The organism is Campylobacter concisus, assembly GCF_003048835.2.
Classification (GTDB): Bacteria; Campylobacterota; Campylobacteria; order Campylobacterales; family Campylobacteraceae; genus Campylobacter_A; species Campylobacter_A concisus_D.
In genome coordinates, this window is the sequence record NZ_CP060705.1 from 1,609,211 (window position 1) to 1,666,881 (window position 57,671).

The 57,671-nt window shown below is 37.4% G+C and carries 59 protein-coding genes and 1 pseudogene (2 of these 60 running past the window's edge); 38 read left to right on the forward strand and 22 right to left on the reverse strand.

Annotated elements, in window-relative coordinates; genetic code table 11:
* Positions 1-1,338 carry the 5' portion of a tyrosine-type recombinase/integrase gene (locus tag CVT08_RS08110; RefSeq protein ID WP_103643807.1) on the reverse strand. The gene continues 231 nt to the left of window position 1, outside the view, so only the first 1,338 of its 1,569 coding nucleotides appear in the window; it begins with the start codon at positions 1,336-1,338; the stop codon falls past the left edge of the window.
* Positions 1,339-1,731: 393 nt separating this feature from the next.
* Here CVT08_RS08110 and CVT08_RS08115 point away from each other — a divergent pair, with 393 nt between their 5' ends.
* The 4 genes from CVT08_RS08115 (at position 1,732) to CVT08_RS08130 (ending at position 6,820) form a co-directional block, all read left to right on the forward strand.
* Complete coding sequence (locus CVT08_RS08115) at positions 1,732-2,883, forward strand: Cj0814 family flagellar-dependent secreted protein (RefSeq protein WP_107855828.1); 1,152 nt, start codon at positions 1,732-1,734, stop codon at positions 2,881-2,883.
* Positions 2,884-2,988: 105 nt separating this feature from the next.
* A complete protein-coding gene (locus CVT08_RS08120) occupies positions 2,989-4,743 on the forward strand; it encodes a response regulator (RefSeq protein WP_107855827.1) in 1,755 nt (584 codons plus the stop codon).
* Positions 4,744-4,838: 95 nt separating this feature from the next.
* Positions 4,839-6,020 (forward strand): Cj0814 family flagellar-dependent secreted protein, encoded by a 1,182-nt coding sequence (locus CVT08_RS08125; protein WP_107855826.1) that lies wholly within the window; start codon positions 4,839-4,841, stop codon positions 6,018-6,020.
* Positions 6,021-6,031: 11 nt separating this feature from the next.
* Positions 6,032-6,820 carry a cell surface protein gene (locus tag CVT08_RS08130; protein ID WP_107855825.1) on the forward strand — a complete coding sequence of 263 codons (789 nt, stop codon included), beginning with the start codon at positions 6,032-6,034 and terminating at the stop codon, positions 6,818-6,820.
* Positions 6,821-6,888: 68 nt separating this feature from the next.
* Here CVT08_RS08130 and CVT08_RS08135 read toward each other — a convergent pair whose 3' ends face one another.
* Positions 6,889-7,596, reverse strand: coding sequence for a hypothetical protein (locus CVT08_RS08135; protein ID WP_107855824.1), 708 nt, complete (start codon positions 7,594-7,596; stop codon positions 6,889-6,891).
* A gap of 72 nt (positions 7,597-7,668) precedes the next feature.
* Entirely contained in the window at positions 7,669-8,655 is a 987-nt protein-coding gene (locus CVT08_RS08140) for a Cj0814 family flagellar-dependent secreted protein (protein ID WP_230855925.1), read from the reverse strand.
* A gap of 74 nt (positions 8,656-8,729) precedes the next feature.
* Between CVT08_RS08140 and CVT08_RS10485 the strand changes: the two genes are divergently transcribed.
* The 4 genes from CVT08_RS10485 to CVT08_RS10500 are packed head-to-tail and all read left to right on the forward strand — an operon-like array spanning position 8,730 to position 10,573.
* Complete coding sequence (locus CVT08_RS10485) at positions 8,730-9,713, forward strand: recombinase family protein (RefSeq protein WP_430622455.1); 984 nt, start codon at positions 8,730-8,732, stop codon at positions 9,711-9,713.
* A gap of 1 nt (position 9,714) precedes the next feature.
* Complete coding sequence (locus tag CVT08_RS10490; RefSeq protein WP_429807978.1) at positions 9,715-9,915, forward strand: recombinase zinc beta ribbon domain-containing protein; 201 nt, start codon at positions 9,715-9,717, stop codon at positions 9,913-9,915.
* A gap of 6 nt (positions 9,916-9,921) precedes the next feature.
* Entirely contained in the window at positions 9,922-10,317 is a 396-nt protein-coding gene (locus CVT08_RS10495) for a DUF4368 domain-containing protein (protein WP_009295471.1), read from the forward strand.
* Complete coding sequence (locus CVT08_RS10500) at positions 10,259-10,573, forward strand: hypothetical protein (protein ID WP_009295470.1); 315 nt, start codon at positions 10,259-10,261, stop codon at positions 10,571-10,573. The genes CVT08_RS10495 and CVT08_RS10500 overlap by 59 nt, the downstream gene beginning before the upstream one ends.
* Positions 10,574-10,575: 2 nt before the next feature.
* Here CVT08_RS10500 and dcm read toward each other — a convergent pair whose 3' ends face one another.
* Positions 10,576-11,757, reverse strand: coding sequence for a DNA (cytosine-5-)-methyltransferase (gene dcm, locus CVT08_RS08160; protein WP_021084971.1), 1,182 nt, complete (start codon positions 11,755-11,757; stop codon positions 10,576-10,578).
* A gap of 102 nt (positions 11,758-11,859) precedes the next feature.
* Between dcm and CVT08_RS08165 the strand changes: the two genes are divergently transcribed.
* The 8 genes and pseudogenes from CVT08_RS08165 to CVT08_RS08190 all read left to right on the forward strand — a co-directional run bounded on the left by CVT08_RS08165 (position 11,860) and on the right by CVT08_RS08190 (position 16,271).
* Positions 11,860-12,777: a type II restriction endonuclease gene (locus tag CVT08_RS08165; protein ID WP_009495139.1), complete on the forward strand. Its 918-nt coding sequence runs from the start codon at positions 11,860-11,862 to the stop codon at positions 12,775-12,777.
* 77 nt (positions 12,778-12,854) lie between these two features.
* Entirely contained in the window at positions 12,855-13,208 is a 354-nt protein-coding gene (locus CVT08_RS08170; RefSeq protein ID WP_009295467.1) for a cupin domain-containing protein, read from the forward strand.
* A gap of 501 nt (positions 13,209-13,709) precedes the next feature.
* Positions 13,710-13,898, forward strand: a pseudogene (locus CVT08_RS10235) (DUF3847 domain-containing protein); the annotation flags it as partial.
* Positions 13,899-14,655: 757 nt separating this feature from the next.
* Positions 14,656-15,000, forward strand: coding sequence for a hypothetical protein (locus CVT08_RS10240; RefSeq protein ID WP_009295465.1), 345 nt, complete (start codon positions 14,656-14,658; stop codon positions 14,998-15,000).
* 201 nt (positions 15,001-15,201) lie between these two features.
* Positions 15,202-15,426 carry a hypothetical protein gene (locus tag CVT08_RS10505; RefSeq protein ID WP_009295464.1) on the forward strand — a complete coding sequence of 75 codons (225 nt, stop codon included), beginning with the start codon at positions 15,202-15,204 and terminating at the stop codon, positions 15,424-15,426.
* Complete coding sequence (locus CVT08_RS10510; RefSeq protein ID WP_009295463.1) at positions 15,380-15,739, forward strand: ATP-binding protein; 360 nt, start codon at positions 15,380-15,382, stop codon at positions 15,737-15,739. The genes CVT08_RS10505 and CVT08_RS10510 overlap by 47 nt, the downstream gene beginning before the upstream one ends.
* Complete coding sequence (locus tag CVT08_RS10515) at positions 15,740-16,036, forward strand: ATP-binding protein (RefSeq protein ID WP_107698022.1); 297 nt, start codon at positions 15,740-15,742, stop codon at positions 16,034-16,036.
* A gap of 61 nt (positions 16,037-16,097) precedes the next feature.
* Positions 16,098-16,271 carry a transposon-encoded TnpW family protein gene (locus CVT08_RS08190; protein WP_009295461.1) on the forward strand — a complete coding sequence of 58 codons (174 nt, stop codon included), beginning with the start codon at positions 16,098-16,100 and terminating at the stop codon, positions 16,269-16,271.
* 667 nt (positions 16,272-16,938) lie between these two features.
* Here the strand turns inward: CVT08_RS08190 and CVT08_RS08195 are convergent.
* The 5 genes from CVT08_RS08195 to CVT08_RS08215 form a co-directional block, all read right to left on the reverse strand.
* Entirely contained in the window at positions 16,939-18,531 is a 1,593-nt protein-coding gene (locus CVT08_RS08195) for a relaxase/mobilization nuclease domain-containing protein (RefSeq protein WP_009295460.1), read from the reverse strand.
* A 35-nt stretch (positions 18,532-18,566) separates the two neighbouring features.
* Entirely contained in the window at positions 18,567-18,908 is a 342-nt protein-coding gene (locus tag CVT08_RS08200; protein WP_009295459.1) for a plasmid mobilization protein, read from the reverse strand.
* 366 nt (positions 18,909-19,274) lie between these two features.
* Positions 19,275-19,562 carry a type II toxin-antitoxin system RelE family toxin gene (locus tag CVT08_RS08205; protein WP_009295458.1) on the reverse strand — a complete coding sequence of 96 codons (288 nt, stop codon included), beginning with the start codon at positions 19,560-19,562 and terminating at the stop codon, positions 19,275-19,277.
* Entirely contained in the window at positions 19,552-19,803 is a 252-nt protein-coding gene (locus CVT08_RS08210) for a type II toxin-antitoxin system Phd/YefM family antitoxin (protein WP_009295321.1), read from the reverse strand. Before CVT08_RS08210 ends, CVT08_RS08205 begins: the two co-directional genes overlap by 11 nt.
* A gap of 82 nt (positions 19,804-19,885) precedes the next feature.
* Positions 19,886-21,658, reverse strand: coding sequence for a site-specific integrase (locus tag CVT08_RS08215; RefSeq protein WP_034964515.1), 1,773 nt, complete (start codon positions 21,656-21,658; stop codon positions 19,886-19,888).
* A gap of 659 nt (positions 21,659-22,317) precedes the next feature.
* On the opposite strand from CVT08_RS08215, the gene CVT08_RS08220 reads away from it, so the two are divergent.
* From CVT08_RS08220 to CVT08_RS08280, 13 genes are all read left to right on the forward strand, one after another.
* Positions 22,318-22,956, forward strand: a complete 639-nt coding sequence (locus CVT08_RS08220) for a YdjY domain-containing protein (protein WP_107855822.1) — start codon at positions 22,318-22,320, stop codon at positions 22,954-22,956.
* On the forward strand, positions 22,956-23,333 hold the full coding sequence (locus tag CVT08_RS08225) for a hypothetical protein (RefSeq protein WP_107855821.1): 378 nt from the start codon (positions 22,956-22,958) through the stop codon (positions 23,331-23,333). Before CVT08_RS08220 ends, CVT08_RS08225 begins: the two co-directional genes overlap by 1 nt.
* The gene (locus tag CVT08_RS08230; protein WP_107855820.1) at positions 23,330-24,847 is read left to right on the forward strand and encodes a TIGR04282 family arsenosugar biosynthesis glycosyltransferase; all 1,518 of its coding nucleotides are present in this window, start codon (positions 23,330-23,332) and stop codon (positions 24,845-24,847) included. The genes CVT08_RS08225 and CVT08_RS08230 overlap by 4 nt, the downstream gene beginning before the upstream one ends.
* Positions 24,844-25,545 carry a TVP38/TMEM64 family protein gene (locus tag CVT08_RS08235; RefSeq protein WP_107855819.1) on the forward strand — a complete coding sequence of 234 codons (702 nt, stop codon included), beginning with the start codon at positions 24,844-24,846 and terminating at the stop codon, positions 25,543-25,545. Before CVT08_RS08230 ends, CVT08_RS08235 begins: the two co-directional genes overlap by 4 nt.
* On the forward strand, positions 25,523-26,185 hold the full coding sequence (locus CVT08_RS08240; RefSeq protein WP_159070983.1) for a TVP38/TMEM64 family protein: 663 nt from the start codon (positions 25,523-25,525) through the stop codon (positions 26,183-26,185). Before CVT08_RS08235 ends, CVT08_RS08240 begins: the two co-directional genes overlap by 23 nt.
* Positions 26,154-26,858, forward strand: coding sequence for a TIGR04283 family arsenosugar biosynthesis glycosyltransferase (locus tag CVT08_RS08245; RefSeq protein WP_107855817.1), 705 nt, complete (start codon positions 26,154-26,156; stop codon positions 26,856-26,858). The genes CVT08_RS08240 and CVT08_RS08245 overlap by 32 nt, the downstream gene beginning before the upstream one ends.
* A gap of 21 nt (positions 26,859-26,879) precedes the next feature.
* On the forward strand, positions 26,880-27,494 hold the full coding sequence (locus CVT08_RS08250) for a DUF6037 family protein (RefSeq protein WP_107855816.1): 615 nt from the start codon (positions 26,880-26,882) through the stop codon (positions 27,492-27,494).
* 42 nt (positions 27,495-27,536) lie between these two features.
* Positions 27,537-28,502 carry a heterodisulfide reductase-related iron-sulfur binding cluster gene (locus CVT08_RS08255; protein ID WP_107855815.1) on the forward strand — a complete coding sequence of 322 codons (966 nt, stop codon included), beginning with the start codon at positions 27,537-27,539 and terminating at the stop codon, positions 28,500-28,502.
* Positions 28,499-29,434, forward strand: coding sequence for an arsenosugar biosynthesis radical SAM (seleno)protein ArsS (arsS, locus tag CVT08_RS08260; RefSeq protein WP_107855814.1), 936 nt, complete (start codon positions 28,499-28,501; stop codon positions 29,432-29,434). Before CVT08_RS08255 ends, arsS begins: the two co-directional genes overlap by 4 nt.
* 16 nt (positions 29,435-29,450) lie before the next feature.
* Positions 29,451-29,873, forward strand: a complete 423-nt coding sequence (locus tag CVT08_RS08265; protein ID WP_107855813.1) for a C-GCAxxG-C-C family protein — start codon at positions 29,451-29,453, stop codon at positions 29,871-29,873.
* A complete protein-coding gene (locus CVT08_RS08270; protein WP_107855812.1) occupies positions 29,873-31,261 on the forward strand; it encodes a sodium:solute symporter family transporter in 1,389 nt (462 codons plus the stop codon). The genes CVT08_RS08265 and CVT08_RS08270 overlap by 1 nt, the downstream gene beginning before the upstream one ends.
* Complete coding sequence (locus CVT08_RS08275) at positions 31,258-32,172, forward strand: metallophosphoesterase family protein (RefSeq protein WP_107855811.1); 915 nt, start codon at positions 31,258-31,260, stop codon at positions 32,170-32,172. Before CVT08_RS08270 ends, CVT08_RS08275 begins: the two co-directional genes overlap by 4 nt.
* Before the next feature lie 118 nt (positions 32,173-32,290).
* Positions 32,291-32,998: a rhodanese-like domain-containing protein gene (locus CVT08_RS08280; RefSeq protein WP_107855810.1), complete on the forward strand. Its 708-nt coding sequence runs from the start codon at positions 32,291-32,293 to the stop codon at positions 32,996-32,998.
* 60 nt (positions 32,999-33,058) lie between these two features.
* Here CVT08_RS08280 and CVT08_RS08285 read toward each other — a convergent pair whose 3' ends face one another.
* The gene (locus CVT08_RS08285; RefSeq protein ID WP_230855977.1) at positions 33,059-33,424 is read right to left on the reverse strand and encodes an ATP-binding protein; all 366 of its coding nucleotides are present in this window, start codon (positions 33,422-33,424) and stop codon (positions 33,059-33,061) included.
* A gap of 166 nt (positions 33,425-33,590) precedes the next feature.
* On the opposite strand from CVT08_RS08285, the gene CVT08_RS10520 reads away from it, so the two are divergent.
* The 3 genes from CVT08_RS10520 (at position 33,591) to CVT08_RS08300 (ending at position 37,068) form a co-directional block, all read left to right on the forward strand.
* Positions 33,591-33,767 carry a molybdopterin dinucleotide binding domain-containing protein gene (locus CVT08_RS10520; RefSeq protein WP_230855978.1) on the forward strand — a complete coding sequence of 59 codons (177 nt, stop codon included), beginning with the start codon at positions 33,591-33,593 and terminating at the stop codon, positions 33,765-33,767.
* A 226-nt stretch (positions 33,768-33,993) separates the two neighbouring features.
* The gene (locus tag CVT08_RS08295) at positions 33,994-36,327 is read left to right on the forward strand and encodes a molybdopterin-dependent oxidoreductase (RefSeq protein WP_265094277.1); all 2,334 of its coding nucleotides are present in this window, start codon (positions 33,994-33,996) and stop codon (positions 36,325-36,327) included.
* Between the two features lie 183 nt (positions 36,328-36,510).
* Positions 36,511-37,068, forward strand: a complete 558-nt coding sequence (locus tag CVT08_RS08300) for a hypothetical protein (RefSeq protein ID WP_107855809.1) — start codon at positions 36,511-36,513, stop codon at positions 37,066-37,068.
* A gap of 131 nt (positions 37,069-37,199) precedes the next feature.
* Here CVT08_RS08300 and CVT08_RS08305 read toward each other — a convergent pair whose 3' ends face one another.
* Positions 37,200-37,895 (reverse strand): response regulator transcription factor, encoded by a 696-nt coding sequence (locus tag CVT08_RS08305; RefSeq protein ID WP_107855808.1) that lies wholly within the window; start codon positions 37,893-37,895, stop codon positions 37,200-37,202.
* Positions 37,892-39,826 (reverse strand): cache domain-containing protein, encoded by a 1,935-nt coding sequence (locus tag CVT08_RS08310; protein WP_199907299.1) that lies wholly within the window; start codon positions 39,824-39,826, stop codon positions 37,892-37,894. Before CVT08_RS08310 ends, CVT08_RS08305 begins: the two co-directional genes overlap by 4 nt.
* Before the next feature lie 402 nt (positions 39,827-40,228).
* Here CVT08_RS08310 and CVT08_RS08315 point away from each other — a divergent pair, with 402 nt between their 5' ends.
* From CVT08_RS08315 to CVT08_RS08330, 4 genes are all read left to right on the forward strand, one after another.
* The gene (locus CVT08_RS08315; protein ID WP_265094276.1) at positions 40,229-40,489 is read left to right on the forward strand and encodes an FAD-binding protein; all 261 of its coding nucleotides are present in this window, start codon (positions 40,229-40,231) and stop codon (positions 40,487-40,489) included.
* The gene (locus tag CVT08_RS08320) at positions 40,486-41,013 is read left to right on the forward strand and encodes a cytochrome c3 family protein (RefSeq protein ID WP_107785770.1); all 528 of its coding nucleotides are present in this window, start codon (positions 40,486-40,488) and stop codon (positions 41,011-41,013) included. The genes CVT08_RS08315 and CVT08_RS08320 overlap by 4 nt, the downstream gene beginning before the upstream one ends.
* 271 nt (positions 41,014-41,284) lie before the next feature.
* On the forward strand, positions 41,285-42,118 hold the full coding sequence (locus tag CVT08_RS08325; RefSeq protein ID WP_107855806.1) for a hypothetical protein: 834 nt from the start codon (positions 41,285-41,287) through the stop codon (positions 42,116-42,118).
* 44 nt (positions 42,119-42,162) lie between these two features.
* Entirely contained in the window at positions 42,163-42,705 is a 543-nt protein-coding gene (locus CVT08_RS08330; protein WP_107855805.1) for a hypothetical protein, read from the forward strand.
* A 906-nt stretch (positions 42,706-43,611) separates the two neighbouring features.
* Here CVT08_RS08330 and CVT08_RS08335 read toward each other — a convergent pair.
* Complete coding sequence (locus CVT08_RS08335; protein ID WP_107855804.1) at positions 43,612-43,914, reverse strand: type II toxin-antitoxin system RelE/ParE family toxin; 303 nt, start codon at positions 43,912-43,914, stop codon at positions 43,612-43,614.
* The gene (locus CVT08_RS08340) at positions 43,907-44,170 is read right to left on the reverse strand and encodes a type II toxin-antitoxin system prevent-host-death family antitoxin (protein ID WP_021086499.1); all 264 of its coding nucleotides are present in this window, start codon (positions 44,168-44,170) and stop codon (positions 43,907-43,909) included. The genes CVT08_RS08335 and CVT08_RS08340 overlap by 8 nt, the downstream gene beginning before the upstream one ends.
* Positions 44,171-44,372: 202 nt before the next feature.
* On the opposite strand from CVT08_RS08340, the gene CVT08_RS08345 reads away from it, so the two are divergent.
* Together CVT08_RS08345 and CVT08_RS08350 are read left to right on the forward strand one after the other, a co-directional pair.
* Positions 44,373-48,167 carry a hypothetical protein gene (locus tag CVT08_RS08345; RefSeq protein WP_196381001.1) on the forward strand — a complete coding sequence of 1,265 codons (3,795 nt, stop codon included), beginning with the start codon at positions 44,373-44,375 and terminating at the stop codon, positions 48,165-48,167.
* A 3-nt stretch (positions 48,168-48,170) separates the two neighbouring features.
* Positions 48,171-49,538 (forward strand): thioredoxin reductase, encoded by a 1,368-nt coding sequence (locus CVT08_RS08350; RefSeq protein WP_107855800.1) that lies wholly within the window; start codon positions 48,171-48,173, stop codon positions 49,536-49,538.
* A 67-nt stretch (positions 49,539-49,605) separates the two neighbouring features.
* Here CVT08_RS08350 and CVT08_RS10265 read toward each other — a convergent pair whose 3' ends face one another.
* The 8 genes from CVT08_RS10265 to CVT08_RS08385 form a co-directional block, all read right to left on the reverse strand.
* On the reverse strand, positions 49,606-50,115 hold the full coding sequence (locus CVT08_RS10265; RefSeq protein WP_345942938.1) for a site-specific integrase: 510 nt from the start codon (positions 50,113-50,115) through the stop codon (positions 49,606-49,608).
* A gap of 36 nt (positions 50,116-50,151) precedes the next feature.
* Positions 50,152-51,354 carry a hypothetical protein gene (locus CVT08_RS08355; RefSeq protein WP_230855929.1) on the reverse strand — a complete coding sequence of 401 codons (1,203 nt, stop codon included), beginning with the start codon at positions 51,352-51,354 and terminating at the stop codon, positions 50,152-50,154.
* A 554-nt stretch (positions 51,355-51,908) separates the two neighbouring features.
* Complete coding sequence (locus CVT08_RS10330) at positions 51,909-52,031, reverse strand: hypothetical protein (RefSeq protein ID WP_265094479.1); 123 nt, start codon at positions 52,029-52,031, stop codon at positions 51,909-51,911.
* Positions 52,032-52,457: 426 nt separating this feature from the next.
* The gene (locus CVT08_RS08365) at positions 52,458-53,447 is read right to left on the reverse strand and encodes an argininosuccinate synthase domain-containing protein (protein ID WP_107855799.1); all 990 of its coding nucleotides are present in this window, start codon (positions 53,445-53,447) and stop codon (positions 52,458-52,460) included.
* 60 nt (positions 53,448-53,507) lie between these two features.
* Positions 53,508-54,731 carry a peptidase T gene (gene pepT, locus CVT08_RS08370; protein ID WP_107855798.1) on the reverse strand — a complete coding sequence of 408 codons (1,224 nt, stop codon included), beginning with the start codon at positions 54,729-54,731 and terminating at the stop codon, positions 53,508-53,510.
* A 10-nt stretch (positions 54,732-54,741) separates the two neighbouring features.
* On the reverse strand, positions 54,742-56,052 hold the full coding sequence (dcuC, locus tag CVT08_RS08375; protein ID WP_107855797.1) for a C4-dicarboxylate transporter DcuC: 1,311 nt from the start codon (positions 56,050-56,052) through the stop codon (positions 54,742-54,744).
* A gap of 14 nt (positions 56,053-56,066) precedes the next feature.
* A complete protein-coding gene (gene pepE, locus CVT08_RS08380) occupies positions 56,067-56,765 on the reverse strand; it encodes a dipeptidase PepE (protein ID WP_107855796.1) in 699 nt (232 codons plus the stop codon).
* Positions 56,762-57,671 carry the 3' portion of an amidohydrolase gene (locus CVT08_RS08385; protein WP_107855795.1) on the reverse strand. Its footprint extends 410 nt past the window's final position, so 910 of the gene's 1,320 nt are visible here — the last part of the coding sequence; its start codon lies beyond the right edge, outside the window; its stop codon occupies positions 56,762-56,764. Before CVT08_RS08385 ends, pepE begins: the two co-directional genes overlap by 4 nt.

The following is a 57,671-nucleotide window of genomic DNA, read 5'->3' on the forward strand; positions in this document are numbered from 1 at the left end:
TCCGTCCTGTGTAGGTAACTCTTTTAAAAGTGACACGTCAATGCTTCTATGTATTGGTATAAGCCTATAACTGCTCTTAGTTTTTAAACTTATACTCCTATCAGTTAAATCATATACCTTGACACCATCAATCTCTTTTAAAGAGCACTTATATAGTTCTGATAGCCTCATACCGCTTGTATAAAATACTTTGATTAGATTGTTGGTTACTTTATCATCTTTGGTTAAAGTAAGCAGTTGCTCTATTTCTTTATGTTCTAATGGCAATCTTTCATCTAAGGCATTTGTGCCACTTGTAGTAGCTATAAGCTGCAAAGGATTGGTTTGTATTAAGCCTGTGCTATGATAGTATGCATAACAGCCCTTTATCCACTTCATATACTTTACTAATGTTCTAGAGGATATAATATCAGCTTCATCAATCTCGGCATCTATCAACTCATCAACACTCATAACTCTGTATTTTTGTATATTTCGCTTAGGGAGAGTTTTGATAATATCTCTAATATCAATAATATCCTCTAGCGTTGTTTTTGCAACATCCTCATTAGGAGAGACTAACTCCAAAAAGACTTCTGTAAGAAATGAAACTACATCTCTATATTGATCTTTGGTTGTATTGTTTTCATCACATCTAGCCTTATAAAACTTAATATAACTATCTAAAGCCTCTTTGTTGGTTGTGATCTTTCTCTCATTAGCTTCTTTTGGTTGAGGTTTATTGATATGTTTTTGTGAATAAAATAGTCTATTGCTAATAACTTCAGGCGGTGTGTGTATTTCTCCCCTGCCTCTTTTTGAAGCCTCATCTAGTATTTGTATTTGCGCCAACATCATATAATAACTAAGAAGCTTATAATCGTTAGAAGTTTTATCAACCTCTATAGAGTTTTTATCTAAGAGTTCGTCTAGGGTTTCTTCTATGAGCCTATAATTATTATTGCTTAAATCTTGAGCGTAGTCGCCTTTTAAAGTCTCAGCCATATCCGCACTAGCTAGAGCTAGGGTATTATTATAAACATCAAAGCCTACATTGCAAAAAACAGTACCTTGCCCTTTAACAGCTCTGTCTATTAAATCCTGCTCCAATGTTTCCTTGATATATTTATCGACAAGCTCTTGTATTTGGCTCTTATCTAACACTTTACAGACCTTTAGGATTTGCTCGTATTTGCCTAGTATTATAGCTGCTTTTGATTTAGCTTCTGCTATATCTTTTGTGTTTAAAGATTTATTGACTTCATTTTTATTGAAGTAGTTGCGTAGCTCCTGATGAATTCTAAACCTAACTTTGTAGATACCACATCTATTGATAGTGACCATAGTGACAAGCTCCATTGTGTATCACTTTGTGTATCACTAGATAAGGTAAAAAAGAGAAACATCGTGTTTTAGGGGATATTGATTAGATTAAGCTGGTCTCATAAGCCGGAGGTCGGGAGTTCAAGTCTCCCCCGTGACACCATAGATGTCCTACTTATCGATACTTTAACTGCCCTTTTTGCAGTTTCCCTTTCTTTAAAATTTCCTAAAAGTATGGTACAGTTTTTATAAAAAGCGGTACATTTTTTCAGGATTGATTTATTTTACAAGATGCTTTCTATAAATTTGCTTTTATTTTTGCCCATAGGTAAAATTTTATTTCAAAGCGAGCAAACATAAATTTATCTCGCTTAAATTTTTCGGCACAACTTTTGCTTACTCTTTGAAGTAAATTTCAAGGAGTAAGCCATGAAAGTCTCTTATAACTCCATCTTAACAAAACAGCACTACCAAAAACATACAAAAAGCGAAGGCTTTGCAAATTTCCTACCCAATACTCCAAATATAAATTCGATCAGCCAAGTCACTACTCCTAAAAATGACTTTGTTTCATCTAGCGCTATCGACTCTCTTTATCAGGCCAAATTTACTTCACAAGAGGGCTATGGATATAGTGTAGATGCTAAAGGATTTATGGGAGCTGATTTTAACAAAGCAGCAGGTTTGCCACAGGACTTTAAAATCCACAAAAGCACGCTTGATGCGATAGTGCTACACAATCAAAAGCACCCAAACTTTACAAATATTTTAATGGATACAAGAAAGGATAATGCGCTATTTGGAGAGGATAGCTTTGCAAATATCGATCTAGCAGACACTATAAAGCAATACTATAAAATTTTTGATCAAATTTCAGCTGGAGTTATTAGTAAGGGTAAAGAATTTTACTCAGCCGAGGACCTAGCAAAGATGCCAAAGGGCTACTTTTCAAAAGATAAAAAAATAGAGCATGTTGAATACCTAATGGGTAGGATGACTAGCGACGGGCTAGATGGACTAACCGACAGAAGCAATGAAAAGATAACTCATATCTTTAGAACAACTCAAGACGTAGAAAATGCACGCAAGCTAGTAAATGATCTAAGCGATATAAATGTAGAAGTCAATGGAAATTTCCTTGACTTTTCTCCAGAAGTGATGACAACTGAGCATACTATCCCTTATATGTGGGTTAGCAGTGCTGGATATGACTTTAAGCCTGATATGTCTGTATATGACAATGAACAAGGCTATACTAAGGAGCAAATCTTTGTAGCATTTTTAAAAAACGAGCAAGGTCTTGTGCTGCAAGGTGGCACAACAAGGATAACCGACGAGGCTCTTAGTGTATATAAAAACTATCAAATAATTACAAAGCAAGATAGAAGCGAGATAGGCATACCAAAGGCTTATTATGATGAGATACTATCTGGTAAGAAAGATCTAAAGGATATACTAGCTAGGATTTTAAAGCTTAGAAATTTAGAGCTTAAAAAAGATCAAACACTCGAGGGGCTAGCAAGTAAAATAATGGATGTTTTAAAAGAATTTGATGAGAGGACGAAGACAAGAGAGCTTTAAAAAATATAACATAGTAGGCATTCGCTCTAAGCCCTTTTAGACTATAAACTACTAAACATTTTTTATATTTGCCGATATAAGATATATATTTTAAAAGGATTTAGAATGAATATATCACCAAATTTAGAGCCCATAAATATAAATTTACCCAAAGATATGATCTATTCAAGGGTCCTTCTTGGCGTAGATAGAGTGCAAACTTTAGACAATACAAATTTAAAGTCTGAGCTTAAAGACATCGCTACTAAGCTTATCTCAAATAGCACTTACTCTATCATCCAAAGCGCCAGCACCAGTGGCGTGAAGTCAGAGTATGCTAAAGCAGATAGTGGGACAAACGATGCTTTTTCTTATGTGGATATACAAAGAAGAAACTGGGACAAAAAAGACTTTGAGAACAAATATCTCTTTGGCGAAGATGCCTCAGCGCTAAGGAAAGTGGATCAAACTAGCACCTATTTCTCATCTATAAATTCAAAAACTCCCATTAAGCCCATTGCGGCAGCAGATACTAAATTTACAAATTTAAATGACTACGCCTATGAAAAAACGATAAAAACTTCACTGGGTGATGTAGAGGTCTTTTTGGATCTTTATGACGATAATGACAAACTAGGCATAGGCAAGCTAGACGCAAATGGATTTTTATTTAACTTTGATAGCAACAAGGACGGAGTGATAAATTCTGGTGATAAATACTTTGATAAGCTAAAGGTTAGAGGCTACGATAAAGACGGTAATGAGAAAATTTTCAAACTAAGCGAAGTTACGAGCGAGATAAACCTTAACGACTTTATTAAAAAGGATATTAGAAATTTAAGCCATGAGGCTATGGACTTTGCTAGCAAAAATACGGTTGATTATAGAGTTAGTTTAAACAACTCAAACCCTTATACTCTATTTTCAGCCGAGTATCGCTACCAAAAGATAGACAAAGAAGAGACTAATAAATTTTTCAAAGACCATGCAGACCAAGACGGCTGGGTAGATCTTAGGGATAATAAGATATTTAACGAAGAGAGCGGCTTAAGTAACTTTGCCTATGAGAAAGTTGGCTTTGACGGCAAGAAAAGGCTTAGTGAGTTTAACCCTATCATAAAACCATCTGGATCTAAACAAGATGAGAGCTTTTCATACGCAGGCTATCAAAAAGATAGCTTTATGAAATTTTATAATGACTACCAAAAAGAGTCTAGCGCTCACAGCAAAGACGTAGAGTGGATAAGCAAAAATTTAAAAGAAAATGATGTAGAAGACGCAGATGATCTCATCTCAAAGCTAAAAGCCACAAAGTCATCTTATATGATCGCTATGCAGAGTGAGTTTGAAAAGGCAACTGGGCTTGAGTTTAGCCTAGAAAATTTAGAAAGAGTAAAGCATGCTTTTGAGAGTGATACGAGCAAGGCAGCAGCTGCACTAAAAGACACAGACAGCGTAATAGCTATGAAGCTAAATAAAAATGGCACGATCACACTTAAATTTGACAGCGGAAGAGAGCTAGAGGTAAAAGAAATTTATAGTGACACGGGCAAGCTAATAAGCAAAGATGACAAAGATAGCAAAAGAGCAAGTATAAATTTAGATGCCAAAACCATGAATGATGTAGAGCTAAATAGACTTGACTTTAAGGATATAGGCATAAAGCAAGATGAGAAGATATCTAGCCTAAAAGAGCTTGGAGCAAAGCTCATTAAAAACCTCTCTGATAAATTTACAAGTAAATTTCTGATCGGACTTGAAAACGGCAAAAGTATCACCACCAAAGAAATTTACAACATCACCTACCTTGAAAATGACCTAAAATTTAAAGAGCTATCTAGCAAAGATAGGCTTTATAAAAAGGTAGATACGAGAGTTTAGGAGTAAATTTATGCAAACTAAAAACCTTTGTAAAATAAATCTTTTCACAAAAAAGACGATATCTTTGGTGTGAGTTAAAGCTAAAAGGATCTAAGATGATAAACGCACTTGGTAGCTACCCCTTGAATTTAGAGCAGAACATAAAGGTATCAACCAAAGCTTCTACAAACCAAACTAGCTCTCTAGTTTTAGGCTACAAGATAGATAAAGATGGCTACTTTACAGATGAGTTTAATAAACAAGCTGGCATACCAAGCGAATATAAAATTCACTCAAGCACACTGGAGTCTTTAGTCAGGATAGCGACGCAGCCTGACTATATGCAAAGGGTTTTTGACAGCATCGATATACTAAAAACTGTAAATAATGCCTACAAAGTTCTCTCCCAAGTAGTTGGCGAAGACACGCTAAATTCAAAAGATAGCTTTAGCTTAGATGAGATAAGAAATTTCCCTCAAGGCTTTGAGTATAACCGCCAAAGTATGCAAGTAACCAAGATCAATAACTCCATTCATGAATTTGGCTCGGCTGCGGCTGATTTTAACGGCAAAGAGTCAAATAAGCAGATGATAAGCACGCTTTTTTTCAACCCAAGCTTTAGCGGTGGAGATGGCAGGCAGCCATTAAAGCCAACAACAGATATCTTTAACAACAACAATGGTGGCAAAGAAAATACGGTCATTGGTGTATTTATGGATCCGCATGGAGAGAAATACACTAATAAAGATGGCTCAATAACCAAAGGCGGACTTATAGCAGCCGTTATAAACAACAACCTTGATGTAAGAGAGGGCGAGACAACAGCACAAGGCAAAAGAGAAGGCTATGACAAGAGCATAGATAGTAAAGAATTTAATAGGGCATTTGAGCTGTTCGAGCTTATGGGTGAGATGAAATTTGGACCTGGCTTTATAAATGCTACTGATAATGACATAGCTGGCATGCCTAAATATATGCAAGATCACATTAGGTCTAAAAGAGACTTTGTCTATATCGACTTAGAAAGTGGCTTTGTCAGCACTCCTGAAGATAGACGTAGGGGATATGAAGAAGACGAACTATCATTTAAAAAGATGATGGAGCATAATCTAAAAATGCTAAAGCTACTCTTTGGCGAGATAGACAAAGACGGCAAAAAGAGCAAAGACTTTATGGATAGCTTTTTGAAATTTAGTATGCCACCTTTAAATTTAGTAAAAGAGCTAAATGAAAACCCAGCTGGAAAATACCTAGTAGATATGCTTGGTATAAAAAGAGATGTTGATATAAAGGCATAGGGGGAGCTGATATGATAACTAGCATAAACGGACTTAGCAATACAACAATACAAGAAACCACTATCCAAAAAGAAAATGCAAAAATGTCAAAGGAGCAAGAAAAGGCTCTAATTGATAAATTAATGCACAAACCCCTTGCAGAAGTATTGCCAAAATTTATTGATATAGATGAAAGCAAAGATAACTGGATAACGGATGCTATAAACAAGATAGATACTATGCTTTCTAAGAAATATGATTTTACTATCGAGCAAAGACGTGCGCTGATAGCAAAATATCCAGAAAACATGGAAGAGCTTGAGATTAGTGTATTACAAGGACACATGGACTGGCTACTTACCTACTCAGTGGATGGCAAACCGACGATATCTGGAAAGATGGTTGGTCTTGGCACAAAAGAAGAAGAAACAGAGTTAGAGAATTTTATGCGATCACTACCTGATGATGCGATGTCAAGTAAAAAAGGTTCTGCTCTACTTGGCCGAGCAGATCTAAGCATAGAAGAGTTTAAGAAGCTTTATAGAGAAGACGTAGAAAAAACTACAAAAGAGCATAAAGAATTTCTAGCCAAACTACATAAAGAAGAACAAGAATACAATGCAAATTTTGCCAAAGAGCAAAGCGAGAAGAAATTTAAACCTATGCAGGTTAAGAAGAAGTATGAGACCTATGATATAAACAAGGATCAAAAATTTCTCTATGTAAGAGAGCTTTTAAATTTCAAAGAAAAAAGAGGCATAGACGTCTTAGAGCTTATGCAAAAGATAGATAAGAAGCAAATTTTAAATAAGATGGCTTGATAGGTAAAGCAAAACGAGCTTGTTATAGGATAACATAGCAGTGGCTTATGCTAGATATAAAGATAAAGTTAAACCTTTTTATCAAAAACTTTTTTACCATTTTCTTCAAGTTTTTGCATGATACGAAGCACATCGATTCCTCGTTCTCTCTCAAGTTTTTGAAGCTTGAGTAAATATGAAAATTTCTCATCCTTAGTAATGTCATAAGTTTCTAAATTTTTGCTATGTCCCTGAATAGGTTTAAAAGATTCTTCTTTTATGTCGTTTGAATCTGGCTCATTGTTTTTATTATTTAAAATTCTTTGAGCTTCTTCATTCATAGCATCTACTTGTGCGAAAAAGTCTTCATTGCTCTTTTCTAGCTTCTCTGCCATCCTTGCTCTATCTTGTAGCCAGCGTTCTTTAAATTCACTGATACTAAGATCAGCTGAGTTTAACAACTCGTCGCTAATATCATCAGATATCATTGGCATAAAATCGCCTGTCTTGCTCTCTTGTATAAAACGCAACAAAGAATTTGCTTCGTCCTTGCTTATCGAGCTATCAAGTCCTGTTGCTTTACCCCAAATGGTTATCCTACCATCAGCTGCAATACCGCTCATGTAGTTACCAAAAATGCGCCGAAGAGCACTATTTGCTACAGCGTTATTGCTATCATCGTTTATTTTATTTTTATCAGGTTGTTGCTCTGCTTTTGCTTGTATATTTTTCTCTTCCGCTCCAGCTGGCTCATACCTCATATTTTGATATGTAAATCCATTTACACTGCTTATCATATTTAAAAGCCTTTTGTATTTCCTAGTTTGTAAATCGACCTTTCAACGATTTAGTTTATATATGATTTCTCTTTACACAAAACTCTTACTAATAGAACTTATCCTCTCGCTCCAAGAATTTGCTAGAGAATTTATATCCTCTCTAGTTGGCTTAAATTTCTCATATTCGTTTGAGGCAACACTTTCTGTGTTAATGTTCTTTGATCTTGCATACATTAAAAGCGTTAGCTCTTTAAGTCTTTCTTTTATGAGTGCTTTTATGCTCTCACTATCCTTACCCACCTTTTCAAAATCCACAAAGTACTCTTTATGCTCCCCAGTGCTTGATATATCATTTAGCGCAGCACTACTTAGCTTAGTCTTTGCACTATCACTTGGTAGCGGTCTAGAGCTGCGTAAAAATCCCATAAAAAGAGCCTCTTTGCTATAACCTTCATCTGACTTATAAAAAGAGACATCAGGGTTAAAGCTAAACTCATCACCTGCTTCGCTCATCGTAAAATCAACCTCTTTTACTATGAGCCTAACGCCTGCACTTGATAGAGACTTAGCGCTATTTAGATCATCAGTGCTAGAGTAGATGTTTGAGATAGTAGAGTTTGATAGATCTTTTAGCAAATGTCCTTTGGCATCGTAGTGAGTGCCTTTTATGCTGTAGCCTTTTGGTAGTTTGCCTATATCTGCAAGAGTGTAGCTCTTTTTATCATCACCTAAAGCGCTAGACGTCATTTGATCAAATAGTCTGTAGTAGTGCTTTATAGTGTCGGCCATATCGATGTTATCAAAGATCTTTATCTGCTCGTCTTTGCTCTTGATGCGGTTTAGCACATGGTTGCGCTCGGCAAATCGGCTAAGCTCATCAAGTGTGCTTTTATGGATTTTAAAGCCCTGTGGCAAGCCTGCAGCTTTGTTAAAGTCAGCTCCCATAAAGCCAGCTTTATCTACTGTGTAGCCGTAAGCTTGAAGATCACTGAAATTTAAAGAGATGAGGCTGTTTTGAGAGGGAATAGTATAAGTAAATTTAGCTGGCTCTTGGAGTAATAGAATTAAGGAGAACACTTAATCACTATATTAGTGAAATATGTACTTCTTAATTCTTTTTTATTTAAGAAACTAAGAGAAAGGGGGTAAAAATGAGGAATTATGAAAAGATAACAGCACTCTATGAGAGATTAAGTCGTGATGATGAACTTCAAGGAGAAAGCAATTCTATTGTAAATCAAAAGAAAATCCTTGAAGAATATGCAGGTAAAAATAATTTAAGCAACATCATACATTTTACAAATGATGGAATAAGCGGAACACAGTTTGATAGACCGGGCTTTATGGCAATGATTAACGGAGTTAATCAAGGTAATATAATAGGTTGTATAATCGTAAAAGATATGAGTAAACTTGGCAGAGACTATCTTAAAGTCGGTCAATGTATGGAAATCTTAAGACAAAAGGGAGTTAGGCTCATTGCTATCAATGATAATGTAGATAGCTTTTATAGAGAAGATGATTTTACCCCTTTTAGAAATATTATGAATGAATGGTATACAAGAGATACTTCAAGAAAAATACAATCTACATTCAGGTCAAAGGGGGAAAGCGGAAAGCATACGGCAAGCTCTCCACCTTATGGATATATCAAAGATGAAAAAGACAAAGATAAGTGGATTGTAGATGAAAAAGCAGCGGAGATAGTAAGGAGAATATTCAATCTGACCATGCAAGGCAATGGTCCGTATCGAATAGCAAAGATATTGGAAAGTGAAAAAGTAGATATACCTGCTTACCATCAGCAAAAATTAGGATATGGACTACATCAAAGCAAAGTGTTTGAACATCCTTATCGTTGGTGCAGTTCTACAATTGTAAGTATCTTAAAGAAACAGGAATATTTAGGTCATACTGTAAACTTCAAAACAAGAAAGCATTTCAAGGATAAGAAAAGCAAATATGTATCTGAAGAAAACTGGCTGATATTTGAAAATACCCACGAGGCAATTATAGACCAAGAAACCTTTGATAATGTGCAAAGGATAAGAGGAAATGTAAAAAGGTATCCCGATGGTTGGGGAGAATATCACCCTTTAACTGGGCCTTATGTATTATGCAGATTGTGGCAGTAAAATGTATGTTCATAGAACAAGTAATTACAAAAATATTCCCTACTACACTTGCAGTGCTTACACGAAAGTACCCTGTGGAACGCTTTGTCCATCTACTCACAGGATAAAAGCGGAAGCAGTCTTAAACCTTATACAGGAAACCTTAAAAGACATTAAAAAATATCTTGATGAAGATCACGAAGCCTTTATCCGTTCCATTTAAAATGAAATGGAAGAAAAGGAAAAAGTAGAGATAGAAAAGACAAAAATAAGATTAATGGAAAGTAAAAACAGGCTTCAGGAACTTGAACGATTGATGTGCCGTATTTACGAAGATATGATACTTGAAAAAATACCAAGTAATCGATATGAGATACTTAACAGTCAATATGAAACAGAGCAAATAGCTTTAAGCAAAGAAATTAAAGACTTAGAGTTTGCAATATTAAGATATGAAAAAGAAACAGATAAGGCGAAAAAGTTTATATCTCTAATAAGCCGATATGAAAATTTTGATGAACTTACAACTACAATGATAAATGAGTTTGTAGAAAAGATTATTGTTCATGAAAGGAATAGAAAAAGTAGTCAAACATCAAAGCAAAAAAATAGAGATATATTTTAATTTTATCGGTAACTATGAGCCACCAAAAGAAGAATTGACTGAAGAAGAAGAAAGATTAAAAATTGAGGAAGAAGAGAGAAAAATCAAGGAAAGAAAAGATAGACTTCATCAAAACTACTTAAAGCGTAAAGTAAATGGAAAACAACAGGAATATGAGGAAAGGTATAAGGCAAGGAGAGAACAGAGAAAACAAGAAAAATTAAAGGTTCTGAAAAGGGCAGGTATACAAGTTAATAAGTTAGAAAAAAGAGATTGAAGTTAGTTAATCTCTTTTTTAGTACAGGTATCAAGTATATCAATTATGTTATTTGCAATTGCATGGATAACAGTAACGGCAACAGAATTACCAAACTGTTTGTAACTTTGAGTATCACTTACAGGAATGATATAGTTTTCGGGGAAGCCTTGAAGTCTTGCAGCTTCACGAGGTGTTAGTTTTCGTGGATTTTTTCCTTTTTGCTCAATAAGTATTTCACTCCCGTCTTTATAATATCTTGCAGATAATGTATTTGTATAAGGACTGTTTTCATTGAACAATGTGTAACCAAATCCATTTCCCTTTATTTTATGTTCTTTCTTTCGTCGTTGATGACCTTGCCAAAGTGCATTTGAAATGGTGTATTTAGTATCAACATTTTGCTCTAAAATATTTCCCACAGAAACATCTGGGCAGGGAGGAATTGGAAAAGAAAAATCTTTATAGTTATCTATTTTATCCTTATCAAATCCAACAATGTAAATACGCTCTCTATTTTGTGGAACACCGAAGTCTTTTGCTTTAAGTATAATAGAATGAACATCGTAGTTTAAATCCTTTAATGTTTTTTCTATTGTTTTATAGGTACGACCTTTATCGTGAGATTTTAGGTTTTTGACATTTTCAAGAAGAAATGCCTTAGGTCGTTTCTCTTTAATAATTCTTGCAATTTCAAAAAATAATGTTCCACGAGTATCTTCAAAACCAAGCTTTTTACCGGCTTGACTAAATGCTTGACAAGGAAAACCACCGACAATAATATCATGATTAGGAATATCTTTTTCAGATATTTTTGTAATATCTCCAAAAGGAGTTTCACCAAAATTTGCCTTATATGTTTTTACTGCAAATTTATCAATTTCACTACTGAATACGACATTTGTTTTACCTGTTTGGTAAAATCCAAGCCTTGTACCACCAATTCCGGCAAATAAATCAATGATTTTATAGGGGGCATTTTCATTATTGGGGAAAGGTACTTTTTCAGGAAATGATAAAATATGTTTCAGCTCAATGGACGATGGCTGACTTTCTCCATTTTCCCATCTGCGAATTGTCCTATCTCCGAATTTGGACATACCAACAGCATCAGCTAATTCTTTTTGAGTCATTTGTAATCTGATACGCTTATTTTTTATTAAAATAGCAGGGGAATTATCTATGATTTGTGGTATAATATTCATATATATTCTCCTTTTTATATATGTTATTTCAAGGACTAACTGTCCTCTATTTGACACTATTGTACCATATAGAAGAAAATTTTTCAAGAAAGGAAAAGAGTTATGGCAAATATTTCTCTTGATGAATATAAAAACTTAGTTAAAGAAAAAAGGAAAGAAGGCTTTAAACAGCCTTATGACTTAGTTTATGATAATTTTATTACATTAGGATACGACAAAGTCCCTAAAGAATTCTTTTTAAGTAATGCAAGTGAAGTTGTTGAAAAACTTAGAAATAGCTGTTGGAGTGAATTTCAGCCATTAGAAAAAGACTTTACTTCAAAAATGCTAAAAGAGTTAGTTGATGATGAGTATATCAAAACTCTTACACCAATAGAGGCAATTACTTGGTTTGTGGAAGAATTTCCGGAACATATATATGCTTTGACTTTGTCAAATACTCAAAGTAGGAGGAGTAGAGCAGGTAAAGAATTTGAAAGTATTATAGAACTCATTTTGATTGGTGCAGGGATTCCACTTGACAGTCAAGGTAATATAGGTAAACAAGAGTTTGTCAATAAAGGTCTTGGTAAATTGGTAGATTTAGTTTCTCCGGGTGTTTTAGAATACATTGTAAATAAGAGAAATACTGTCTTAATTAGTGCAAAAACCACATTAAGAGAAAGATGGCAAGAAGTACCTGAAGAAATGGGAAGAACAGGTGCAAGAGAAATGTTTTTAGCAACTCTTGATACTTCTATTAGCTCTGATGTATTGAACACTCTATATGAGGCTAATATACAAGTTACAACAACAAAAAATATAAAAGAAACATATTATTCCGATAATGAAAGGGTATTAACCTTTGAAAAGTTGGTTGAAATATGTTTAGACAATGTTTCTCATTGGAAAAATTTCAACTACACAGTAGAACAAAATGAGCAAATGATAGAGCTTATCACTAAGCAAATTGAAAAACACCAAAATCATAAATTTGTAGAAGAATATTATGATGAGAGATTAAAAAACATAAAGAAGTAGACAAATTAGAATTTGTCGGTATATCATTAAATCGCATTTTTTCGATTAAACTATGGAATACAAAGGAGCAAATAATCATGAGCGAACAGAGAATCTATTGCATGGACCTTGTAAAAAAAGAGGATCCGGAAAAGGCTGTCAGAACACCGTTTTATCAGACAGAATCTACAGGCGGATCGGTCTGGGTTATCAAACCCGGTCAGACATTGCAAAAGCACTATCACCACAATTCCGACGATATATGGATCGTCCTTCAGGGAGAGGGAATATTCTACCCCCAGCCTAATGAAGAGGTTCCATTCAAGAAAGGCCATGTCATAGTATCGAAGAAAGACTCCTGCCACGGAGCAAAAAATACTGGAGATGAGGATATCATCTTTGTAAGTATAGTAGCACCTGTCCCTTCCGACTATGATCCTATAAACGAGTGACAGGAAAATAAAATTCCCGTTTGACAAAGGATTGTGATTATACTTGAGAAAGAAAAATGTTTATATAACATTGGGATACATAGCTGTATATCTGGTGATATATTGGTGAGAGCAACTTGATTGGTTGGCTATTTACTAATATTTCAACTGGTGAGCATAGTTATTTATATGGTTGGTTGCTCAGTAGTAATCTGTTTTGGTATGCACTTGCGATTTCTGCGCTTCCTTCTCTTTGGGGTAAGTTTAAGTTTTCGGCTGTTACTACGGCGGGATTTATTGTAGGTATTGTAGCAGGCATAATCGTTGAGAAATACAAGAAGTAAGTCAAATTTCAGTTTGTCGAGCTGAATAATACAGATTCAAGACGATAGAAAGTAAAACATCTATCGTCTTTTCTTATGAAAAAAACTTGAAAGGAGATGAAATTTATGGACAATAAAAACAGAATTAGAAAAAGTAAAAGAAAAGATTGAAAGCAAGTAAGAAGAAAAAAAATATGAAAAGAAACTATCTCAGCTTAAAAATCAGGAAAAGAAAATCAGAAAGCAAACGAGCCTTGAAGAAAGAAAAAAGCGAAACCATAGATTGATAGAGCGAGGAGCAATCTTAGAAAGTTTAATTGAGGGAGCAAGCGAGAAAAGTAATGAAGAAATAAAGGCTATTTTGCAAAGAGCATTTCAAAAAGACTAAGAAACGCAAGGACATAGTATAATTGTAATTCCCTTAGATTTTCTAAGGGCGCAATTATACACCCTTTAGGTGTCCTTGCGACCTGCGGTGCTTTTACCCTTGCGGGGAGCAAAGAAAAAAGCCGAAGCATTTTTCCGTATTAAAGGCAAAAGACAACTGAATATAATTCATTCGCTTTTTTATCATCAAGGGTAAAGCACATTCACTATCGCTCACCCTTGACAATAAAAATTTGAAACAGATAGCTTACATTAAGCCGACATACTGAAACAACAAAAGTCGGCTTTTTCTATTGTACCGTTTCAAAACGCTCATTCAGTTTATAGAAAAGCAAAAGTATTTTTAAGACCGACATCTAAAACAACAAAAGAAAAATAAGAAGATGACAAATGCCACATTCCCAAAATGGGAGTGTACCTAAATCAAAGACAGTACTAATCAAAGGGGGTAGTGAAACACGACTTCCTTAAAAGATAAAAGGAGTAACGATTTGTTGCTACATTTTCATAACAAAAGATAGGAGAGAAAAATGGCAGATAAAAGGATGTTTTCAATAAAGATAGTGGATAGCGACTTATTTTTGGATATGCCATTAAGTAGCCAATGCCTGTATTTTCATCTATCTATGAGGGCAGATGATGATGACTTAAAAATTCTAATTACAAAAGGTTTTGTAATTGTCTTTTAAAGAGGGGTTATAGTCATTACCTATTGGAAGATAAATAACTACATCAGAAATGACAGACGAAAAGAAACGATGTATCTTGAAGAAAAGCAAAGTATAACGCAAACGGAAAATGGAGCATATATCAAGGTTGAAAATCTTGGTATACCAAATGACAACCAAGTGTCAACCGTTTGTCCGCATAGTATAGTTAAGGGTAGATTAGATAAGAGGAGAATAGAACAGGTTGCCCCAGTGTCCCTTTATGGAGAGTATCAAAATATTCATTTAACCGATGAAAAATACCAAAATCTAAAAGATAGGCTGAAAGGTCATACAGATACAATGACTGAAAAGCTATTAAGATATATCAAAAGTAAAGGCACAGACTACAAAGACCACTATGTAACAATCCTTAATTGGTATGAATTGGTATGAACAGGATAAAGAAAAGCTATCACAGAAAAATAATCAAAATAAAAGCCATAGAACCTATTCAACCAACTATGAAGACAGCGACAGCCTATAAAAGGTGTTTTTAAGGGTTTAATCATAAAAGAGGTGTCAGACTATGGTTAAGATAAAAATAAGCCTTAAAAACGCATTATAGAGCCTGATGTAGAAAAGGAGACTAAAATTATGAATGATAAAGAAAATATGATTACTACAAAAATTCAAGGGACAGATTTTATCTACAACAAAGATACTCACTATGAAGAAGACGGACATATCTATTGCAAGATTTGTAATGAAAGAATAGACGGTAAGGTAATTCCGATGTTGGATAAGCCTATGATTATCAGAACGGCTTGTAAATGTGATAGAGATAGAGCTGAACAAGAAAAAACTGTTAAAACAAGATAGGTTGAGACAAAGCTGCTTTATATCCAAAAATCAAATAGCCTACACCTTTAAAAATGCCGATGAAGATACAGATAAGGAAATCATCAAAAAAGCAAAGAACTATGTAAAACATTTTGAAGAAATGAGAAAAGATAATGTTGGACTGTTACTTTACGGAAATGTAGGAAGTGGCAAGACCTATGTAGCTTGTGCTATTGCCAACGCTATAATTACAGAATATAGCCATACAGTAAAAATGAGGAACTTTGCACAGATATTAAACGACTTACAAAAAGGCGGCTTTAATCTTGATAGAAACGAATATATCGAATAGATAACAAGCCCTACCCTACTAATTCTTGATGATTTTGGAATAGAGAGAAATACAGAATATGCCTTAGAGCAAATTTACAATGTAATCAATGCAAGATACCTAAAGGCAAGACCAACCATTATAACTACTAACCTTAATTTCAAAGATATAGAAAAAGAACAGGAAGATATAATGCTTGGCAGGATTTATTCAAGGATAATCGAGATGTGTTTACCTCTTAGGATAACGGGACTTGATAGAAGAAAAATACAGAGCAAAGAAAAGCTGAAGAAAGCACAAAACTTAATAGATGAATGAGAGCGATTGGAAAAGTAAAAAATTCTAATCGCTTTTTAATTGCAAGAAAAGGAATGATGATATGCAAAAAAATAATACAGAAACAAAAACAATAAAGAAGATTGGAAAAACTACCTATGAAGTTGTTGTACATTTTAATAAAAATACTACTGAAACAATGCAAGACAAATTGAAACGCATAATGCTTAGAGAAATTGAGAGTGAAAAACATCAAAAAAATGATAAAAATGATTAGAAAGTCCTTGACAAGTTGTTACAGGTTTGGCTCGCTAATCTTTTCTTTGGTCTTTTGGTTAAAAATATCACTAAAATTTGCAGACCTGCCTTGTTTGTGCTGTTGCTTAGTGTATGAATTTATATTGGTGCTTAAGATGCTAATATCATTCGTGGTTTGCCTCCTAGCTTCTTGCTTTTTAAGTTTTAATTAAAGTAACCATAAAATAATTGACTATCCAAATTTATCAGTCAAAATAAACAAGTGACAAATATGCCAATCACAAAAATTACAAAAATTTACTTTTACTAAGTCATTCTTTGGTGGGACTGATTTAATTCCAGTATGCGCCAAAATTCAATTCAGATATTAGGGCGAGCATACTCTATGTAGCTACAAAATGTTACCATTTGCATCTCCATAGAGGCTCGCAAGGATAGCTTGCCGCTCCCTTGACCCACGCTTAAAAAATATTTTCTTTATTAAAGTGGCCATGCAAGATAGGCTTTTTTTAATAAAAGCTTAAGTTGATTAAAGGCAGCCATAAGAACAAAAATAATTAGACTAAATTATTTTTTATGATCTACAAAATATATTTTAGTATATTTTTAAAATGGCAACGTAACAAATAATGTTTGGAAGTAATAAATGAGATGATTATGTAATAAACTTAGTAGAGTCTCTACGTTTAAAACATATCTAGACTTTGAGTTTTTTCCTTGCATACATCACCCACATGGTGATATATGCTGGCTTTTTGGGAGTATTCACGCTCCTCTATAAATTCTCTACATATTCTTGTAGCATCTTGTGCTCTATCTGTAAGCTCTCGTATTCTTCTCTCAAATTTTGGAATTTTTCTTCTAAATTTTCTAATTTTTCTTCCAAGCAAGATATTGAACTCTCGTACATATCTCTTTGTTGCTGCAAAGATTCCGTTAAGGCGTCGTTGCAATCTTTGTTCAAGCTCTTGACTTTCTTTGTTAGCTCTGTCACATTTGTCTGTAATATCGCGAGCTTCTTCTCGCAGTCTTGTTGCAAATTCATTGTTTCTAATTCGTGCTTGCTCCTTTCGTCTTCGATCGTCTTCGTCAAGCGCTCGTTCTCTTCTAGCAATGCTTTCTCTAATGCTGTCATCCTCTACTCCATTTTCATTAATATAAATTTCCTGCTCTCGTTCTCTATTATCTCTTTGTCTTTTGGAATCGATATGTAATACTCCCTCTGGGTCTTGTCCGCAGTAGGTTGGCTGTATCTCCATTGTTTTGGTATCGTCCAAGCTACTTCTTCCTTTAATATCATTGCGTGCACTACCCAGCCAATTGCTATTCCCAAAATTAGTGCGGTAGCCGCTGATAGCGAGATTATCACCGATCTGTCCTTGTGATGCAAGGATATTGTTTTTTGAAGTTCTTTCGACATATCTTTCTTGATTAAATCTATCTCTTTTAGCAATAAGCTCCTCAAGTTTTCGCCTATTTTCTCTGCACTCTGCTTGTGTATTTCTATCATGGAATTCTCTAATTCTTCTGCTTGAGCTTTGGCTGAGTTCTCCAAGTCTTTGAGCACTGGTGAAGTCTGCATCGTATATTCCTCCTTTTAGACGATTTTTTGTTTTTTTAGTAGGCAGTATGATCGTTATGCCTTTTTTGTTGATCCTGGTTATTTCGATACCATTTTGTTTAAGAAGTTCAATCATGTGGTCTCTATTTTTAATATAGCCTTGCTTAACCAGATCGTGCAACTTTTGGTCTAGCTCTTCTAAATTTTTATAATGATTGATGTTTTTCTTGCTAGACAATATAGTTTGCTCTTTTGCTGGATCATCTGGACTTGATAGTCCATACTCATCGTTAATGATCTTTTTGATTAGATCTATTCTCGTTTGATCATATTTGGCAAAATAAGGATTAAATGACCTGTCTGTTTCAAGATCTATCTTAGGGATAAGGAAATTTAACTCAAGCCGTCCATCCTTGTCTGAGTGTTCTACCCATAATACATTTGTACGTTCAAGCATATATTCACCCAAAAGAGCATATTCAAAATCCTTAATAATTTTTAGTTTTTGCTCTTCAGTTAAAAAGTCATGCCTCTCTTCAAATGATAAAACACCAAAACAGGTCTTTTGTTTATAGGTGATGCCTTTTATAATAGCTCTAGTTAAATTTTCATCACCTTTTATAACTCTTGCTGTTCCAGCAGCTTTTCTCTCATTTAAAAGATAATTTATGCTCCCAAGGCCACCACCAGTATAAGTACGAAGAAATTTAACTAGCATCACTAGTGCCTTTATTTGTATTGATACAAGGCGAATCAAGAAACATATTTTTTACCCAATATTTCATAAATTTTATGTAAGATCTTATTATCGTCGGCTATGATCTCAATACCAACTCTATCTAGGCTTTGCCCACTATTTAATTTGGTGGCTATTTGGTTTATGTTTTGTCCTTGTCTAGATAGCTCAATTAGAAGTTCCCTTATAATTGGTGCATAAATCTGCTTAGACAACATAGCTCTTAGGGCAAATTTTGAGAAAGTTAGGCCACTTTCTTGTAATTTATTATTAATCACCAACCATTCTGCATTACTTAGCCTAAGTCTTTTAGTTATGACTTTGGTTACCTTGCGTTTTTTTATCTTTTCAGAACTCACGTAAATTTACTCCCAATCTAAGAAGAAGCCACTCAAAAAATCCTATGCCATAAAAATTTTTGTCAGACTTGCTCTTTAAATATCTTTTAAGGTTATTTTATAAAATTTCACAGCCTAAAACAAGGAATTCGGTAGGCTTCAGGCCGCTAAAATGCGTGTTTTTTAAAAATACTATGAAATATATAATATAATTTTTGTAGCTTCTGGATTTTCTCTTAAAAATTTAGTCTAGTATGAAATTAAGAAAATAAAATAATAAAAATATAGGGGTTATGCTCATCATAAAAGAGCACTTTAGATAGGACAAGCTAATAACATAAAATTAGTTACTAGCAAATCACAGATAACTAAAGTCTAGCTTTATGCTTAGTTAAATTTATCCTTTAGCATCTCGTATACTTCGTTGTTCTCTCTTTTGCCGACAACTAGCACTAACACTACTATCTCACTATCTTTTACCTGATATGCCAAGCGGTAGCCGACATCTCTTAACTTGATCTTATAGACATCTTCGTAGCCTCGTAGCTTGTCCTTGGCAACCTTTGGGTTTTCTAGACGCTCACTTAGCTTCTTTTTAAACTGCACTTTTATGCTATTGTCTAGCTTTTGCCACTCTTTTAAAGCGCCTGGTAAGAACTCTAACTCATAGCTCATCTAAGCTTACTTTTACTGGTTTTTCACCACTTGCTAGAGCAGCATCTACTGCTTTACTTAGATGATACTCTTCTATTATCTCTGCCATTTTTTCATAGACAGCACTTGGTACTAGATATGCGCTAGGGACATTGTGGTTTAGTATAGCTACGACATTATCTCCAGCTTGTTTTAAAATTTGAGCTGGAGACTTTTTTAGCTCACTTATGCTAGCTGTAAAATTTGCTTGTATAGTTTGCATTTTTATCCTTTATTTAATACCTAAAATAATACTAAATAAGATATAAAGATAGTCTTAAAAGTTTATGCTTTGAAATTTATCCCTACTCATTATCATACGATACCATCTCTACTTTAGCCTTTAGTGTGTTTGCATTAATAGGCTTGGCATAAGTGTTTAGTAAAATTTTATACTGCTTTTCATGTCCTACTATCTGGGCTATAAGGTTAGCTTCTACCTCGCGTTGCACTAGATAGTCTATAAAGTAGTGCCTAAAAGAGTAGAAGGTCTTTTTAGAGTCTTTGTCTATAAACTTTCTTTGGATCTGGCTTCTAAAAATTTCAGAGAAGTCCTTATTGCTTACCTTAAATATATTTCCGCTTTTCTTGCTATTAACATATTCTAGCAGACCTAGATCTATGAGCTTACTATGAATAGGCACAAACCTAATGCTGTTTTTGGTCTTGGTGGTTTTACCATCATTTGTGTTTATGTTAAAGCAGTAAATCCCATCTTTTAAAGCTATATCTTCCTTATGAAGCTGTGTGATCTCTTTTATCCTCATGCCACTATAAGCAGCTATCATTGTGACGTAGTAGAGCTCACTAGCCTCTATCCTTGAACTTGGTGATTTACCACTTTGTTTGATACTAGTTACTATCTCAAAGATCTTTCTAGCTTCTGATGCTTCGTATGGAAGCACTGCCCTTTCGCTAGGGTCTATGTCTATCTTGACATTCATTTTTGCAGTTATGCTTTTACTTATATAGCCGCTATCAAAGCAGTAGTTAAAAAACTGAATAACCCTTATCATATATTTTTGGATAGTAGGCTCAGAGAGTTTATCGTCATTTTCTCCTAGCTTAAGTATCTGAGATAAACTTTTATCTTTATACCTGCTCTTTTGAGCTAGCTTAGTTGGAATTTTATAAAGAAGATCTCTAAATTCAAGCAAGTTATCTCTTGTGATCCTATAAACTGGCGTATCTTCGTTAAAGTATAAAAATAAGAGCTTTTTTACGCCAGTAACTAGTCTTTGCGTATCTGGCGACCACTTGTCAGCTCTTTTAGTGTTTGTCTCAAATATCTCGAATGCATCCTTTAAGCTCTTTTGATCTTCTAAATTTAAAGCTGAGAATTGATTGCTAGAGCCAGATGTCGCTTGCAGTACTTGCCTGATCTCATACTCTTTGGTTATTTTGGCGCTAGGATTAAAAATACTAAAGCTACTATCGTCATCTAATTTTATCTTGATATTTTTTGGTGGATTTGGGTCCATTATAATATCTTCCATGCTTCTATGGTCATTCTTTGTTCTTACTAGCTTTAAATTTGAAGTTGAGCCATACTTTTGATCTAGTATGGCATAAACCGTCTCGCTAATCCTCTGAGCCATAGCCTTAAGCTGCCCATCAGTAATGGGCAAACAACCACTATTTTCAAGCTCTTTTATATTTTCTTGAAAAGAATCTATATCCTTAGCATCAAACGAACTAGGCGTGGCTTTAGTATCATTAGAGCCATCTTCAAGGAAACAGTGCTCACGCTTGTCATCAAAGAGCACACTGCTCTTCTCAAGCTTTGATACAAGATAGTTAAGTGTTAGTATGTTTTTCTCTAAAAGAGTTTGCCCTATGTTCTCTTTATCCTTGCTGCCAAGAGCACCAGCAGTGTTAGTGATATTACTTATATCCTTAATTAAAATTTGAGGTAGATCGCCATCTATCAAACTTTGTTTAAAGTAGTCATTGAGCGCATTTAGAAATTCTACATCCATCTTCTTATTAAGAAGAGAGTGCTCTTTGATGCTCTTACTAAGCTTTACTTTCATAAACGAATTTACAAAAGATTGGATTATGTTATCACTAAGATTCATGTGAACTGCCCTTTTTATCAGGTAAAGATTATTATCTAGAATTTTAGCCCTTTTTCTGGCTTTTTCCAAGAGATTAGTGGATGTGGAGAAGCAAATTTCTCGCTTTTCGTTAAAAAATTTTCTGATGCTTGGAGCAAGTGTGACTCGGTAGTAATATATACCGTTTCGCTCCCTTAAGTGTTGTCCCATATTTAATAGCCAACCGGTCAAAAATGGAACAGTTTTATGTAACGACTAAGTAAAAAATCGTCTAAAGTGCGTATTTCAGGCTTTTGTGAGCTCATATAAAAAATCCTCATAAGCCGGAGGTCGGGAGTTCAAGTCTCCCCCGTGACACCAAAACACCCTATTTTAGGCACTAGCAGTGATGCTTTTGTTCTTTCCCTTTCTTTAAAATTTCCTTTAAGAGTGGAACACTTAGTTACTAAAGTGGGACAGCCTCTTAAAAATCCCAAAATTATATCTCATTTACACTTCTAAAACAATGAAAAATACTAATTTTTGCGCATTATGAACAAAATGTCATTTAAACAATTTTTTATTTTAAACAAAATATAATTCAAAAATATTTTTTAGGCGAGGTTCGCCTGCAACATTTACAAATTCTCTAAAGTTTTCGTAAATCAAATTTCAAATTTTCTTCACAGGAAGGCACTAATATGTTTAAAAAAGCTATTTTTATGGCTATTTTTAGTCTGTTTTTTACCGCAAGCGTTCAAGCTAGCGACGATCAAGTTGGCGTAGTAAGCGCTCAAAATCCGATGGTAGTAGATGAAAGCGCCAAAACTATCACTGTTTTAGCCAAGGTAAATGGCAAGTATTTTACTGAAAACACTCGCCACGCAGTCGTTTTCAAAGATGGAAGATTTGGCGATAAGCCTGTGTTTATCGCACTTGCAAATCAAAACGATTTCTACCAAGCTATGAAAAAAATAGGCGCCAAACCAGGCAACAATATGACTCTAAAAAATGGCCCTGAAACACACGTCGAAGGCGACAAGATCAAGATCGAAGTAACATGGAACGGCGCACCAAAAAGCTACGACATCAACGAAGTCATCACAGATAGTAACGGCAAACAAATCGACATGCGTTTTGGCGGCAATGAAGCGACCGCAAAGAGCTTTAATACCGGCTGCATCGCGTGCCTAGATAGCTGCTCAGTCGGCATCATCTCAAACCACACCTACACTCACGGCGCAGTTGAAAAACGCGGCGAAGTCGTATTTCACGGCAACAAAGACGTTTTACCGCCTGATGGAACATTTGTAGCGATCAGCTTTAGGGTTGCAAACTGATGCACGCCCTTAGAGCCCTATACTACGCGTTTTGCGCTTTGCTTTTAGGGCTTAGTGCGGCGCTTTTAGTCTCGCTATCAGTTTGGCTCGAGATGCGCGTGCACAACCGCTATATCGTGGCTGGATTTTTCGTGGCTGGGCTACTTTACGGGCTCTCTCAAAAACGCACGGCTGTTTTTGCACTAGTTTTTAGCCAAAGTTTGCTCTTTTTAGTCACACTTTGGCTTGGTAAGCAAGAGCTACTCTTTTATCTCATCAAAGAGAGCTATTTAGAAATTTTAACTCTATCTCAAGTGAAATACCTATTTTTGGGAATTTTAACCTTTCTAAATATCTTTTTTCTATTTAAATTTACCGCCACAAAGGGTAAAATTTGAAAAAAGCGCTGATACTTTTTACCAGAGCTCCGATCGCTGGCAAGACTAAAACCAGGCTGCTTGACTTTTTGACGCCACAACAAGCGGCAAATTTGCATAAATTTTTACTAAAAGATATAAACTCCAAGCTTCAAAAGCTAAAAAACGTCAAAATTTTCATCTTTTTTACGCCAAGCGATAAGGCTAAAATTTTAGAGCAAATTTTGGGCGAAAAGTATGAGTTTATCCCTCAAAGTGGAGGCTCACTAAGCGAGCGAATGCTTAAAGCATTTAAACACGTAAAAACACTTGGATTTGAGCAAATTTTACTAATTGGTAGCGACATTGCAAATTTCACCGCTCAAGGCTTTAATAGCTATTTTAAAGCACTTGGTAAAAACGATGCCGCTATCGCCCCAACGCTTGATGGCGGATACTGCGCTATCGCTCTAAGAAGCGCCAGCTTAAGAGATGAAATTTTCTCAAGCGACTACTCTTTGCTCGATAGTGTATGCGAAGGGGTTTGCGCTAAATTTGAAGAGCTAAATTTAAACTACGTTAAATTTAAACCGCTTCGTGATATCGACACAAAAGAGGATATTTTCGCTTATATTTTGGGTGTGCGACCAAGTGCTATAAAGCCCCTTGCTAACGGCGAATACAACATAAACTACAAATTTCACAAAGGTGGTCAAAATGTATTTCGAATAAATACAAAGTCGCAAATGGCGCTTGAAAATCAAATAAAATATGAATTTGATGCGCTTAAAATTTTACAAAGCTCAAAGGTCACGCCAGCGCCGTTAGAGTACTACGAGCCAAGCCCGCTTTTACCGCGAGGGGCGATGAGTATGGAGTTTTTAAAAGGGCGCGCGCTAAGATACGAGAGCGATCTTGAGACGGCGGCAAGTTTGCTAGCTAGCGTGCACACAGTCAAGATCCCGTCAAATCACAGCCTAATCACTGCGCAAAAGCCATTAAAAGCGATGTTTGAAGAGTGCGAAAATATGGCTAACGTCTATCTAAACTCAAATTTAGCCCAGCCAAAAACCGCTGAGATGATCGAATTTTTCTTAAAAACGGCAGAGAAATTTGACCTTGAGCGCGAGATAGAGGAGCCTTGCGTCATAAATACCGAGCTAAATTCCGCAAATTTCATTATCGGCAAGGACGCGGAGAGTTCTTTTATCATCGACTGGGAAAAGCCGATAATTGGCGAGCGTGAGCAAGATCTGGCACATTTTAGTGTGCCAACGACCACGTTTTGGAAGACGGACGTGATATTTAGTGCTGATGAGATAGAAAAATTTATAAATTTATATGAAAACTACTCGAAAAAAATGGTAGATAGGCGAAAATTTAGAGAGTATTTTACGATGACTTGCTTGCGAGGAACAAGCTGGTGCGCGATGGCATTTGTCGAGTATAACGGTGCTAGAGCCATTAAAAACGAATACACTTTTAACAAGATAAAAGCCTGTCTTAGCGACAAGTTTTTGTCGAATTTACAACAATATTTTAAGGAATTTAGATGAAAAAATCCCAAATTTTTCTCCTAGTCGCCGTCGCTATAGTCGCGCTGGCATACTTTTTTATCCCTGCGGTAAACAAACAGATCACTGACTCAGTCGTGATGCTTAGCAAATTTGACCTAAATGAAGTCTATGCATATTTGCAAAGCTTTGACAAGACTACGGCAGCTTGCGTGAGCTTTTTTTTGATGGTGCTTCAAAGCATCATGGCGCCAGTGCCAGCGTTTCTCATCACGCTTTCAAATGCGATGATATTTGGCTGGGTCTGGGGCGCTGTGCTATCGTGGAGCTCGGCTATGGTGGGCGCTGCGCTTTGCTTTTACATAGCGCGTATTTTAGGTCGAGACGTCGTTGAAAAGCTAACTGGCAAAAAGGCGCTTGCAGCTACGGACGAGTTTTTCACGAGATTTGGCAAGCACACGATCATCGTCTGCCGCTTGCTACCGTTTGTGAGCTTTGACCTAGTAAGCTACGCAGCAGGGCTTACATCGATGAGATTTTGGGGATTTTTCTGGGCGACTGGTATCGGTCAGCTTCCTGCGACCATTGTATATTCGTATTTTGGCGGCAGTTTGATGGGCGGTGGCAAAATTTTATTTATCGGTCTTACCATGCTATTTGCCTTCTCAATCGTGGCCTACGTCGCAAAGAAAATTTTAGATGATAAAAAGGCGCAGCTTGAAGCAAACAAGGCTGCTTAAATTTGCTATCATCGCCGCGATCATACTCGTGGCTGCATTTTTGATGCAAAAGATCGGCGTTAGCGAGCTTCGTGAGCTCATCGGCGAGCATGTACTATTTGCTCCGATGATCTATGTCCTATGCTTTGCTATCTTGCCGATATTTTTATTTCCAGTGCCGATTTTGGCTGTCGTTGCAGGTGCGGCATTTGGGCTATTTGCCGGCAGTTTATACACCATAATAGGCGCGATGATAAATTCCGTTTTGATGTTTTATATCGCAAGATTTTTGGGATTTCGCGCCGTTAGCGACTTCACGCAAAACTCAAAAAGCAAAATTTTAAAAACACTTGGCGAGCCTGGCGGTAAATTTAGCCTGATTTTGATCCTTCGCCTAATGCCGCTTGTGCCGTATAACGCCCTAAACTACGCATGCGGCGTGATGAACGTGAGCCTGCGCGACTACGTGGTGGCGACCTTTGTAGGCATCGTGCCGGCAACTTTTATAATGGTAAATTTGGGTGAAAAAGCCCTTAATATGCGCTCAAACGGCTTTATCATCGCCTGCGTTTTGATGGCGGCGCTTGTGGTACTTTCTAGCTGGGGCGCAAAAAAGATAAGAGCAAAACGTGGCGATCTCGGTAATAACGCCGATCTATAACGAGCCGTGCGAAAATTTGGAGCGTTTTTGCTCTATTTTGGCGGCTCAAAAAGGGGAATTTGAAGTGATATTTGCTGATGCTAGCGAGCCAAATTTCTATGAGAGCAAAAATTTTGATTTAGCACTAAATTTGAGCAAAATTTTCACGCCTGAGAGATTTAAAATTTTACCTTGCAAAAAAGGCAGGGGCGCTCAGCTAGACGCTGGGACGAGCGTAGCTAAATTTGAGAAGCTTCTCTTTTTGCACGCTGATAGCGCGTTTTGCGATGAGAGGGCGATTCTGGCCGCTGAGAGGGCGCTTGATCGCTGCAAGGCTGGCTGCTTTAGGCTTAAATTTGATGAGAGTGGAGTGCTTTTAAATTTGATCGCGCTTTGCTCAAATTTACGCGTAAAGCTTAGAAATATCGCGTTCGGCGATCAGGGGATTTTTATACGAAAAAGCCTTTTTAATGCAGTTGGCGGATTTGAAAATTTGGCTATTATGGAGGATTATAAACTAAGCATGAAGCTAAAAAGATCTGGCGTGAAATTTTGCCAGCTAGCTCAAAATATAATCACAAGCGCACGTAAATTTAGGCGCGATGGCGTCATGAAAACGCTAGTAAAAATGCAAATTTTGCAGTATAAATTTAGAAATGGAGCGAGCGCTGATGAGATCGCAAAAAGTTATTAAAATATATAAATGAGAATAGTAATGCTTAAAAATATAAAACAGCTAAAAGAAGATATGGCTTTGAAGCAATGGACGATTTGTAGTTTTTTGTTTAAATATAAAAACATAGACTATATAGTCCTCGTAAAGCGATTTGTTGGCCTAGAAAAAAGAATAAGCGATTACGCTTTAGTTAAGCTACACTTTATGGATGCTAAAGATCTTTCACGAGATTATGAAATAGAAGCTAATTCGGCATCGTTATTAATAAACGATGTAAAAGAATTTAGATTATATTTTAAAATAGAATATAGTCAAAATTTAGGTGACATAATTAGGCAATTTACCGAGAAACTATCGCGAGATATTCCTTTGTGCATGCCTGAAAATTTAACAAATATAGAGCGACAAGCGCTCGTAAGATCACTGAATATTAGTGACTCAGAGAACCCAGACAAAATATATTGTAAAGGCATAAGAAGAAATCCAGATGGGCAGCATAGATCTGATTTTAACTCTGATAAAACAAGGCTATTAAGACCTTTATTGTTTGAGAAATTTATCAATGATTTGAGTATTAGTTTTTGCTACTCCATCAACTTCAATGATGAAAAAACAGATGCAGAAATTTTATATAATTTTTCAAAAAATGGCTAAGATTATATACGCTAGTAATAATAAAAAATTAAAATTTAAAATATGAAATCACAACTAAAAGTTATTAAAAACCCGCCAGAGCTTTGCATAGAGTGCGGAGCGTGTACGAAACACTGCGAGTTTTTGACCAAATACGATATAAATTTGCTTGATTTTTCAAAGCGAAAAGATCTCGCATTTAGCTGCTTTTTGTGCGACGAGTGCTACAAGGTCTGCCCAAAAGACATCAGCGGCAACGAGATTGCATTAAAGCATAGAGAACAGATCAAAAGGCCCTTTCGCTACCTAAATTTCTTAAAATCGCCATATCTTTACGCCAACAACTCGCCCAAAAAGAGCCGCGAACTAGTCTTTTTCGGCTGCAATTTCCCGGGCTTTTTGCCTAAAACCACGAGAAAAATCATCGAAATTTTAGAGCCATTAGGGGTTGATTTTAGCATAGACTGCTGCGGCAAGCCACTTTTTGAAGCAAATGCAAATTTTGACAAGACAAAGGCACATCTAAACGAGCTCTTTGCCGCAAAGGGCGTAGAGACGCTCATTTTGGCCTGTCCAAACTGCTACCACTTTTTAAAAGACAAGGTGGATGTCAAGATAAAGACCATATACGAGAAATTTGAGGAGCTTGGCCTAAACCACGAGATCACAGAGGAGGCGCACATCTTTTACCCCTGCCCTGAGCGCATACATAAGCCTATCTTTGAGACCTTTAAAAAGTATGTGCCAAATTTCAAAGATAGCTTTAAGGATGTAAACTGCTGTGGGCTTGGCGGACTAGCAAAAAGTAGCGAGCCGCAAATCGCCGCAGGATATCCACAGGCCATCAAGGATAAAAATTTACCAAATCTCTACACCTACTGCGCCACTTGCTGCGGAAATTTCGCCAAAAATGGCGTGCAAAATATAAAACACTTCGCCACGGTGATGAGCGGCGTAAACGAAGCGCCAAACACCGCTTATCTAAAAAACGTACTTAGTTTAAAATTTTATAAAAGGAGTAGAAAATGAACTTCACAGAGCGTATAGCACCAAAGATCAGGCATACTGATAAAATTTCAACGATCCAAGTAAATCTAGGCAAGATATGCAATCTCGCCTGTTCGCACTGCCACGTCGAGGCTGGGCCAAAGCGCACGGAGACGATGAGCAAGGAGACTTTGCAGGCTGTTTTGGAGGCGATTAGCGCGCATAAATTTAGCACACTTGACATCACCGGCGGCGCACCTGAGATGAACGCGCACTTTCGCTGGTTTATCGATGAGGCCGCTAAGATCACGCCTCACATCATCGTGCGAACAAATTTAACAATACTACTTGAAAATGACTACGAGGATCTGCCTAAATTTTACGCAGATCACGGCGTGGAGCTAGTCGCTAGTCTGCCTTGCTACACCGAAGAAAACGTCGATAAGATGCGCGGGCGAGGCGTATTTGATGGCTCAATAGAGGCTCTAAAGAGGCTAAATGCACTAGGATACGGCAAGGGCGGAAATTTGGCGCTAAATTTAGTCTATAACCCGGGCGGTGCGTTTTTGCCAGGCGATCAAGCTGGGCTTGAAGCAGACTACAAAAGAGAGCTAAAAAGCGCTTTTGGCGTGGAATTTGATCATCTTTTTACGATCACAAATGTGCCGATCGGACGTTTTAGAAGATCGCTTGAAAAAAGCGGTAAATTAGAGCCTTATATACAGCTTTTAGAAGCAAATTTTAACCCAAATGCTGCGCAAAATATCATGTGTAGAGCGCAAATTTCAGTGGGATATGACGGAGCCCTTTATGACTGCGATTTTAACCAGATGCAGGGGCTTAAAGCGCACGGTGCAAAGGATATATTTGAGCTAGCTAAAAGCGGCGAGCTTGGTAGGCAGATCGCCTTTCGCGACTACTGCTACGCCTGCACGGCAGGGGCTGGGTCGAGCTGCTGCGGCGCGCTTGCGTAAATTTAAAGGATAAAAAATGATGAGTAATGAAGAGATAGCACAAAAATTTGCCGAGCAAAACTGCGCGCAGATGATATTAGCACGCTACGCACAGCACCTAGGCGCAAACGAAGCACAGCTTATGAAGCTTGGCTTTGGGCTCTTAGGTGGCATGCAGGAGGGCTCGGTATGCGGCGCATATCTAGCGGCAGTGCTAGTTTTGGGGCTTGCTTACGGCGATGATAAAGAAAAATATAATGCAAATTTGGCGCGCTTTAAAGAGATATATTTTAAAACGCAAAAATCTAGCATCTGCAAAGAGGTCTTGGGGCATGATCTAAGCAAGCCTGATGGGCTTGAAGCGATAATGCAAAAAGGACTCTTTGCGAAAATTTGCCCCTGCGCTATAAGCGATAGCATGAGGGCTTTGGATCAAATTTTAGAGTTTAGGGAGAGTTAATGCAAGAGTATCAGTCGCTCTTTTTTTGGGGCTTTTTGATCGTTTACGGCGTGATAATGTACGCTTTTTCACCAAAGGCGCGCAGTATCGGATCGTTTTTTAAAGGTGAAGGCGAAGGCGGCGTAAAGGTGTCGCCATTTTTGCTAACGACTAGCATTTTTATCAGCTGGATATTTGCAAAATCAGTCACAAACGCCGCAAATTTAGGCGCTAGCTACGGTATCGTCGGAGGCGTAGCGTACGCAACATACTGGCTTTGTATACCAATAGCTGGCATCGTCATCTACCGCCTAAGGCGCAAATTTAAAGCGACCGGACTCGTGCAGTTTTTAACTAGCAACTACGGCGCGGCGGCTAGCATCGCATTTTGCGTGGCGATCTTGGTTAGGCTTTTTAACGAAGTTTGGAGCAACACAGCAGTCGTAGGCGGCTACTACGGAGATAGCGGCAGCATGCCTTTTATCATCGCAGCCTCGCTTTTTACGCTCTTTACGCTAGTTTATTCGGTTCGCGGCGGACTTAGGGGCTCTATCGTGACAGATGTCATTCAGGCTTTAGTTTTCATCATCGCCACGCTTTGGGTTATCGTGACTATCTTGCCAAAGCACGGCGTGGGCGAGCTAGTTAGCACCGGCAGCTGGAGCTTAGGCGGCGGCGTGGATCTGCTTTTAGTCGCTGTTTTGCAGCTAGTTAGCTACCCTTTTCACGACCCTGTTTTAACCGATCGAGGCTTCATCTGCGAAGAAAAAACAATGCTAAAAAGCTTTGTGGTCTCGGGGATTTTAGGCTTTATAGCCATCGTCATCTTTAGCTTTATCGGCATTTACGGCTCGCTTGAGGGCATCGCTGCAAAGGGCAACATCCCGGCCGAGCTTGCTAAAACCATGGGGATTGGCTCAACTATCCTGATGACAGCCGTCATGATAGCGGCTGCTGGATCGACGCTGGACTCGACCTTTGCAAGCCTTTCAAAGCTAGTTGGCTACGATATCCCAGCGATGCTAAACAAAGACGTCGCTAAAATTTCCATAAAAATCGGCATCATCTCGATGATACTTTTTGCCATTTTTGGAAATTTACCGATGATCGTGGGCACCGATATCTTAAAGGCTACGACGATTAGCGGCACGATGGTGATCGGCCTAGCGCCGGTATTTTTGTTGCATGGATTTGTGAGCCCAACAAAGCTCGGCTTTCATCTTAGCTTTTGGCTGGGGATATTTTTGGGTGTCGCATTTGCATTTGACGCGAAAATTTTCCCTGAGTTTTTAGCGATCGGCAGCGGCAAATACGCAATGCTCTTGGGCATAAATTTATATGGACTCATCGCTTGCACGCTTGCCTATGCGCTGCCTGGGCTACTTTGCGGCTGCAAAGATAAAAGATGAGCTCTTGCCCGCTTAGCTACGCGCTCAATTTCCCGTCGGGGCCAAAATTTCAAAGCCGCTGCCTATATGTCGTAGGCGGACTTTACGGCAACGTCTTTGCGCTCAATGAAATTTTAGCTATGGCGGACGCCGAGGGTGCGGATGTCGTTTTTAACGGCGACATCCACTGGTTTGACGCGGAGACAAAGAGCTTTTGCCAGATAGAGCGTGAGATAGAAAAACGCGCTCTAACGGCGATAAACGGCAATGTAGAGTTCGAGCTAGCAAGCGGACAAAACGGATGCGGCTGCTTCTATCCCTCATGCACCGACGCTGGCACCATAAATCGCTCAAATTTGATCCATGCACGCCTAAGCCGCCTTATAAAAGAGGGGTGCGAGCAGTTTATAGAAATTTTTAAAAAGCGTGCCAAATGCGAGCTAGTAAGCGTCGGCGGCGCAAATATCGCTATCACGCACGGAGATGAGAAATTTCTAGCTGGCTGGGGCTGCTCTCGTGAAAATTTGGCTCAAAAAGATAGACAAGATGAGCTAAATTTGTGGTTTAAAGAGCGTAAATTTGACGTGCTAGCCTGCACGCACACATGCGCCCCTGCCGCCATAGCGCTAGAAAATGGCGTAGTGATAAATAACGGCGCGGCTGGCATGCCAAATTTCGCCGGTAAGCTTTATGGGCTCATAACTCGCATCGCGCTTAAGCCTAGCAAAGAGGCGATATACCGCGCTAAACACGGCGAAATTTATATCGAGGCACTTCCTGTGCGATACGATGCGGTGAAGTTTTTAGGCTGGTTTGATCAAATTTGGCAGGCTCAAAGCCCAGCTGTGATCTCGTATAGAGACCGCATAGCAAATGGTAGCGAGGGCGAGATAAAAGAGGCGATGCTTGGCGGATTTTGGCAAATTTATTAATATGAAATTAATAAATTTGCATATACAGTCCTGCCTAAAAGTCGGCGGTCGTCGATAGACCTTTGCAAAATTTAGGCAAAATAAATAGTGAAATTTTATCAAAACAAAAGGAGACGAAATGTTCGTAAAAAGTAAAATAGTTAAAGGTATAGTCGTGCTTTTTGCACTTGGTTTTCTCACAGCTTGCAGCGATACAAAAGCGCCAGCGGACGCTAAATTTAAGGGCGCTGACCTAGCTGCGATACAAGCTGATAACAAGAAAAAAGAGGACTACCTTGTTATCGACGTTAGAAAGGTAGACGAGTATAACGCTGGCCACCTAAAACACGCTATAAGCATCCCTCTTGAAGAGATCGAGGCTAGACTAGATGAGATAAGCGCCCACAAAGACAAAAACGTCGTGCTTTACTGCAATAGCGGCAACCGCAGCGGCAAGGCACTAGATATACTAAAAGCAAAGGGCTTTAACAAGCTTAGCAACGCTGAGGGCGTGAAAGAATTTAGCTACGATCTAGTTAAATTTGGCAGCATAAACGCAGAGGAATTTAAGAAGATCGCAAACGATCCAAACGTTCTAATCATCGATGTTAGAGAGAAAAAAGACTATGACGCTGGACATATGAAAGGCGCTATTAGCATACCTGATGGCGAGCCAGTGGATAACTACAAAGACGTGCTTGAAGCAAACAAAGACAAAACTATCGTCACACACTGCTACAGCGGCAACCGTAGCGCTAAACTAGCTCAAATTCTAAGTGACAAAGGCTACAAAGTCTTAAATCTACTCGACGGCACAAAAGAACACAGCTACGAGCTAGTAAAATAACATTTATATGAGCTTTTGGGGCAACCTGAAAGCTCAAAAGCTTCATAATAACTATCTTTTTTATACAAAACATATCATAAAAATATTTTTGCCATTTTCGTGTTTGTATTTTAGGGTATGGCCATGCTTTTTGAAAATTTGATTTGCTATATAAAGTCCAAGTCCAAGTCCAGAATTTGAAGTTTCTACTCTTCTGTTAAATGCCCTATCAAACTCAAGTCTTTCTGGCTCAAGCTCGTCTCCCACGCTACTTATACAGAGCGCACTTTCGTCTATGCTTACGACTACTTTGTCGCTTGAGTATTTTAAGGCGTTATCGATCAAGTTTTTAACTCCAGTCGCATAAAGCTCAAAATCAACCTCAACAGCGCTTATCTCGTCATCTGCTAGCACCTCTATGCGGCTTGTATCTTTTAGTAAAAGCATATCCACAGAGTGATCGACGATGTCTATGACTCGGTGCTTGTTCGTTTTAAGCTCCCACTCATTGTTTATCGACGCAAAAAGTTTTAGAGTCGTTGCCAGCTTGTATCACTCGGCGAAGTAGCGTGAGCCAGTTCTGATAAATCCAGAAAATGCTAAACAAAAAGGCATAAAAAATGGTGATTTAGTCGTTGCTTCATCAAAACGTGGCAAAATTTTATGTGGCGCTGTCGTAACAGATGATGTCAGAAAAGATGTAGTTTGCGTAGCAGATGGTGCGTGGTATGATCCACAAAATCCTGGCGAGATAGGATCTATGTATGTTCAATGTTCTAACTATCGATAAGGGCACATCAAAGCTTGCACAAGGCAATATATCTCACACAGCTCTTGTAAATATAGAGAAATTTACAGGCAATTCCCAAAAGTAAAGGTATTTTCAAAACCTAACACATAAAACATATAGTATCTGAGTCTTTCGGACACTTTTTTACAAATTTTTTTTAAATTATACTTTTATTATGCTTTTTATTTAAAATTACATTTATATTTTAAACTAATCATAAAATTTCATACAAGGAGAAAAGATGCAAAGACGAGATTTTTTAAAAGCCGCAGCAGCTACAGCCGCTGGAGCAAGTAGCTTAAACGCAACAAGTCTCATAAGCGACAACCTAATGAGCGACACGCCTGCAAAGATGAGCGCAAGCCATTTTGGTGCTATCAAAGGGCTAGTTAAAAACGGTAAATTCGAAGGTGCATTAGATGCTAGCGAGATCGACTTTTACCCAGTTAGCTTAACTCAAGGCGTGGTTGCTAGAACCTACGATCAAACTCGTATCGCGCGTCCAAGCGTGCGTAAAGGATACCTAGAAAAAGGCTATCAAAGCGACAAATCAATGCGCGGTAAGGACGAGTGGGTCGAGATAAGCTGGGAGCAGGCTTTTAAACTAGTAGCCGACGAACTAAAACGCATCAATAAAGAATATGGCGGCAGCGCGATCTATGGCGGCAGCTATGGTTGGTATAGCGTTGGTAGCATTAACAATCCGCAAACGCTTCTTGGCCGTATGCTAAATATCATTGGTGGCTACACTACTCGTACGCTAAACTATTCGCAGCATGCTATCAGTGCGATCACGCCACACGTTGCAGGCTCTGACGAGGGCAACTCTCTTGTTACTGCGTGGCCTGTGATACTTAAAAACACCGAAGTTGTCGTCATATGGGGAGCTGACCCTATCAATACAAACCAGATCGCATGGGGAGTGCCAGATCACGAGAGCTACATTTATTTTCGTAAGTTAAAAGAGCAGATGAAAAAGCGTGGCATCAAAGTCATTACAATCGATCCAGTTTATAACAACACTGCAAACTATCTAAATTCAGAGCACATTTTCGTCAATCCAACAACCGACGTTGCCATGATGATGGCGATATGCTACGAGATGATGAGCGCTGGCGTGGCTGATGAGAAATTTCTAAAAAAATATACAAGCGGCTCAGAGCAATTTATCGCTTATCTAAAAGGCGAGAGCGAGGATAAAGTTGTAAAAAATGCTGCTTGGGCGGCAAAAATTTGTGGCGTGAGCGAAGCAGAGATTGTAAATTTAGCTAAAATTTTTGGCTCAAAACGCACTATGCTAATGGGTGGCTGGGGACCACAGCGCGCACATCACGGCGAACAGTTTCACTGGATGATGATAACTCTTGCTGCGTTTATTGGACAGATCGGCTTGCCTGGTGGCGGATATGGCTTTGGTTACCACTACTCTGACGGCGGTTGCCCAAGTCCAGCTGCGCCAAACGGCAGCGCACTTGCACTTGCAAGCGGCTCTGCTACGACATCTACAGCTTTCCCTGGACTAGGAGCTATCGGCATCGTACCATCAACTGAGGGCGAGTGGAAAAACCGCAGCAATATCGCTATTCCTGTTTCAAGGATTCTTGATTGTATAAATAACCCTGGTAAAGAGGTTGATTTTAACTGCAAAAAGATCACCTACCCAACTATAAAGATGGCATACTGGGCTGGCGGCAATCCATTTCACCATGCACCAGATACAAATTTAATGGCAAAAACATTTGAAAAGCTTGATACGTTTATCGTGCAAGATTGCTTCTGGACGGCTTCGGCTCGCATGGCTGACATCGTTTTGCCAGCTACCACTGAGCAAGAAAGAGATGACATCACAAAATCTCATACAAACAAATTTATTATAGCTATGCATAAGATCGCTGAGCCATACGAGCAAGCTAAAAACGACTACCAAATTTACTGCGGCATTTTAAAAGAATTTGGCGATAAAGAGTATATGGCATTTAGTGAGGGCAAGAGTGAAATGGACTGGATCAAGCAGTTTTATAATGCCTCAAAGAAAAAGGGCGATGATGCAAAACTAGGTATGCCAAGTTTTGATGAGTTTTGGGCGAAAGGTTATGTTGAGTTTAAAGTCCCGCCTCACGCTCACGAATACGTAACTATGGCTGAGTATAGAAAAAATCCTATCATCAACCGCCTAGGAACGCCATCTGGCAAGTTTGAAATTTTGTCTAAAAAGATCGCAAAAGCGGCTTATGATGACTGCAAGGCGCACCCAACTTGGATGGAGCCGATGGAGTGGCTAGGAGACGTGGAAAAAACAAAAAAATATCCATTAAATTTAGTAACCCCGCACCCAAAATATCGCCTTCACAGCCAACTAAACAACACATGGCTTAGAAACCTTGAAGAAGTTCAAGGCAGAGAGCCTGTATGGATGCATCCAGACGATGCAAAAGCTAGAGGTCTTGAAAACGGTGATGTGGTAAGAATTTTTAACGATCGCGGCCAAACTTTAGCAGGAGTTATCGTAACTAAAAACGTAAAACAAGGCGTTGTTAGAATGCAAGAGGGTAGCTGGTGAGATCCAGACAAAAACGGACTTTGCAGACACGGAAACGTAAACGTCCTAATACCAAACGAGCCAACCTCAAGCCTTGCTATGGGAAATCAAGCAACTGCACTCGTGCAAATCGAGAAATTTGAGGGTGAATTGCCAAACCTAGAGGTCTTTTCTCAGCCAAAATTTGCAAAAAAAGGATAAGAAGTGAAAAAAATAGTTATGTTTTTAGGGCTTAGTGCTGCGCTTTTTGCTAACGATGCCTATGTCGGTACGCCAGCTAAAATTTTAGATAAGGTTGGCGGCAAAGAGATCGGTCAGCTTTTCGTGGGCGCAAAAGTCAAGGTATTAAAAGATAGCGGCAATTTCGCCGAAGTCGAATATAACGGCTTTGTACCTGGCGAGGGTAATACAGCTTATGCTAGACTAGGTGTCCTAGAGAGCGACATAAGTGTTAAAAACGATAAAAATTTCAAGAAAAATGGCGTCCAAAAAGACGACTATGACAATGAATGGATCAAAGTTAGTGTTAAGGGAGCGGTCGAAAAAAAGGCCTTAAAGCCAAATTTAGACGAGGTTTATAAGCCTGGCGAAGAGTTGTTTAAAGAGCGATGTGGGGCGTGCCATGCACTACACGGATATGATGAGTTTAACGTAAATGTTTGGCCAAGTGTTATAAAAACTATGATCGGCAACGCTGGACTTAATGAGACAGAAACGCAAACTTTGACTAGATTTTTACAAAGTAAAGCCCCAATAGAATAACTTTATTTGTGCTTTATTTCTATAAACTAGAAAATTTCGGCCTTTGATGGACTATATCTCCAGGCTTAGGTCGAAATTTTCAGCAATTTTTAAATCAAATCACGGAATTGCTTTTAGAATTAAATTTACTATCAAGCCTCATCATCGATCGAGAGCTTGTAACCAAGTCCTTGAACGTTTTTGATAAGCTGCGCATAGGTCTTATTACGCAGTTTATTTATGTAGTTTCGCATAGTTTCAAATGACGCTACTTTGCCACTCCACGTGAAATTTTCTATCATCTCAAACGATACGACTCGCTCTTTATTTATCGCTAGGATATGCAAAAGTCGCTGCTCAGTTCTAGTTAAAACGATATTTTTATTCTCATTATAAAGCAACCTATCTTGCGTATCATAACTAAAGCCACGACCTAAATTTAATCGCTTATTAGCATTTGAACCATTTTTTGTAGCCATTAATATCATGATTAAAAGTTGCTGTTTATCAAATAGCTTTTTAAGCAGATTTGAATTTTGTATGTTTAGTGAGTTTTGTAAATTTTCATCGGTATCATAGGCTGTAATAAAAATGATAGGTACACGCGCATCAAGCTCTCTAACTCGTTTTGCCATCGACGTTCCGCTCATATGGGTCATATTTATATCAGTGATGATAATATCAATGTCGTTTTTGCTAAAGCACTCTAAGCCTTCTTGCCCGTTTTGCGCCTTATAAATTTGGCTTACATATGGCGCAAGAAGTCCAGCTAAAACTCCTTGCAACTGCGTGTCGTCCTCAACCAAAAGCACATTTAAGTGTGCTAACTCTTTAAAAATTTCATTCATTTTAATAGCTCTATTTCAAATTTTGTCGGATTTTTAGCATTTGCAAGCCTTATGTCACCACGTAGTTTTTTCTCAAAAATAAGCTTGCAAAGATAAAGCCCCATACCGGTGCCGTCGTCGCCTTTTGTGGTAAAAAACGGCTCGAAAATTTTATCTAAAAGCTCACTATCTACACCATTTGCATTATCTTCGATAGTAATAATAAATTTGCTCTCATCTTGGCTTAAATTTATAGCCACATAAGGAGAGAAATTTTCTCTATTTTTTGCCTTTTTTACCAGCTCATCTTTTGCATTTGTGATAAGGTTCATAAGCACGTGTTTTATGTAGTTTGCATAGCTTTTGATCTTATAAGAGCCTTCCTCGTATGTAAAACGTAACTCGATATTTTTTACTTGAAGCTGCGGTCGGCAAATGTATAAAACATCATCTAGCACGTTGATTAGGTCAAATTCTTTCTCGCAAAAGTCCTCTTTGTAAAAATCCCTAAAAACATCGATAGTCTCATTCATAAGCTCAACGTTCATACGTATATTTTCAATGTTTTTTAGTGCCATTTTATCGCCATTCTTGCCGCTTAACAGCTCATGAGTATCGCTTGCAAGAAGCAAAAGCGTATTTAGAGGCTGCTTGTATTGATGTGAGATCACGCCTATCATCTCACCAAGTGCTGCCATTTTGGAGTTTTGCAGTAAAATTTGCTCTTGTTTTTGCCTATTTTGCTCCAAACCCACTTCATGCGTGATATCGTGCGACATGATAAAAACACCCTCAAATACGCCTTGCTTGTCAAGCAGCGGCAAAAACTCTGTTTTATAAAACAGCTCGCCCTTTTTTGAAGTCAGGCTAAAGCTCTTGGTTGGGTTGCTGCTGATTTGCGTAAATATACTCTGTGTGGTTTTATATGAGCAAAAAATACTAGAGAGTTCTTTTAAATTTTTACCGATATTTGCCTTAAATTTTAGGCCAAAAATTTTCTCGAACTCTTTGTTGATAAAGGCGATATTGCCAGCTTTATCTGTGATGACAAGCCCACCTATTGGGTTTTTGGCAAAAAGATTTAAAAGATGCTTGTTTTTATAAAATTTTCGCTGCGCCACATAAAGAGTAGCAAAGGAGCAAATGCCAAAAAATGCCAATGCCAAAAAAATACCAAGATCTTTTAGCGCTTTTTTGTCGATTTGCCTGTAAATCATACCCTCATCAAGCACGCTAACTAGCATCCATTTGCTATTTGCGAGCGTATCATATACAAAAATATAAGGCTTATTTTTGATAAGAATTTTCTCATTTCCTTGTTTTTTAACTGAAATTTTTTGCAATATCTCTTTGGTTTGAGCGTCTGAAAAGTCTAAAATTTGCTCTGTTTGGTCAAGAATATTTTTGCCATCTACCATTAAAAACGCTGAGCCATTTGCAAGTGGAAAGAGCGCGGCAAGCTCTTTTTGAAAAATTTCAAAGTCAAGGTCAGCCGTCAAAACACCTATAAATTTACCATTTTTTAAAAGTGGCGTTGAGACAGAGATGACGTAGATGCCAAGCTGGCGGTCGATATAAGGCTCGGTAAAGCTTGTTGTCATACTCTCTTTTGCAGCCACAAACCAAGGGCGGTCTGAGAAATTATATTGCGGCTCTATATCGTTGCTTGCGACAAATCTGTAGCTATCCGGATAGCCGGCATAGACTGCTAAAAAGCTACCCGTTCTAGCAACAATGCTAAGCACGCCTTTTATCGTAGCGTAGTCTTTTATGTAGTCTTTTGTCTCTATAAATTTAGCAGTCTCCTCAAGCAGTCGCTTTTGTTGTTCGATGCGCTCATTTATGATTGCTTTGTATTTTTGCACTGTTTTTATCTGGCTTGAAACGGCAGAGTTGTATGTTTGTTGTTTGTTCTCATCATAGTTTGTAAAAACTAGATAAAAATATCCCACAGCAACGGCAACCAATAAAATATAAAAATAATTTCTCTTGAATTTCATTTTGCAATTATAGAATTTTAAAGATAAAAGTGCACAGTGGCGACCAAAATTTGTTAAATTTAGCCTAAACCATACCACATAATATTACTGAGATACTTATTTTGAATTTATATTTAAGCAAAACATTAAGACTAGTTAAATCAAATATCAAAATTGCATTAACACTTTTTTCCAATCCAAACCAAGATAAACTAGATTTTTAGATATGAATCCAAAGTAATTTCATAGAATCTTTTTATAAAGCAAAATAATTCTTGAAAACCGCACCGCTTTTGCCAAAAACATTTCCTTGTTTGATAAACAATTCAAAAAAACAAAAACTCTAAAAGATGCGGTTGAAATACCGATAAATATATACTTTACGCTGGTAAGATGGGTGTGGGTGCTAGCCTAGTCGTCATGGGCGGCTTCACCGTAGAGCCAAGCACTGCAAATGTGTTAGATACTGACTATAACAAAATTTCTGGACTTTATGCCTGCGGTAATGTTATGGGCGGACGCTTTTTGGGTGATTATCCAGTAGTTTTAGCCGGCACTAGCTACGGAACATGCCTATGCTACGGACGCTTAGCGGGCTATCAGGCTGTGGCAAACGCAAAAGGAGTACAAGCATGAGCAATAGAAAAAAATATACGATAATAGGACTAATAGTAGCCGCTATCGTGGGCTTTATAGCTTTTCATCAGATAGAAGCAGCTAGCCACAAGGCTGAATTTTGTATCTTGTGTCACAACATGCAACCAGAATACGACTCTTATACAAAAGGAAATTTGCTAGCTAAAAAGCATAAAGATGCAAATGTAACATGCCACGACTGCCACACTCCAACTATAGGTGAGCAGCTAAATGAGGTCAGGATGTATGCAACTGGCGACTTTGAGACACCAACAAAACAAAGAGGCTTTACTAACGAGCAGTGCACCAGCTGTCACAAGATAGCTGATATCAGGAAAAAGACCGCACACTACGGCCTATCTAACCCACATGAAGGCACTCACAATAAAGACAATGAGATGCTTCAGTGTCAGTCATGCCATGCCGTGCATCATCCGCAAAAGCTAAATACTTGTATGTCTTGCCACCCAATAGACTGGAAGGTAGATAGCAGCTGGAAGATGTATCCTCCTACTAAAAAATAATCTCTCATCCGCCTCATCTGGGGCGGATAATCTTTTTATCTAAAACTCCTTTAAATACGCAATTTTAACCTCTATCATTTTAATATTTTTAACTTTTCTTTCTAAAAAATAAACTTTTTTACGAAAATTTGCATTTCTAGCGCAGATTTTTTCCAAAATTGGTGTAATTACTATAAAGACATTTTAAAAAGGAAGAAAATGAAAAAATTTTCATTAATAGTAACTAGCACTGCTAGCACGAGAGAAAGTTCAAATGGTGAGGTGATTTACCATGGCTAATGCATATATAGTAAATGATCACAGCCTAGTCATAAATGTGAGGTCAGGTTTTTTAACATATGGTAGAGCCATAGGTAGATTTGCACATGCGTGCCGTGAGAAAAATCAGACTGAGCATATAAAGTATCTCAACAAAACCCCAGCCACTATTAATCGCTACAAGCTCCTAAGCGAGTTTAATGGCAATGGCAATATGAGAGATGCTAACGGCAAAGATGATGAGCTGCATAATATGGCTTTTGTAAAGAATTTACTTAAAGGCTTTCAGGATAGCTTTAAAGAAGACTATGGCAAGCAATCCTACACACAAAAACGACAAGGTAAAGATATAGTTATACGTAGAGCTTGGCGCAAAGATATGGCTAGTTTTTGTGAAGTCATCATCACATTTGGTACAGACAGAGAGAAGGAGCCAAAAGAAGGGCTAAACGACGAAGAGTCAAAATTTATAAATGAAAACATACATATGGATAGAGTAATGAGATTTGTAAACGCATACTGCGCGAAGTATGGCTCAAAGTGTCTGCTTGTGGCTGAACATAATGACGAAAAGACCAAACACTATCACATCATCTTTACAAACTACAACTTTGAAAAGCATGCAAATTTGAGATTTAGCGGCAGGTCAAAAACAGCAAAATTTGGTAAAGATCTACAAGATATGGGAGCCGAGGCATTTGAAGGTCAGGTGCTTCGTGGTAAGTCAAGTAAAAATAGACATAAGAATTTAACCCAAATGCACCAAACAGCAATTGAATATAATAGCGAGAAAGAGTTAAAGGGCAAGATTAGAGAGCAGGTAATTAGTATGGCAAAAAATATATAAAGCCAAAATACAAGTTTTTAAGAGAAGAGATCAACTATTTTAAAATGGAAGCTAGTAGCGAAAAAGCATTTTTAGCAGAATTTACAAATTCTGTTTTTGAACAGCTGCAAGAGAATATAACCATCACATCTGATGAGCAGCTAAAAGAAAAGGTAGAGCTTCTTGCTGAGCAAGTAACAGAACAAAACAAGATCATAGAGGAAGATAGAGAGAAAAGCTTAGAAGTCTTAAAAGAAAAAGAACAGCTAGAAAAAGAGCTAAATGATTTAAAAGAAACCCAAGCTGAGCAAGAAAAAGAGATAACACATCTTAAAAATAGAGTAAAAGCACATACCAATCAGCAAATAAAGATAGATGAACAAAGTGCATTGATAAAGAGCAAGGATAAAGAAAATCAATCTCTAACACGTAAAACCGAAAGTTTGCAAAAAGAAAATATCAGGCTAAGAGACTTTAATGACAAAAGCTTAGGTCTTTTGCTAGAAATAACAAGCACCAATCCTGAGCTAAAAGAGATGATAGTAAATGATATGCCAGAGCTAAGGAGTAAATTTACGAAAGATGATGCTTTGATGGAGATGTGGTAGCTAGCATCCTTTAAATTTTACAATGCGTAATCTATAAATTTAAGCCACCAAAGTAAGCTAGCCGTGTAAATTTTACTTAATAAATTTACACGGCTAGCTTACAAACTTGCGGTATATCCTACGCAACACTCCTATATCTCATATAGACATACTCGTAAATTTTCTCTCTGCACGCCGAGATACTCATATTATCATAGCACTCAGGTAACTCTCCCCAGAGCGTATCGCAAAAAGATAAGACCAAGCACCGGCATGCAGTATTGATGAGATATGAGGTTTGAGACTGAGCGCAAAAGATCCGCCGACTCTCAAAGGTCGCTCTCTAGCATTTGTAAATTTAGCCATTTATATTTTGTTTGTTTTTAGCATTTTATGGATAGGGATTGTTGTTTTAAAAGTAAGAAATTTTATGAGTGAAATTTTGAGAGAGGTTTTTGCATATCTTAAAGTAGTATTTATCTTAAATAAAACTTAGACATTTTATCGACAAAGGTCATCTTTAAGGATAAAGTTTTGTTTAGGTTGTATCTTTGTAAATAAAAATTTTGCCCGTCCGACTAAGACCTTACAGCAAGCTCAGGTTGAGCTTGCTAAGTAAGTTTATTTATCAACATACTAAAAATGTTGATAAATATGCTAGAAACTGACATTAAATTTTCTTGAATTATAACAGATAAATTCATAATGTAACATACTGCATGTGATGTAATGTGCAGTACATGATGTCACGTCAAGTATGTGATGTAACATGCAGCACATGATGTAATGTATAAATGTATAGTACATGATGTAACATGCAGTAGGTGACGTCATGTATAGCATGTGATGTTATGTATATTTTCGCAGATGAGAGAGTATTAGGATGGGTGGATATTTCTCTAGAAAGATATTATTAAAGTTATATGTCTAAAAAGCGCTTGGCGTATATCTAACAGTAATGATTATAACGGCCTTATCTTTTTCATTGACCCTATAAATCACTGTATAGTTTTTAACAAATAGCTGTCTATAGCCCATATTGGCATATCTGCCAACTTTTCTAATAGCACCACGATTTGGCATCTCATCTAGGCTAAGAATAGCGTTTTTGATAGCCTCTAGCGTAGAGTTTGCAGCACCTGACGAGAGCAAAGATAGTGCGATATATTTATATATTGCTTCAAGCTCTTCATAAGCTTGTGGTGAGACAAGGATTTTATACTTACTCAAGATACTTATCTTTTAAACTAGCAAAAACATCTTTTGCTTCTAGCATCTTTGTATCTGCTGTTATCTTGGCTTCAGATGATGCGATGGCGCTATCGATATCGGCTGTGGCTACTAGCTTATCGTATGTCTTTATGCTCATCACAACCAAGTCTCCATAGCCATTTTTAGTTACAAATATTGGTTCATCCTTGCTATTACATAGCTGTGAAATTTCATTTGTGTTTCTAAGCTCTTTTATAGGTACTATTTGAGGCATATGCTATTTCCTTTTAATAATATGACATGATTATAGCATAATTGTGTTAGTAATTTAGATTGCTTTATCTAACTAACTTGGCAAACTAAAAAATATAAGCCCAAGTATCAAACATTTCCTACCTTCCTTTATCCCATAATAAATTAATAATATTATAAATACAATCACAATAAAATATCAAAAACAGTAGTGGTGGCTTAATATGCAAAACAACGAAATAAAAATAACCTACTCTTGCGAAGAGACATTAAAAAAGATAAAAGAGTATATGGCTGATGCAAAATGTGTAACTCTTTATACGTCTAGTTTGAATTCACTCACATCGTACTCTAACGGCATAGCTAATGAGATCATATCTAATCTAATATTTTCTAAGAAGAGAGATAAAAAAGATGTATCGATCGTATCTGACTTTTATATAGATAAAGAGAGCTTTACTGATAGCAAGCTAAATAGAATAAGAGAATTTGAATATAGAGATATACCAGTAAAGATTGTCCATAAAAAGAGTGCAGTTGACAAGTTTTTTGCAAATTTAAAAGAGAAGATAAGCCCCATAAAAAGCAAAGCAAGATATGAAGCTGAACTTGAAGCTGCTCAGGATGAGCACGAGAGAAATTTGCTAAAAAACATGGGTGAAACAAAGACAGAAGCTATAAGTTTTTATGATATGTTTGAGGTCATAGTATCCAACTATGATGACACCAAAGATATCGTAAAAGAGTGCCTAAATACCTTAAAAAATGATCTACTAAGCGATGCTAGCTCTTTGATATCTAGCGAGGGACTAGATGGAGCTAAATTTGAAAAAAGCATTGAAGAGTGTTTTAGAGAGTTAGATAAGAATTTAAGCGAGCTAAATAAAGAAAGCGGAGAGTTTTTACTCAAACAAATATTTCTTTTTATACTAAGCATAGTTGATCTAAGTGACCCAAAGGCTGCGCTTAAAAAGGCAAACGGATGCTTTTTATTCTATGAGCTTAGTAAATTAACCTACAAGATGGTTGAGCATCAAAGTAATAGATCTCTTTATGGCGTAACCTTGCCTATCCTTAGCTTTTTCACATCTAGATTTGCTTCTATTATAAATACCCTAAATATAAACTCAAGTTGCAATGTATTAGTATTTAAGCAAGATAAATCTTCTAACTCTGGCTTTTTTATAGACTTTACCCACCTAAATTTAGACTATATCTACTTTAGAGACGATAATAACCTAAATGAGGTTAATTGCAATGCAGATGAGGGATATAGTGTATTTGGTCATTTAGATGATCTATCGGTGTTTGATCATACTAAGGATATTTGCTCTTATGATATAGTAAATAAAAACTTAGGCTTTGGCTCTAGTGATGATACGCTCTTTAAAAGACTAAAGGATCAAATAAAAGGACTAAATGCAAATTTAAATTTTATCTGTGCTTCAAATTTCAACTCTATAAAACTAGCCAATCTAATAGCGAACAAGTCCGATAAAAATGGCACATCTGCAAACGATGAGATGAACAGCAAAGATTTTTCAAATTTAAATAAAAACTATGTTGTGCTATCAAACTCACCTTTTAGATCAAGTGCAGGGCTAAGAGAAGAAGTAATAAGTAAATGCCTAGATCAAGTGATAGAAGACGAGCTAAATAGACCCAACAAATCCAACCTAGTAAAACAAAAATTCACCGATATAAAGACCCTAAGTCCTATTAAGGACTACAGCCAGTACAGCATAAACATCAATAAGGAAAACAATAAATCAACTCTTGTTTTAAATTTATCCCCATTTGCAAGGATAGATAAAAAATATATAGACAACATAGAGCAAAAGAGAGAAGAATTTAAAGAGATCGCCTATCAAGATGACACTAACTATCTTGATAATTACACCAAATACGAAGAGTTATTTAAGACAAATTTCTCTCATGTAAATGCTTATGCTAAGCAGCCAAATGATATGGAGAAGATCAAAAAAAGTGAAGAAGAGTATATGAAAAAGGTAACTCTCTCTTTTAAAGCAGTATTTGATAAGGTAAATGAAAACACTTTAAACAGAAGAGAGACTGAAGCATATAACAATAGTAGTATCTCAAGCCAAATCATAGATGATATAAAAAATGGCTCATCAACCGCAGATGAGTACTACCCACAAATGCAACGTATAATACAAACCCTCCCAAAACGCTACTCTTTCATAGAGGCACTATCTCTTGGCGTAGCTTACTTTATAATAACTAAAAGCTATTCAAAAAAAATGATAAAGAAAAGCATTAAAGATGGTGATGAACATATAGTAATAGAAGATGATGAAATAAAAGCCCTACACTCAAACTCTATAATAAGAATTTTTGATAGAGATGTAAAGCTATTTTTTTATAAAGACTCAGTAAAAAGTAGTGGTCTAAAAAGTGGCGAGTATCTATGTATAGAAGAAATTTCTAAATATATGGATGGAGTAAATAACAAGGATGTAGTTAGCGTTGAAGAGCTTTTAGCAGAAAATGAAGTTGGTAAAAACGCAGATATCAAAGATCCTTTGCAAAAAGATCTGATGAAACTTCTTATAGAGCAATCTGATAAGATAGATGAGAACTATAAAAAAGATGAAGCTACTATAAAAGAGGCTATCGCCGCTAAGAATAAAAACACTCTAAAAGAGGCTATAAATTTAAAAGATATAGCATATAGCAATGATAGAGATATAAATAAAGAGGTAACCTCATTACTAGTAAAAACTACTATAGAAGAGGTATTTCCACTAGCAAAATTTGTTGGTGAAGATGGCATATCTAAGATATATGAATCACTTGGCTCTTATATATTTAATAAAGACGCAAAGGCACTAAGAGAAACATTTCTTGATGAGCTTGGGGTATTAAATTTAGTAAAAAGTCTACTTGGTGCAAGAAAGACTAAAGAGATAGATAGATATATCTTGCTAATAACAAGTCTAAAAACTACAAGCGTAGTTTTACAACATTCAAAGCTTAATCTAATCATTCAAGCTTCAAATGCTTTTAGGCTTCATATGGCGATGGAGTATTATAAACTAAGTATAACTTATACAGAGATCACAACATATACCTTTATGAGATATACTCATAGGTTTAGCTATACAGATTTTCAAGAGATAAAGAGACTAATAAAAGATTATGCGGGATCACTAGGTAAGAGCATAGGTGCTTCTATGGTTAGTGGCGCATTAGAACTTTGGAAAACATCCTATGAAAAACTAGAAGAGAACTACAACGAGATAATGCACACAAGATACACATATAAATTTAATGAAGCTTACGCACTAAATAATATCTCATATAAACCTATGTCTATAAAAGAAGCTTATGATAAAAATAGTACAAATAGCTATTGTTACTATCCAGTAATGATCTATCAAAACTATATAAGCCTAAATTTAAATAGACTATTTCTAGGAGCCAATATAAGTAGTGGAGGACTAGACTATAACTCTTTTATATACTACGATATAGACCATAAGAAAAACAAACTATCTTTTAACCTAGCCTCTAAACTAGCACTAAATAACCTTAGTGCCTATCTATGCTTAGATGAGCTAAGAGGAGCTGGTAATGAGATAGATGCAAACTACTTTAAATATGCTAGAAGTAGATACACTGAATCTGATGTAGAGATAAGGGAGCTAAATTTAGATGTTAAAGAGGAGAAAGAGGTGTATGACGCTTATAGAAAAGGTAATAGTCAAGATAGGGGTGGTTTGTCTTATGCCATAGATGCCTATCAAGAGGCTGCAAATATTATATATAAGCTTAGACTAGGAATTTTTAACACAAACTATGACAATACTCATCGTAACCTCTCAAGAGATCTAGTAGAAGCTCTTGATACTATTGGCAGCAATAACATAAAGGGTATATATGTGGGGTGTAGATTTCCTAAAAACAAATCTAGAGGCAAAAAAGATATGTCTCCTCGCCTAGTAGGTCGTCTAGCCACTACCATAGTTATGGAAGATGGTCTATATATAGGATAATCAATGAAGAAGATAATATTTATCATCATAGCTCTTTTAGCAGTCGCAGTAGTAGTGGTAATAAGCAAAGGAAAATTACAAGATAAAGGAAATTTAATGGATAATAGTAATACATATACGGTTATAGCCCACAATGGCAGAGAGGTAAAATTTGATAAAAAGACAAATTTGATTGTTTCAGAAAATGAGATAAAAGGCCAAACACATAATGACTTATTATCTAAGCTAGTTCTAGATTCCCGCTCCATCCTAGACTCATCCCCATATAAGAACTATAAACCCTTATACTATAACCCTAAACCAAATTCTCTAGGTCAAACAGACTATTTAGCATTTAAACCATGGCTAGACATTAGCTATAAATCAAGCTCAAATAAACTATCTCCTTGGACTAAATCAGAAAAAGCCTACTATGAAAGCCTAAAAGATAAAAGAGATAGATATATCTATCTAGTAAAAAGAAGCAATCTAAAATGCACTATGATAGATATCCCAGATGATGCCATAGGTAGAGTGGATAGTAATGGCAAACTAACAAAGCCAGAGTATGCTGAAATTTATGATGAAGTAAATGCTCACAAAGGTACATTAAAATCAGAATTATTTGCAGCAGAGTGGAATATATGTGCAGGAGTATTAGGAGATATAGGAGGATTTGTAGGAGGTGTTGGATTAGGTTATGCAGGATTTAAAGCAAGGGCATATCAATCAATGTTTTTATCAGCTCAGCTTGGTCAAGACGGAGCCCTAGAGGCATTAGCTGATTTATTTGAATACTCTACCTATCTAGTAGGCTTAAATAAAAATTTACAAATAGCTGAAGAGTTTAGAAAACTAGCTAAAAATCCTCCACTAGATGAATATGGAATGATGCCTTATCTTGATGAGATAGTAGGAAGCTACTTCGTGATGGATTTTAATAGAGGTGGGGTAGCGGCAATGCCAGATAACTCTTTATATAAAGACCTAAGAGAGCTTGTAGAGGATGAAGGAAAGCTACTAGACCCTAGAGATATAGATGCAAACGAGACTACGAGGGAGGAATTTTTTTCTTATGTAAAAAAAGAATTAACAAATTTTCAAGATAAATATGAAATTCCTGGATTTCCGCAAGAAATGGAAGAGAGAGATATTTCTCTTTTTATTGACTCAACCCTCCTAGAAGCAAAAATAATGTCCCTAACCCCACCAGAGGGATATCCTAATGCTCCATACTACAATACACCAGAAGAGCTAACAAGACTATATGAGGCTGGTAAATTAGATAAAAAGCTAAATCCTCTAACACCAGTGATGTATAGAGATAGCTTCCCTGAAGATCTTAGGCAAAAGATATTATCTTACGCTAAAGAGCATAATATAAAGGATTAGCGATTTAACATCAAGCAAGTAGATTATGGTTTATAGAAGGAAGCATACATTCATATAAACCATATGTCTAATAGCATACCATTTCAACTTTTGCTTTTAAAACACTAGCGTTTATGTTTGTGGCATATGTTCCAAGTAAAATTTTATATTGTTTCTCATGTCCTACTATTTGAGCTATGATGTTTGGCTCTACTTCTTGTTGGACAAGCGTATCTATAAAATAGTGCCTAAACGAGTAAAAAGTCTTTTGTTTGTCGCTGCTTATTAGCTTTCGTTGTATTTGTGATCTAAAAATTTCTGAAAAGTCTTTGTTACTTACTTTGAAGATGCTTTTATTTGCACTAGCTCTTTGTTTTATAAACTCCATTAGTCCAAGCTCTATTAGCTTGCTATGAACTGGCACAAGCCTTATGGAGTTTATGTTTTTGGTGCTCTTGCCATCATCTCTATTTATGCTAAAGCAAAGCACATTATTGTGCTGCACAATGTCACGTGCTCTTAGCTGAACTATTTCGTTTATCCTCATGCCACTATATGCTGCTATCATGGTTATATAGTATAGATCATTTGCGCTTATGCGATTGCTTGGTGACTTGTTGGTCTCTTTAAAATTTTAGACTATTTTAAAGATAGTATTAGCCTCTTCTTTACTATAAGGTAGCACCTTACGCTCCATTGGATTTATCTCTACTTTTACGTTTAGGTCATTTATGATGCTCTTACTTATGTAGTCGCTGTTATAGCAATACTTAAAGAACTGCACTACTCTTATCATATATTTTTGTATGGTTACTTGTGATAGCTTGGCATCATTTTTGCCTATGCGTATTATCTGCTCTAAGCTTTTGTCTTTATATTTGGCTTTTTGGTTTAGCTTGGTTGGTATGAGAGCTAAAGTATTTCTAAATTTAAGTAGATCATCTCGTGATATGGTTGTGATATCTTTGTTCGGATGAAAAAATTTAAATAATATATTGCCTACAATATTTACCAGATCCATAGTGCTACTTGACCACTTTTGGCTAACGCTAGTATTAGCTGTAAAATTTTCAAATGCTGTTTTTAGTGTGATGATCTCCCTACTCTCTACCTTTCTTTTACTAGGAGAACATGGCACTATCTCGTATTCTTGGACTGCCTCATCGTTTAAACTACCCATGCCAAAGCTACTATCTCCTACTTTTATGCGCTTGCCTATTAGATGACTATTAGCAGATAGTATCTGCTCTGCACTTCTCTCATCACCTTTTGTTTTTACTAGCTTAAAAGGAGTGTTAAGTCCGTATTGTTGCTCGGCAGTTGCCATTATGGCATGTGAGAAATTTTTAGCTAGACTTTTGATATCTTCTTTTTTAAGAGGTAGCCCATTTGCTTCATCTAGAGCACTGATATTATCTTGGAAGCTATCTATACCAGTTGGCTCAAATTTATAACTTTCATCTTGTTTACTTAAGAATTTAAGTCTTTTAGACACAAGGTTTGCGCTCTTGTCAAGCTTTGATATTAGGTAGTTTAGGGACAATATATGTTTTTCAAGCAGGGTTTGAGCTATGCTGGCTTTATCATCTTGATCTATGGCTTTATATAGACTATTAGATAAAATTTTAGCCATGCTATTTAAAGTCTCATTACTTTTATTAAGTAAATCAGGAAAGCTATCATTTTTTAAAGCCTCTTTAAAATGCCTATTTAGCGCATCTGCAAAGTCAATATCTATCTTTTTATCATAAAGCGAATGCTCTTTTATGCTCTTATCGATCTTTGCCTGCATAAAGCTATCGACTAACGAATCTATAATTCCCTGATTTAGCTTCATATCCACTGCCTTTGTTATGAGATAAATATATCTATCATAAATTCTAGCAGATTTTCTGGCTTTTAATAAGGAATAAGTCCCCAAGGAGAAAGATAGCTCTCTTGAGCACTTTAAGACTTTTCTTGCATTTGGTGCGATGACGCTTCGGTAGTAATAAATTCCATTGCGGTTTTTTAGGTGTACCATGGATTTGTAGTGGAACAAAAGTGGGACACTTGACTAGTGCTTATTGGGAAAAGCTGTTTGTAATGGCGATGTAGCAAGGCCTTAAGCGATATTTAAAAATTTATCTCATAAGCCGGAGGTCGGGAGTTCAATTCTCCACCTTGACACCATAGATGCCCTACTTATCGATACTCTAACTGCCCTTTTTGCAGTTTCCATTTCTTTAAAATTTCCTAAAAGTATGGTACAGTTTTTTAAATTTTTGCAAAATGTTTTCGACAAATTTACCCTTTACTTTTTGTCAAATTTTCTATTATTAAAAGATTGGACAGCAAATATTTTAAAATTTATTATAAAGTCCTCTTTTTTACGCTTAGCAAAATTCTAACTCATATCTCATCTAAGCTTACTTTTACTGGTTTTTCACCACTTACTAGAGCAGTATCTACTGCCTTGCTTAGATGATACTCTTCTATTATCTCTGTCATCTTTTCATAGACAGCACTAGGCACTAGATATGCGCTAGGGACATTGTGGTTTAGTATAGCTACGACATTATCTCCAGCTTGTTTTAAAAATTTGAGCTGGAGACTTTTTTAGCTCGCTTATGCTAGCTGTGAAATTTGCTTGTATGGTTTGCATTTTTATCCTTGATTTAATACCTAAAATAATACTAAAAATTATAAAAATAGCCCAAAATTTTATAAATTCTATTTACCTTCTGGATTTAGCCCGTTTAGAATATAACCAACCTCTTTATCGCTTATGTCGCAGTGTAAGAATTCTTTATAAAATTTCTTTGTCTAAGCTTTAATATTGAATAAATTCTTGTCATCAGCCATGTGAAACACTTTTGGTCTATCTGATACAGTGATTTTTCAGTTTTGCTTAGTCTAATACCAATTTTAAAAGGAAAATGGTGTTTTAATTATACAAATTTACTTCACAAAAAACTCTTGTGCTAGCTTTTTATCTTCAGGCCTAATAATAAATTTCTCATTAGCGATGCTAACTTCAAATTCATCATCTTTGCTAGCTTTTGTATAAGCTAGTGCGAGCCTTGCAGCAAGCTCTTTGTCAGCTTTACTAGCGTTTTTGCTTATGAAGCTAACAGCTCCCACGATGTCATCGCTCTCTTTAAATTTCACTTGCTCAAATTTATCATTTGGATGGGCCAAAAGTGCGTTATTATCGCTCTCATCACGTCCTATTATCATTTTAGCACCCTCTACCAAGCGCAGATGCCTACCAAGCTTTAGCCACGTAACATCGATATCTCGCATCTCTTTATCAAATTTCAAGTAGTCTTTTATCTTTACTGCAAAGCTCTCGATCGTTAGCAAACACCCGCCTCCAGGCGTTGCAAAGTCCTCAAAGCCAAATTTCTTCGCCAAAGCAAGCTGCGGCTTTCTATCGCGCCCACTTATGTCAAGTAGCTTCTCTCTATCGACCCAGCCCTCGCGCTCTGGCTTAGTTGGTGGCAAGAGCTTAGCACACATCGGACGAAGCACTAGATCATCCTCGTCATCAGCTAGGCGCTTAACCTGAAAGAGTGCGTCTCTTCGCTGGCTCATCGGCCTTTGTCCTACGACTTCGCCTGTGATTATAAAATTTGCATTTTCGCTTTTTAGCATATTAAGAGCGGTTTTAAACATATATCCGTGGCAGTCGATGCAAGGGTTAAACTGCTTGCCGTAGCCGTATTTTGGGTTAAAAAGCACGTCACGAAGATACTCGTTTCTCATATCAACCACCTTTAGGCTAGCCCCAGCCAAGGCTGCACGGCGCCTTAAAACTTCGTGCTTCTCCTCATCCACGCCAAATCCAGTATCCATATAAAGTGCGACCACTTCGATATTTTGATCGCTTATTATTTTCATAGAGAGCATACTATCAAGCCCTCCGCTAAACAAAGCTAAAGCCTTCATTTTTGTCCCAAAAAGTAAAATTTAAAGCCTAAATTTACTAAATCTAGGCTTTTATGAAGTTTATTTAGTAGCGTTAATTACGATTTTTTTAATCACTTCGCTTGCGTCTTTTAGGCTGCTAACTGGCAAGTACTCGAAGATAGAGTGAAAGTTGTTTCCGCCTGTGAATAAATTTAGCGTTGGCACGCCCTTTGCAGAGATCGCAGCGCCGTCATATCCGCCTCGCATCGGCTTTATGTTTGGCGTGATATTTAGCTCGCTAAAGGCATCTTTTGCCAGTTTTATAGGCAGTGAGTTTTCGTCTTTTAAGAACTTAAAGACATTTTCATAGCGTGTTGTTAGCGTGATATCACAACGCTGCCCATAAATTTTGTTAAAAGAATTTGCCATATCACTTAAAAACTCAAGCCTTTTTTGAAATTTCACCTCATCAAATTCTCTTATGTCGATCTTGAGCGTCGTCTTTGCGCTGTTTCCGCTAAGCTCTTTCACCCAGAAATAGCCCTCTTTGCCCTCGGTGCACTCTGGCACTTCGCCGCCTGGTAATAGCGAGATAAATTTATGCGCTAAAAGTAGCGAATTTACAAGCTTGCCCTTTGCGTTCATCGGATGAGCCGAAACGCCTTTAAAGACCATCGTGCAGTCAGCCGCGTTCCAGTTTTCGTATATTAGCTCGCCTCTCTCGCAACAGTCTAAGCAGTAGCCAAAGTCGGCTCCAAGCAAATTTACATCAAGCGCCTTTGCACCAAGCAAGCCCTGCTCCTCATCAGGCACGAAGCAGATCACGATCTTGCCATGCTTTACATCAGGATTTTGCATGAAAAAGATAGCCATATTTACGATACTAGCGATCGCCGCCTTATCGTCAGCGCCAAGCAAGCTAGTGCCGTCAGTAACGACTATGTCGTCACCAACGTATTTTTTAAGCTCTGGATTGTCGCTAAATTTAAGATAAATTCCCTGCTCTTCGTTTAGACAGATGTCGCCGCCTGTGTATTTTACTATCTTAGCTTTTGTATCGTTTTTTTGCTCGCTACTTGTATCTAAGTGTGCAAAAAAGGCGATACTTGGGGCATTTTCGCAGTTTGCAGGAATTTTTGCTATCAAGATAGCATTATCTTGCAAAATGATATCTTTTATGCCAAGCGAGCTAAGCTCATCTTTTATAAAAAGAGCCAGCTCATACTCGGTTGGATTAGAAGGCATGATACCTTTTAATCCATTCTCTTTATTTGTCGTGGTGTTAAATTTCGTATAGTTTATAAATCTCTCTACGATATCCATCTTTCATCCTTTAGATGACGAAAAATGCGATCGCCACAACAGAGAGAAACATTCCTAAAAATGTTCTTTTTGCAAGCTCGACTGGGCTAACCATAGCGATACCAGCACAAACGATAGCAGCACCAGCGATCGGAGAAGCTGAACGTCCAAGTGAGCCAGCTATTGCTGCAGCCATACCAAGCTTATCTTGCTCAAAGCCAAGAGCAGCAGCGTTTGTTGTGACGGCTTCGTTAAACGCAAATGTAGCAGCGTCGCCTGAGCCTGTAACTATACCCATGATAAATGGCACAAATGTTCCGCCAAATTTAACATAGCTTTGATCTGTTTTTAGCCACGCTATGACCACATCAACGGCTCCACACGCCTTTAGACCTGCGACAAAGACGCCAGCTGCGATGATGATACCGATAACATCAGCGTAAGCGTGACCCATGCCGTTAAAGAACTCTTTTGTGATCTTTTGTGGGTTTGTAAGCGTAGCAAAGATAGCTATGATAGCACCAAGTATCATCGCCTCAGCAACGCCCATCTTTGTCCATGCCAAAAAGCTATAGTCTTTTGCTAGGCTTGTTCCGCCAATAACTAAGATGACAAGCGGGACAAGTGGCATAAGAGCGTAGATCAAATTTACCTTAAACGCTGACTTCTCTTCGCTAGTTGCGCCATTTTCAAGAGTGAAATTTGTACCTTTTTGATAGTCTTTAAAGAGCAAGGCAACGATAGTTAGCATGATAACTACGATAGCAAGAGCTGTAAATGCACTAGGAATTTGCACTTTTATGATGTCTTGAACTGTGTAGCCCTCAACCGTCTTTTTAACAAGGTCAGCCACATATATGTTGTGCGCAGAGCCTGGGCTTAGAACTGAGCCAAATGTACCTGCAAAAACAGCCGCACCAGCCATCGCAGGGCGAACGCCTGATGCCATTAGAAGTGGTATGAGCGTCGCACCAACAGCAGCCGAGCAGCCAGCAGCTGAAGGGATAGCGATATTTATAAAGTAAGTTAGCACGGTTGTTACAGGGATCAAGATAAATCCCACGTTTTTAAGTGGCTTTGTAAGAAGCGCAACAAGGTGCTTATCGCACATTGTGTATTTCATAACAAAAGCAAAACCCATACTGGCACATATAGCCTTTATAAGCCCTGCTTTTGTCATATAGTCAGTAAAAGCACTTAGTGCGCCCATCGGTTTTAGTGCGATTATACAAAGCACCAAACCAACACCTATTAGCACCGTTCTCGTCTCTTTTTTTAAGACTAGAAGTGCTACAACTGCAACGATGCCAAGAATGGCAGCAATTAGCTTGAATGAATCCATACCTCTCTCCTTGTTTAGATTTTAAATTTAGTTCCAACTTCTATTTTTTCTATCTCTTTTTGATACTCAAATTTTAAAATTTCACTATGTCCTATGACCTCAGCCTCGTCGCCCTTTATAAGTAGAGCCGTGCCCTCTGGCAAAGCATAGATAGTATCTTTTGGATTTGCTATTAAAAATTCCTCCAACCTCTCCTCCCTGCTCTCGCCATTATGTCCTGCTAGCTTGCCACTTATAAAGTGCGGGTTGATCTGATATGGGAAGATATTTAGGCTATCAAAGGACTTTGGCATGATGATAGGCATATCATTTGTCGTCATCATCGTCTTGCCAGCGATATTTGCGCCAGCTGACCAGCCAAAGTACTTTGCGCCATTTGCCACAGCTTCTTTTATAGGCTCAATTAAATTTAGCTTATAAAGCGTGTAAAGCAGCATAAAGGTGTTGCCACCGCCAACTGCGATACTGCTAGCGTTTTTGATAGCTGAAATTTTATCCTCGTAGTGGTGGATCGACTTTATATTTTTATTTTTTAGGCGGTCGATCACCTTTTGCTCGTATTCGTCATTTGTTCGCCTAACCCCAGCGTAAGGGATAAATAAAATTTCCTCCTTACCACTCTCACCCAAGAAGTCCTTAACCCAGTTTTTACAGTGTCTCAAGTAGCCAGTATCTTGGTAGCTTGAAGCGCTGATTAGTAAAGCATTTTTCATTTTTTCACTCCGTTTAGTTTGTAAGCAGCCCTTAGATAGATATCAACCCCAGCGACCAAGCACTCCTCGTCAAAGTCAAATTTGCTGTTGTGATGTCCTGCTTTTAGGTTTGTTCCTATCATCATATATCCACTCTTTGCGCCCCTATCTTGCAAAGCTCTCATAAAGTGAGCGAAGTCCTCGCAAGCGCCAAAGTCAAGCTCTTTAACGATCTTATCGTCATCTATAAATGGGCTTTGTTTTGCCGCCTCATAGAAAATTTCAGTCACCTCTTTGTCGCTATTTGCCCCGCTTGTGCCCCCAGTCATCACGACCTTGCTCTCAACGTCATAAATTTCACTCACACCTTTTACGATATCCATGCATTTTTTATACATAAACTCATTTAAATTTGTATCCTCGCCCCTTGTTTCGCAGGCTAGATAGCCATTTGGTGCGATGACGTTTCTGCCCTCACCTGCTCTTAAAACGCCTACATTTATCCTAGTCACACCCTTTGCGTGCCTTGTGATGCCATGCATATTTAGAGCCATTTGAGCAGCGGCTAAAAGGGCATTTGCTCCCTCCTCTGGCGCTCCTGCTGCGTGAGCTGAACGACCAGTGATATGCACGTCAAATTTAGATGTTGCAAGCAGCTTGTTTGTGCCACAAACTATGCCCCCATTTGTTTCTGCTTGAAAGCCGATGTGTCCGCCAAGCAGGTACTCGATCCCCTCAAGCACGCCAGCAGCCTCCATAGACACGGCGCCTCTTGTGCCCTCTTCTGCGGTTTGAAATATAAATTTAAATTTGCCGTTAAACTCGTCTAAATTTTTAGCGATCAGCTTTGCAAGCGCTAGACCAATCGCCATGTGTCCATCGTGCCCACAAGCGTGCGTGATACCAGCGATATCTGAGCCAAAGCCC

Coding starts and splice junctions, on each gene's coding strand:
- CVT08_RS08115 (WP_107855828.1), top strand. CDS start 1,732: ATGAAAGTCTCTTATAACTCCATCTTAACAAAACAGCACTACCAAAAA.
- CVT08_RS08120 (WP_107855827.1), top strand. CDS start 2,989: ATGAATATATCACCAAATTTAGAGCCCATAAATATAAATTTACCCAAA.
- CVT08_RS08125 (WP_107855826.1), top strand. CDS start 4,839: ATGATAAACGCACTTGGTAGCTACCCCTTGAATTTAGAGCAGAACATA.
- CVT08_RS08130 (WP_107855825.1), top strand. CDS start 6,032: ATGATAACTAGCATAAACGGACTTAGCAATACAACAATACAAGAAACC.
- CVT08_RS08135 (WP_107855824.1), bottom strand. CDS start 7,596: ATGATAAGCAGTGTAAATGGATTTACATATCAAAATATGAGGTATGAG.
- CVT08_RS10485 (WP_430622455.1), top strand. CDS start 8,730: ATGAGGAATTATGAAAAGATAACAGCACTCTATGAGAGATTAAGTCGT.
- CVT08_RS10490 (WP_429807978.1), top strand. CDS start 9,715: ATGTATGTTCATAGAACAAGTAATTACAAAAATATTCCCTACTACACT.
- CVT08_RS10495 (WP_009295471.1), top strand. CDS start 9,922: ATGGAAGAAAAGGAAAAAGTAGAGATAGAAAAGACAAAAATAAGATTA.
- CVT08_RS10500 (WP_009295470.1), top strand. CDS start 10,259: ATGAAAGGAATAGAAAAAGTAGTCAAACATCAAAGCAAAAAAATAGAG.
- dcm (WP_021084971.1), bottom strand. CDS start 11,757: ATGAATATTATACCACAAATCATAGATAATTCCCCTGCTATTTTAATA.
- CVT08_RS08165 (WP_009495139.1), top strand. CDS start 11,860: ATGGCAAATATTTCTCTTGATGAATATAAAAACTTAGTTAAAGAAAAA.
- CVT08_RS08170 (WP_009295467.1), top strand. CDS start 12,855: ATGAGCGAACAGAGAATCTATTGCATGGACCTTGTAAAAAAAGAGGAT.
- CVT08_RS10240 (WP_009295465.1), top strand. CDS start 14,656: ATGTATCTTGAAGAAAAGCAAAGTATAACGCAAACGGAAAATGGAGCA.
- CVT08_RS10505 (WP_009295464.1), top strand. CDS start 15,202: ATGAATGATAAAGAAAATATGATTACTACAAAAATTCAAGGGACAGAT.
- CVT08_RS08190 (WP_009295461.1), top strand. CDS start 16,098: ATGCAAAAAAATAATACAGAAACAAAAACAATAAAGAAGATTGGAAAA.
- CVT08_RS08195 (WP_009295460.1), bottom strand. CDS start 18,531: ATGCTAGTTAAATTTCTTCGTACTTATACTGGTGGTGGCCTTGGGAGC.
- CVT08_RS08205 (WP_009295458.1), bottom strand. CDS start 19,562: ATGAGCTATGAGTTAGAGTTCTTACCAGGCGCTTTAAAAGAGTGGCAA.
- CVT08_RS08210 (WP_009295321.1), bottom strand. CDS start 19,803: ATGCAAACTATACAAGCAAATTTTACAGCTAGCATAAGTGAGCTAAAA.
- CVT08_RS08215 (WP_034964515.1), bottom strand. CDS start 21,658: ATGAATCTTAGTGATAACATAATCCAATCTTTTGTAAATTCGTTTATG.
- CVT08_RS08220 (WP_107855822.1), top strand. CDS start 22,318: ATGTTTAAAAAAGCTATTTTTATGGCTATTTTTAGTCTGTTTTTTACC.
- CVT08_RS08225 (WP_107855821.1), top strand. CDS start 22,956: ATGCACGCCCTTAGAGCCCTATACTACGCGTTTTGCGCTTTGCTTTTA.
- CVT08_RS08235 (WP_107855819.1), top strand. CDS start 24,844: ATGAAAAAATCCCAAATTTTTCTCCTAGTCGCCGTCGCTATAGTCGCG.
- CVT08_RS08250 (WP_107855816.1), top strand. CDS start 26,880: ATGCTTAAAAATATAAAACAGCTAAAAGAAGATATGGCTTTGAAGCAA.
- CVT08_RS08255 (WP_107855815.1), top strand. CDS start 27,537: ATGAAATCACAACTAAAAGTTATTAAAAACCCGCCAGAGCTTTGCATA.
- arsS (WP_107855814.1), top strand. CDS start 28,499: ATGAACTTCACAGAGCGTATAGCACCAAAGATCAGGCATACTGATAAA.
- CVT08_RS08265 (WP_107855813.1), top strand. CDS start 29,451: ATGATGAGTAATGAAGAGATAGCACAAAAATTTGCCGAGCAAAACTGC.
- CVT08_RS08270 (WP_107855812.1), top strand. CDS start 29,873: ATGCAAGAGTATCAGTCGCTCTTTTTTTGGGGCTTTTTGATCGTTTAC.
- CVT08_RS08275 (WP_107855811.1), top strand. CDS start 31,258: ATGAGCTCTTGCCCGCTTAGCTACGCGCTCAATTTCCCGTCGGGGCCA.
- CVT08_RS08280 (WP_107855810.1), top strand. CDS start 32,291: ATGTTCGTAAAAAGTAAAATAGTTAAAGGTATAGTCGTGCTTTTTGCA.
- CVT08_RS08285 (WP_230855977.1), bottom strand. CDS start 33,424: ATGCTTTTACTAAAAGATACAAGCCGCATAGAGGTGCTAGCAGATGAC.
- CVT08_RS08305 (WP_107855808.1), bottom strand. CDS start 37,895: ATGAATGAAATTTTTAAAGAGTTAGCACACTTAAATGTGCTTTTGGTT.
- CVT08_RS08320 (WP_107785770.1), top strand. CDS start 40,486: ATGAGCAATAGAAAAAAATATACGATAATAGGACTAATAGTAGCCGCT.
- CVT08_RS08325 (WP_107855806.1), top strand. CDS start 41,285: ATGGCTAATGCATATATAGTAAATGATCACAGCCTAGTCATAAATGTG.
- CVT08_RS08330 (WP_107855805.1), top strand. CDS start 42,163: ATGGAAGCTAGTAGCGAAAAAGCATTTTTAGCAGAATTTACAAATTCT.
- CVT08_RS08340 (WP_021086499.1), bottom strand. CDS start 44,170: ATGCCTCAAATAGTACCTATAAAAGAGCTTAGAAACACAAATGAAATT.
- CVT08_RS08345 (WP_196381001.1), top strand. CDS start 44,373: ATGCAAAACAACGAAATAAAAATAACCTACTCTTGCGAAGAGACATTA.
- CVT08_RS08350 (WP_107855800.1), top strand. CDS start 48,171: ATGAAGAAGATAATATTTATCATCATAGCTCTTTTAGCAGTCGCAGTA.
- CVT08_RS08355 (WP_230855929.1), bottom strand. CDS start 51,354: ATGAAGCTAAATCAGGGAATTATAGATTCGTTAGTCGATAGCTTTATG.
- CVT08_RS08365 (WP_107855799.1), bottom strand. CDS start 53,447: ATGAAGGCTTTAGCTTTGTTTAGCGGAGGGCTTGATAGTATGCTCTCT.
- pepT (WP_107855798.1), bottom strand. CDS start 54,731: ATGGATATCGTAGAGAGATTTATAAACTATACGAAATTTAACACCACG.
- dcuC (WP_107855797.1), bottom strand. CDS start 56,052: ATGGATTCATTCAAGCTAATTGCTGCCATTCTTGGCATCGTTGCAGTT.
- pepE (WP_107855796.1), bottom strand. CDS start 56,765: ATGAAAAATGCTTTACTAATCAGCGCTTCAAGCTACCAAGATACTGGC.